The organism is Alcaligenes sp. SDU_A2 (genome assembly GCF_038237375.1).
Taxonomy (GTDB): Bacteria; Pseudomonadota; Gammaproteobacteria; order Burkholderiales; family Burkholderiaceae_B; genus Alcaligenes.
Genome location: NZ_CP151273.1, coordinates 1,995,192 through 2,051,366 on the forward strand (window position 1 = coordinate 1,995,192; position 56,175 = coordinate 2,051,366).

Consider the following 56,175-nt stretch of genomic DNA (forward strand, 5'->3'; position numbering starts at 1 on the left):
CGGCAATGGCATCTACCTGATTAACGTCGGCTCCGGCTTGCACCAACAGTTCGGCAATATCAATGGCGTTCAGCCATGTGGCTCGCAATAGGGGGCTTTGTCCTTGCTGGTCCGGCACATTGACGCTTTGACGTCCTTGCGTTTGCGACAACAATTCACGTACTTTGGCGCTATCACCTTGTTCGACGGCTTCCAGCAGGCTGGTTTGCGCCCAGGCGGTTCCGTTGCCCAAGGCCAGGGTCAGCGCAGTCGTCCAGAAGAAACGGGCAGAAAGGGAAAACATCGAAGGCTCCTAGGGCGGTCAGGCAGGGCAAAAACATATCGTTCCATTAATAGCACAGTCGGATGTCTGCCTTGATATGTAAAAGCAAATTCCGCCTATCACACTAGATAAGCGCGTGTGTCCCGGTCCAGCTCCGGATTCTGGATCAGACGGTCTAGTTCTTGGCGCAGAAAATCCACAAAAACCCGGGTTTTTTGCGGCATCATGCGCGAGGGCAGCAGGGCCATGATGGGGAAGGGGGTAAATTCCCAGTCCGGCAATACGCGTTCCAGGCGTGCTCCGTCGGTGTCCAGATAGCGTTCGACCAGCGAGGAGGCCGCGATGCCCATGTCGCGCACTGCCAGCTTGCGCATCATGATGGCGTTATTAATGGTGACCGGGCCGCTGACCCGGGCTTCGTACGGTTGCTTGTCCGGCCCACGCAGCACCCAGGTCCGGTCGCTTTCATCGTGACTGGCGCAGATGCAGGTGTGGCTGGACAGTTCGGACGGGTGTTTCGGGCGGCCATGCTTGTCCAGATAAGCGCTCGACGCATACAGGCCCAACCGAATCTGCCCCAACACAGTGGCCACCGTATTAGAGTCAGGCTGAGGGCCTACCCGTATGACGCAGTCGTAATTGTCCGACTGCAAATCGATATGGCGGATATTCAGATCGCAGTCCAGCTCTATATCGGGATAGGCCTGACGAAATCCATGCACGACAGCCGGCATGAAAACAATGCTGAAACTGGCTGGGATCGATACCCGCAAGCGCCCTTTGGGCGATTGGGCTACATCCAGTAATTGTTCATGCGCCAGGCGGGCCTGCTCTACCACCGCCAGGCAGCGCTCGAAGTACACTTGGCCGGCTTCGGTCACATCCACGTTGCGGGTGCTGCGCTTGAGCAGAGCGACACCCACTTCTTTTTCCAGTTCTCGTATGCGCCGCGATACGGTGGATACCGGCATGCCCAGGGCATCGGCAGCACGGGTAAAGTGGCGCGCCCGGGCCACCTCCACAAAAATGGCGATGTCGTTCAGCAAGGGTCCGGCAGTTAACGTGCTCATTAAAATTGTTCCATGAATGGAAATATGTTTGCAATATTAAGGGTTTTTCCCAGGTTCAGGGGCGTTCATACTTCATCCAACGATTCGGAAATCATCTAAGCCGAATCTTTCTTAAGCGAATAATTGGTACTGGAGTTAATTATGAAAAGCATTGCACGCACTGCCATCCTAGGTCTGTCCCTGAGCGCCGCTACCCTGATGGGCGTTGCCAACGCCGCCAGCATCCAGCAGGCCCAACAAAGCATCGGCGAACTGAACTATCCACCTGCCATCACCGAAACCTCGACACTGAGCCGTCAAGAAGTTCTTCAGGAACTGGCCCAAGCACGCGCTCAAGGCCAAATCCAGGCCGGTGCCATGAACGATTACCCCCAGTTGCCCCAGGCCAGCCAATTGAGCCGTGAACAAGTCATTGCCTCCACCCAGGAATGGAACAGCATGCACGGCGATTTCGTCACCTTCTAAGTACGTCGTTCTTCCCCGCATCGACTCCCCTCCGATGCCTGGCGGCGCTCCGATTGGAGCGCCGCTTTTTTTCAAAGTAGAGCGCATGTGTCGCCAACGCCGGTTTAGGGGTCATTTCAGAAAACGGAAAATAAAGCACCTTAAGCCGGTTGTAGTGGCCGTAGCGGTCTGAACTTGCAGGTGCCGATCTTGGCACTGCTACGCCAGAGGTAATCGCAGGTCAGATGGATGTGTTCCCAGCCCAGTGCCGCCCCGTAGGTTTCGTCGCGAATGTGCCAGGCTTGCAGCCAAGCGAGCTTAGCGTAAGGCTGGCATCACGATAGGGTATAGTCCAAACAGACCCAATCCCTAGCTGTACTCAATATGAACAAGATATTGCCTGACGTCGCCGATGCTGCGGTGGAGATCGTTCCATACGACAAAGCGTGGCCCGCGATGTTCGAAGCCGAACGCGCATCGCTGCAAGCGGCACTTGCCCCCTGGCTCACTGGCGACATAGAACATGTTGGCAGTACGGCAATACCGGGACTGGTGGCAAAACCCATCATCGACATCATGGCCCCAGTCGCCGAGCTCAAAACATCCATCGCGGCGATTGAAGCAGTAAAAATCTTGGGCTATGTCTACCACCCGTATAAGTCAGAGGTCATGCACTGGTTTTGCAAGCCATCGCCACATTTGCGCACCCACCATTTGCACTTGGTGCCGCGCGATAGTTCCCTGTGGAAGGAACAGCTAATTTTTCGAGATGCTCTCCGCCAAAATAGGGCACTTTTTGCCGAGTACGCCGCGCTCAAATTGCGTCTGTCTCAGGAGTTTCGTCTCGATAGAGAAGCTTACACAGCCGCAAAAGAGCCCTTTATTGTCAGCGTGCTTTCGCAATTTTCTGGCTCTGGCCAGGGTGCAATTTAGTCATTCCTCAAGGCGTAAATACGCGCCAAAGAGGCTTGGCGTGCTTTATTTTCCGTTTTTTGAGACGACCCCGTTTAGAACAAACTGTTTGTAAGGCTAATGGCAGCCCGCACTGACTGCGCCAGATCGATGCGGACAAATGCTTGACCTTGCCACCGGGGTAAGCCCTACAGTTCAGTCATCAAGACTATAGATAGGTGACTGCCATGACAACGAGCACAGCCAAGCAAGCATCCCGCCTGACGCTGGATGTGGAAGGCATGACCTGCGCCTCGTGCGTGAGCCGGGTAGAAAAAATCATTGCCAAGGTGCCGGGGGTACGCAGCGCGCAGGTCAACCTGGCTACCCAGAAGGCAACGGTGGAAGTGGATGGGGTGCCGCCCATACAGGAGATTGTCCAGGCGGTTGAAAAAGGCGGATATCAGGTTCCATCCCAGGAGCAGATTCTGCAAGTGCAGGACATGACCTGCGCTTCCTGCGTAGGCCGGGTTGAAAAAGCGCTGCTCAAGGTGCCAGGCGTGCAAAGTGCTGCTGTTAATCTGGCAAGCGGTCAGGCCCATGTGCGCAGCATGCAAGGTGTGTCTGTCGACGATTTGATTGCTGCTGTCGGCAAGGTCGGTTATCCGGCCAGCCAGGCCAGCGTCACTACCGCACAGGACCAGACCGAACGCGCCCAACACCATTACGACAGCACGCGCCGGCGTTTTTGGCTGGCTGCTGTGCTGGCCTTGCCCGTGTTTATCCTGGAGATGGGCGGGCACATGGTGCCGGCGTTTCATCATTGGATCGGCGCGACGATAGGCACCCAGAACAGTTGGCTGCTGCAGTTTGCTCTGACTACGCTGGTGCTGGTTTTTCCGGGCCGTGAGTTCTACACCAAAGGCATACCCACGCTGCTGCGCGGTGCGCCGGACATGAACTCGCTGGTGGCGGTAGGGACACTGGCCGCCTATCTTTTCTCTTTGGTCACGACCTTTGCCCCGCAATGGCTGCCGCAGGCTTCGCAGCATGTGTATTACGAAGCCGCCGCCGTGATCGTGGCGCTGATCTTGCTGGGCCGGCTGCTGGAGGCGCGCGCCAAGGGCCGTACGTCAGAGGCCATCCAGCGTCTGCTTAGTTTGCAGCCGCCCACGGCGCGAGTGCGGCGCGACGGCCAGGAAGTGGATGTGCCGCTGGAATCGCTGCAAACCGGCGAGTGTGTGCTGGTGCGGCCGGGTGAGCGCATCCCTGTGGATGGTCGCATCGTGTCCGGGCAAAGTTATGTGGACGAATCGATGGTGACCGGCGAGTCCGTGCCTGTCGCCAAACAAATAGGCGATACGCTGATTGGCGGCACAGTCAATCAGAAAGGCTCATTGGAGTTCGAGGCGACGGCCGTGGGCCAGGATACGGTGCTGGCCCATATTGTTTCCATGGTCGAGCAGGCGCAGGGGGCCAAACTGCCGATTCAGGCCGTGGTGGACAAAATCACGCTTTGGTTTGTGCCGGCAGTAATGGGCCTGGCAGTGCTGACGGCGCTGGTTTGGCTGATATTCGGGCCTTCGCCCGCCTTAAGCTTTGCCCTGGTCAACGCCGTGGCCGTGCTGATCATTGCCTGCCCGTGCGCGATGGGGCTGGCTACGCCGACCTCGATTATGGTGGGGACGGGTCGCGCCGCGCAGGCCGGGGTGTTGTTTCGCAAGGGGGATTCGCTGCAGGCGCTGCGCGATGTTCGGGTCGTGGCGGTAGACAAAACCGGCACCCTGACCAAAGGTGCGCCGGAGTTGACCGATTTTGTCGGCTTGCCTGGCGATGACGAGCACACGGTACTGGCTGCCGTGGCGGCGCTGGAGAACCACTCCGAGCATCCCATTGCGCAAGCCATTGTCGCAGCCGCTCAGGAAAAAGGGCTGTCCTTGCCTCGGGCAGAGCAGTTCGAGTCTTTGACTGGTTTGGGCGTACAGGCGCTGATAGACGGAGTGACATGGCATGTCGGTGCCGATCGCCTGATGGATCGTTTGGGCGCGGATCTGTCGGTTTTTGCCGCACAGGCCCAAACCCTGGCCCAAGAAGGCAAAACGCCCATGTATGCAGCCAGGGCCAATCAGGTTGTAGCTTTGCTGGCTGTGGCCGACCCCATCAAGGACAGTACGCCACAAGCGATCGAACACTTGCATGCGCGCGGCATCAAGGTGGTAATGATTACTGGCGACAACCGCCACACGGCACACGCGATTGCGCGACGGCTGAATATCGACGATGTGGTGGCCGAAGTCATGCCAGAAGGCAAAGTCCAGGCGGTGCAGGCTTTGCGTCAAGAATACCGGCATCTGGCCTATGTAGGCGACGGCATCAACGATGCGCCCGCCCTTGCTGTGGCTGATGTGGGTATTGCCATTGGAACTGGCACAGACATTGCCATCGAGGCCGCTGATGTGGTGCTGATGTCGGGCGATATGCGCGGCGTGGTCACGGCGATTTCGCTCTCGCATGCGACCTTGCGCAATATCCATCAAAATCTGTTCTGGGCCTTTGCCTATAACGTAGCTTTGATTCCCGTAGCGGCAGGGGTGTTGTATCCCTTTGGCGGCCCCTTGCTGTCCCCGGTGTTTGCGGCCGGGGCGATGGCCTTATCCAGTGTATTCGTGGTCAGCAATGCCCTGCGTTTGCGGCGCGCCAGATTGGATTAGCAGGCACGGGGGAGCGGGCGGCGGTGGATAGCACGGCCTTGCGGATCAAAGGCGAACCGTTTCCGGTTCGCCTTTTTTAAGTTTGTCGCGGATTTCCGGGATGAATTGGCCCTCTGTCAGAAGAGCATAGGCACCCGCAAGCCCGCCAAGGCCTGTTTCTTGTGCGCGTCCCGCTGCAACTCAGGCTTTAAGGGTATAGCGCAAGATTTCCACGACCTGTTCGGGGCTGGTGGCCCAGGCCTGGGCGCTGGCATCCACTTCCTTCAGGGGGTGGATGATATCGGGAGCATGCAGGGTGATGTATGGCTTGCCCAACGCCGCACAGTACCCGGCGTCGAATGCGGCGTTCCACTGCTTGTACTTGTCCCCGAAACGCACCACCACCAGATCGGCCTGTTCGATCAGTGTTTTGGTGCGAATGGCATTGATCTTGGATGATTTGTGGTCACGCCAGAACGCATCGCTCTCTGCGCCCAGGTGGTCGCCGGCGGCATCGCTGGCATCATGATCGGTGACAGGGGCCGTAAACGTAACATCCAGTCCGGCCGCTTTGGCTCCTGCGGCGATTTGTTCGCGCCAGTCGGTGTGGATCTCCCCGGACAGATAGACCAAAAAGCTCATGTTTCACTCCATAAAGAAAAGCCGGGCAGATCCTAAAGGAGGCCCGGCCGATTCAAGCACGGCTAACCATAGCATGTTGCAGGAATGTGCAACAGACGCCCACGCTCATAAGGCCTATTACCAATCCAGTCGATGAAATTGTTCTAGTGCCTGATGACGCTGTTCGTCCTCGGCGTGCAGATAAATATTGGTGGTGGCAATCGATTCGTGCCCCAGCGTGTCACGGATCACGCGTATATCCACGCCCTGGTTGGCCATATGGGAGCCGGCCGAGTGCCGCAGCCAATGGGCCGAAGCCTGTTCCAAGACCTGTGCCTGCGCGTGCTGATCGGGGTGCTGCTCGCGTAGCGCCTGGGCTGCCTGTGCAAAAACTGATTTGACCAGCACATGTGCCATTGCACGGCTCAGGTGCTTGTCCGAGCCACCGGCGGACATCAGCAATGGCTGGGTTTCCATGGCGTGAGGCAAGCCTTGCAGGCCAAAGGCTTGGCGGTAATGCAGCAGTTCGCGCATCAGCTCCTGGGTCATGGGTATGCGACGCGCTTTGTCCCCTTTGCCGTGGATGTTCAGCCACCATTGCTCGTGTCCTTGGCTATCCAGACGCATGGCCACATCGGCCATACGTGCTTGAACCAGCTCGGAAATGCGCAAGGCCCCGCCATACAGAATCGAAAACAGCCAGCGTATCCGGGCTTTGTGGCGCGCCTCGGCGGCATCGTTCTGCGGTAGCGCGCAGATCCAGTCTTGCACCCAACGCCATTGGCGCGCATCCAGATAGCGTGTTTGTTGGCGGGTCGGGCGTTCGGTGCTGCGTTGGCGCGATAAGGCCAATGGATTGCCCGCCAGGTAACCGGCCTGCACCAGCCAGGAAAACAGGCCATTCAGAATCAGCATGGCTTGATTGCGACTGGCCGGTGATAACGGTCCGGCAAACGGTCGCCACGATGCTTGATGACGAGCCGGGCGGGCTCCACCCGGAGCGACCCAGCGCTCGGCAGGCTGAGGGTCGGCCAGAAAATAACGATACGCCAGAATGTCCTCGTGGCTGAGCGAGGACAAGGGTTTGCGCCGTTCCACCACCGCCCACAACAGCAGGCGTTCGGCTTCTTTGCGGTAATTGGCATAGGTGCGCGGGCTGTCTATATAGCGGGCCAGCCAGCCACGGATGGCGTCGATATCGGTCTGGGCGGCAATCTGGGCCCGATCGCCCAGAGCACGATTGCCCCCTTGGCGTCCGTCGAACTGGGCCAGCAGATCGGCGATGGCTGCAGAGTGCAGCGGAGCGGGCAGGGCAGCGGGCTGGTTCATGGCAGATAGCTGTATGACAGTGAGCGTCGTTGCAAAGCGTGGGTCATGGGCGAGTATCCCTTTAAGCGGGGTCTGTGCCGAACCAGGGCAGCAAATTATGGATTGTATGGGTAGATATTTGACATTATAAGCCTAATGTCAAATAAGATTAAACTGATAATTGTATTTATAACGTAATACGTTGTATTATTAACATAATAGTTTCTTAGAGGCCAAAAATGGAGCAAAACCTGGATTCCCACGCGCAATTGCAGCTGGATGTCGCCGAATTACGTGATCGTTTCAGTCACACCCAGACTTTGTATCGGGAAGTCGCCGCTTTGCTGTTTTTCCGTTACGGCACTACACCGACGGCCAATAAGCTGTACCAATTGGTGCGGAAAGGCAGCATGAGCGCGCCAGCCGATGCGCTACAGGCGTTTTGGCAGGAATTGCGCGAAAAAAGTCGGGTCAGACTAGACCTGGCCGATATCCCGGATTCTCTGCAAGCGCAGACCGGGGAGTTGCTGGGTACGCTTTGGCGGCAAGCGCTGGAACAAGGGCGATTGGAATTGCAGGCCTACCAGGCTCAGGCGGACCAGCGTGTGCAGCAGGCGCAACAACAGGCTCTGGATGCAGAACAACGAAGTCAGACCGAACTGGAAATGCGGCGCACGGTCGAACAGACGGTGGCCCGCCAGCAAGAGCAGATCCAGACACTACGGGAAGAGATCGCCACCCAGGGGCAGGCCCTGCGTCATGCAACCGCGCGTGAACAGGTCTTGGAACAAGAAAAGTCGGAATTGCAGCAAGCGTTGCGCCGCCAGGGCGATCAATTCACCCAAGATCTGGGCAAGCTGCAAAAAGCCATAGAGCTGACTGAAGAGCGCGCACAAGCCAACGAGCGACGGGCTTTGCTGGAAATCGACAAAGAACGCTCGGCGCAAACGCGCTTGCGTCAGCAACTGGAACAAGCCGGGCAGGAATTGCAAGAACAACGTCGACAGGCCGAAGCCGCGCAAAGCGTTCTACAAGAACAAGTACATGCCGTGCGCCAGGAACTGGGGCAGGCACAAGGCGAACAACGCGCCATGCAGGCGGCCCTGGATTTCAGCCACGGCCTGTCCCGGGAAATGCAAACCGAGCTGCAATTGCTCCGGACCCGCACTGCTTTGCTGGAACGCGAAAAAGAAGATTTGCACGACCATATCGTGGCGCTGCGCAATAAGCTGGAGCAGATCCAGGCCGAACGTCCAAGGTCTGTCCGGCTCAGGCGCAAGCCCATTGGTGGATCGAAAGAATTTGAATAGACAGTCGCAGGCCTTGAACGGTTTTTACCTGTTAAAGCAAGATCCACATATGTTTCAAGCAGTGTGGGGCAGCATGGCCATCAGGTGTCGTTTGATGTTTTGAATGGCCGGCATCCCAATCAGGTCGTTGCGGGTGACAAACACCATTCGATCAGAAGGAAAGGGCGTTTTGAGTTTTATAGGGCGGACAATGCCCAGTGTTTCGTAATAACGAACCGAGCTGCCTGGAGCCATTGTAATAAAGTCAGTGTTTTTCGCTAATAGTGCGAAGCTGGCATGAAATGAATAGGACTCGACCAGTGGCACAGGGGCAGGAATCCCTTGACTCATGAATGCCATCTCGAACGCTTGGCGGGTGTTCGTGGTTCGTGGCGTTAAGACCCATGGCTCATTGGCCAGCATTGATAGATCGACCTGGCTGCACTGCCCCCAAGGGTTTCCAGTTGCGCATGCGAGTTCATACGGATCATTATTGAGCTGGGTAATATCCAATTGGACATTGGGATCGTTGTGATAGGTCGGCTCCAGGCGTCCGATGATGCAGTCGATCTGACCTTCGCGTAGTTGTTCCATCAGAGTCGGCACGGCCCCTTCTTGCAAATGCAAGCGAGGAAGTTGCTTGTCGCGCCGAAGTCGACTTACCAGCTCCGGCAGCATAGAAATGCCCGCAAGGCGCAAAACTCCTAATCGAATCACCGCTTGTCCGGGGGTTTCAAGCACGGCTTGTGGCACCAACTCCAAGGCATTAATAGCCGGGCGTACCCGTTCCAGAGCACGCTGCCCACTGTCAGTCAACACGCCTCCACGGGTGTTTCTGTCCACTAGCGTACAACAGAGCACCTGTTCCATTTCTTGGAGTAATTTGGTCGCCGATGGCTGGCTGACCCCTAGATGCTCTGCGGCCGCCGTGAGCGAACCGTGGCGGGCCACGAGATCGAGTAGTCGGAGATGGCGAACGCGCAGCCTGTCGATGCGAAGAGCACTCATAAAAACCCATAAATTCCAAAATGGAATGGCTGCATTCAAAATCCATAATATACAGGAAAGTTAATCCTATGCACAATAAAACCAATCGCCTTCGCTCAAGAAAGGCGACATTCCATACGGAGACAAATCATGAGAGCAAAAAACACGGTTCAGAGCCGTCCCCTAATCAGCAATCAAATCGGGAAGCGGACATATGGCGTTGCAGGCGTATGCATTGCTTTGACCATGTGGGCGATGTCAGCGGGTCAAGCTCAAGCAAACGAGGTCGCCGACTATCCATCCCGTCCCGTACGGATGATCGTCAGTTACGCCGCAGGCAACGTCACTGATTTATTGGCCCGCACGGTAGCGAATGAGCTATCTAACCAATGGGGGCAGCCCGTTACCGTCGAAAACAAACCTGGGGTAGGAGGAAGTCTAGGTGCCAAAACGGCATCTCATGAGGCACCCGACGGATACACCCTGTTGTTTTCTGCGATGGCTGCAATGGCGGTCAATCCCCACATTTACAAAAACATAGGCTATGACCCTTTGCAGGATTTCGTGCCGGTGGTCAATGTCGCCTATCCGGACTATGTGTTGGCCGCGGACCCTCGTCTGGGCGTCAAAACATGGGCCGACCTACTCGCGCTTAGCAAACAGGGCACTAACGAACTGAATTATGGGACAGCGGGTAATGGAACCGTACCTCATCTGAACATGGAAGCTGTTAAGCAGCATTCGGGTTTGCAGGCCTTGCATGTCCCGTACCGGGCGGCAGGGGCAGCCTTGACGGATCTTTTGGGCGGGCGCTTGCAGTTGCAGATGGAAACTTCGGCAGTACTGATGCCGCATATCAAGAGCGGCAAGCTCGTGCCCTTGGGAACAGCTCCAAACCGTAATCCGGAGCTGCCTGGTGTGCCGGCGCTTAGTGAGCTGTTGCCTGGATACGAAGCGGTGATTCCTTGGCTAGGCATTTTGGCTCCCCACGGCACGCCCGAGGCAATCGTAAACAAGATTCATGATGACGTAACCCAAATCTTGGCCAAATCCGATATCAAAGCGCAACTGGCCAGACAAGGATTAAGTTTGGCCGGAGGTACGTCACAAGCCTTTGCCACGACGATGCGCAATGATTACGAACGACTGCGCGTCATTACCGAACAACTCAATCTGAAGGTGGACTGAAATGCTTGCCTCTAACGTCGACCGTTCGCCCAGTAACCGTCCTGCGCCGTTGCGTGGCATTCGGGTGCTTGATCTGACCACCGTGCTTGCAGGCCCATATAGCACCTATCAATTGGCTTTACTGGGTGCTGATGTCATCAAACTGGAAAAGCCAGAAGAGGGAGACTGGGCCAGACAAGGCGCTCCGGCCCTTTCTGCCCCGGATTTATCTGCGCAATTTGTGGCACAAAATGCCGGTAAGCGCTCCATTACCGTAAATCTGAAGTCGCCAGAAGGAGTGCGTCAGGTTTTGGAGCTGATCGACACATGCGATGTGCTTGTGGAAAATTTCGCCCCCGGAGTCGCTGCGCGTCTCGGGCTGGGATTTGAAGCGGTGAAATCTAGAAAGCCGAACATCGTGTACTGCTCAATATCGGGATATGGTCAAGATGGTCCGATGAGCGCGCGGCCCGCCTATGACCATGTCGTGCAGGCGGCTAGCGGAATTACGATGCTGACCGGCACTTCCGCGACCGTACCGAATCGAATAGGCCCGCCTATAGTCGACTATCTCGCTGGGATATACGGTGCGTTTTCGGTACTGGCCGCATTGCGGGAGCGCGATCAGACGGGACAGGCCCAATACTTAGACGTCGCCATGCTGGATACAGCGATTGTTGCAATGGCCTCGACTGTATCCGTTCTGAACAACGGTGGCATTCAGCCACAAGCCAATGGCAATACCGCAGCCAGTGGCAGCCCTATGTCCGGGATTTTTCCTACTGCGGACGGCTTGCTCGCCATGACGGCCAATAATGATCGCCAGTTTGAGCGAGTCATGCAGGAATTGGGATTGCACGACGCATTGAATGATGAGCGTTTTTCCACCTCCCAGGCCCGTCATCATCATGTAAATGCACTTCAAGCTTTACTGGTCGAACATCTGTCCGGAGCCAGTGCCCAGGAGTGGGAGCAGAGACTGTCGGCCGCACATGTTCCGGTCGCACGTGTTCGGGAACTGCATGAAATCCTGAGTGAACCGCATATTCAGAGCAGGGGTGTTCAACAGCCAGTGTTTGACCCTGTTTCAGGAGCCAGTCTTTATGCGCCGTCAATCGGTTTTAAATGGAACGGCCAGGCACTTGGTCCGCTCACACCCGCGCCGCGACTGGGTGAGCATACCAATGATGTTTTGGGCGCTTTTAACAATTCCATCGCCTGAGGGGCTCGCCAGCTCAGCTTTGGGCTCAATGGGCCCATCCGTCACTATGAAGGAATAACAACGTGCAATCGTTTTCTGAACACTATATTAATGGTGCGCGTCAGCGCATCTTGGAGCGTGAATCCGTTTGTATTTACGATTCAACGACCGAAGCGCCATTGGCCACAGTATTTTTAGGAAATCGCGACGATGTTGATGCCGCTGTGCAGGCCGCTGAGCGCGCGCAACCGGCTTGGCAGGCACTGGGGCCCGACAAGCGCGCACCTTATCTGTTGGCAATAGCTGACGCGCTCGAGATCTGCGCCGCCGAGCTTGCTCACGACGTTTCACGCGAAGTAGGAATGCCGATCAAGCTGTCCCGACGTATTCAGGTCGATGCTCCGATCGCCGCCTGGCGCGCGACGGCGACACTGGCTGACACATTTCAGTTTACCCGTGTCGTTGGCAATTCCCGCGTGACCTTAACGCCGGTCGGTGTGGTTGCTGCTATTACACCGTGGAATTATCCACTGCACCAGATTACCGCCAAACTGGCACCGGCCTTACTAGCCGGGTGTACGGTGGTGCTGAAGCCCTCAGAGCTCGCCCCTGCGGTGACACAGCGCTTGATTGCCGCCTGCGAACAGGCTTCGCTGCCGCCCGGCGTGCTTAATATTGTGCAGGGTGACGCTACCGTCGGCCAAGCGCTGGTGACCCATGCGAATGTCCAGATGGTGTCTTTCACCGGATCTACAGCGGTAGGTTGCCAAGTCGCCTCGAAAGCGGCGGAGCGTATGAAAAGACTCTCAATGGAGTTGGGCGGAAAATCGGCAGCGCTGGTCTTGCCGGGTGCCGATCTTGCCCGGGCTATCAAGGCAACAGTGGGGTCTTGTTTCCTCAATTCAGGCCAGACCTGTAGTGCCATAACCCGACTTATCGTCGCCCGGCAAGACTATGCGCTCTGTCGGGAGTTGCTGGCCCAAGCGGCAAATGCACTGACGCTAGGTGATCCCGCAGATAGCAATACTCGGGTCGGCCCTTTGCTCTGCGCAAAGCAACGTGAGCGCGTGCATGCCTATATGGCAGAGGCGGAACAGCTCGGTGTGGACCTTATTGCCGGCGGCATGGACGCCCCGGTTCCGGCAACAGGCTTTTTTGTTGCGCCAACGATTTATGGAAATGTGGCCGCTAACAGCCGGCTTGCGCAGGAAGAGGTCTTTGGACCGGTGCTGGCCGTGCAGTGCTATGACAACGTGCAAGAAGCGATCGCGCTGGCCAATGGAACCCAGTACGGCTTGGCGGCTGCTGTCTGGGCCGCGGATACGGATACCGCCGAAACGGTTGCCAACTCTTTACGGGCAGGTCAGGTGGATATCAATGGAGCGCGTTTTAACCCAGCTGCACCGTTTGGCGGCTTCGGTTTGTCCGGCCTTGGGAGAGAGGGAGGCGATTATGGCCTGGACGAATTTTTAGAACCAAGGTCTGTTCAACTTCCAGAGCCAGCTTATTAAAGGGGAAGCTTGTCATGTACGAACAACTGAACATTACAAAAACAGGAATCAATCACCGGATCGGTCTTGTTACCCTGAACCGGCCCGACAAACTCAATGCGCTGACCAAAGTCATGGAAGCGGAGCTGCACGATGCGATGGATAGCCTTAATCGCGACGAAGAGATTCGCGTAGTCGTGTTGACTGGTGCAGGTAAGGGGTTTTGCGCTGGTATGGACATCAGTGAACTTGAAGTGCTGCCACCGGGGGATATTCGCGCCGAGCAGTGGATGCGACCCTTTGACATGAATCGGCGCGCAGACTATCAGACTCGTTATGGCTATTTCCCTGCTATGCACAAGCCGGTCATCGCAGCCATCAACGGGGCTGCTGCTGGTTTAGGATTGGTATTCGCGCTTTATAGCGATATGCGCTTTGCAAGCACGAAGGCAGTATTCAGTACTGCATTCTCGCGTCGCGGCCTGATTGCAGAGCATGGCATTGCTTGGCTGTTACCACGTATTGTCGGCCCAGGCCATGCGGCCGACTTGCTCTACTCGGCACGTAAAGTTTTGGCCGACGAAGCACTGCGTATAGGCCTGATCGATAGACTGGTCGATGCGGATGCATTGATGGAAATGACTCTTGCGTACGCTGATGAATTGGCTGAGCACGTATCGCCACGTTCCATGCAGGTGATCAAGCGGCAATTGGCGGAACAACCGTTCCAGTCTCTTGCGCAAGCCACGCAAATGGCTAATGTCGAGATGTTTGACAGTATTCAGAGCGACGATTTTGCCGAAGGAGTTGCGCATTTTGTAGAGCGTAGGCCACCGCGCTTTACGGGGCGCTGATCGAGGGCAGCAGGGAGCCATTGCCATGGCTGCCATGATAATACGCGCAGCGTCATGAGCCTGCTGGGTATTTATCTTTCCCCAAGGCTATGGCCAACTCTGTGTGGGTATTTTCTGTGCGGTGGTTAAGCCGGCCATCCTTATCGCCTCAAAAGCGAACGGGATGACCGGCGATCTTGCCGGGGCAAGCCTAATCACAAAGGCTTAGCCTTTATTGCGCAAGGTCGTGTCGCTGTTGATCAGGTTACGGTAGTCAGGGATGTGCGCGGCGAACAGGGCACCCAGACCGGCTACATCGTTACGCCAGTCCCGGTGCAATTCGCAGGCAACACCGAACCAGGTCATCAACTGGGCTCCGGCGCTGGACATGCGGTCCCAGGCGCTTTGGCGAGTCAGTTCATTGAAGGTGCCCGACGCATCGGTCACCACAAAGACCTCGTAGCCTTCTTCCAGCGCCGACAGGGTGGGAAAGGCCACGCACACTTCGGTCACGATTCCGGCAATCAGCAACTGCTTTTTTCCCGTGGCTTTGACGGCCTGGACAAAGTCCTCGTTATCCCAGGCATTGATCTGACCAGGGCGTGCAATATAAGGCGCATCCGGAAAGGTTTCTTTCAGTTCGGTCATCAGCGGGCCATTGGGGCCGTCCTCAAAGCTGGTGGTCAAGATGGTGGGCAACTGGAAATACTTGGCCAGATCGGCCAAGGCCAGCACATTGTTACGGAACTTGTCCGGGTCTATATCGCGCACCAACGACGACAAGCCGGCCTGGTGATCAACCAGCAGCACGGCGACATTGTTCTTATCGAGTTTGACGTAAGGTTTGCTCATGGTGATGCTCCTAGCGTTAAAGAGGGAAGGGAACACACTGCATCGTAGACATAGGCATGCCGCAACGGTAGGTGCTTAAATACGAAAATACCTTCTAATGGATTGGACAATGGATCTCAACCAGATAGCTGTTTTTGTCAAAGTCGTGCAGGCAGGCAGCTTCAGCGCGGCCGCCCGCTTGCTGGATCTACCCGTATCGACCGTCAGCCACCGGGTTGCTATGTTGGAAAAACGCCTGGGGCAGACCTTGTTGCAGCGTACGACACGTCGTCTGAGACTGACCCAGGCCGGCCAGATCTATTTCGAGCATGCCTTGAGCGGGTTAGAGCACATGCTGGAAGCCGAATCGGCCATTCATGCCGCGGCACCCGAGCCCAGCGGCGTGTTGCGCGTGACCACTCCGGCTGATATTGGTGACGATATGCTGGCATCCATTGTGCGTCGGATGAGGAGTCAGTGCCCGCAGGTTGACGTAGAACTGTTGCTGACCAATCGCTATGTGGATCTGGTCGCTGAAGGGGTGGACGTGGCGATACGCACCGGCCCCTTGCCCGATTCCACCTTGATCGCCCGTCCAGCCGGCGTGGCCCGATGGGTGGCGTTTGCCAGTCCCGGCTATCTGTCCGATTCGGCTCCATTGCATGACCCCCAGGCCCTAAGTCGACACCGCTGCCTGCAGTTCACCTCGATGGGTAAGGAAAGCTGGACCCTGCATTCGGAGCAGGGCAGCATGCGTATTCCCATGAGCCAGCACGTGGTTGCCAACGATATCAGCTTGATCCAGAAGCTGGCACTGGCCGGTGACGGGGTTGCCTTGTTGCCCTTATATTTGTGCCGTACAGCCTGTGCGGATAACAAGTTGGTGCGCGTGCTGCCCGACTGGCACGCCAAAATAGACCCCATCCACCTTGTCTACCCTCAGCAGCGTTTCATGCCACCCAGGCTGAGGGTGTTCATCGATCTGGCTTTGAACGAACTGGAGGGGTGGCTGGAGAAGGTCTGAGCAATCAGGCCGGCATCCCGTGTTAATCTACAGTCTGTCTACGTGGATTGAAGCGACCCATGGTTCTGGACCGGATTGTGCGATTTGGCGTGCTGGCGCTCGGCATCGTGTTGCTGGGTTGGCTGTTGTCCGCCGGTGCCCAGGCGTCGCAAGAACGCATGGCCCACTTCAGCCCTGTACATCACCTGGATACGCAAACTCATGCTCAGTCGCATTCTTCCGATGCGCCATGTCTGAACCATACGATCTGTTGTCCCTGTCTGCCATTTCCGGCACCGACTGTGCAGCACCGGGTTTCCGGTGCTTTGTTTCCCCCTGTGCCCGTTCGTTCGAACTTTCTGTCGCACCTGGTTGAGCCTACGCAGCCGCCACCACGACGCGCTTGATTTTTATTGTCTTGCCCGGTCTGGGCGTAGCCGCAAACAGACCTTGGATCATGCCGCCAGCGCGTGATCTATCCGACATGATTATCAGGAAACACCATGAAACGACGCGAAATCTTCAAATTGGCGCTGGGTGCCGCTTTGCTGCACAGTCTGCCAGGACGTGCCTGGGCGCAAATGCACCACGGGACCATGCCCATGATGGGCCATCAGGAACACAATGCCTTGATGCCTTTGGAGCGCATGCCCGGCGGACGGGCATTACGCCCCTTGCTGCCCTTGACCAATACGTCCAGCGAACCTGGACATTTTCAGGCTCGCCTGACGGCGGCAGCGCATACCGTCATTCTGGCCGACGGCAAAAAAACCCAGGTCTGGCTCTATAACGGCCAGATGCCAGGACCGCTGATCGAGTTGAAGGAAGGCGATCAGCTTGATATTGAATTCGTTAACCAACTCGATCAGGCCACGACTGTACACTGGCATGGCTTGCCCGTGCCGCCCGAGCAGGACGGTAATCCGCAGGACCCGGTTGCTCCCGGCCAAAGCCGCCATTATCGTTTTACCTTGCCAGAAGGAAGTGCCGGAACATACTGGTACCATCCGCACCCGCATGGCAAAACAGGCGAACAGGTGGCACACGGCTTGGCCGGAGCCTTGATCGTACGTGCCGCCGACGATCCTCTGGCCGGTGTCCCCGAACAGCACTGGGTCATCAGCGATCTGCGGCTGGACAGTGACGGACAGATCCCCGCCAATACGCCGATGGACTGGATGAACGGGCGGGAAGGGCAGTTCGTGCTGATCAATGGGCAGCACCAGCCCCGTATGCGCGTCAGCACGGGCGAACGTATCCGCGTCTGGAATGCCTGTGCCGCCCGTTATCTGCGATTGCATATTCCTGGCGCGCGTTTGGTGCAGATCGGTACGGATGGTGGGCTGTTGCAGGTGCCGCTGGCACCTAGCGACGAGGTGTTTCTGGCACCGGCCGAGCGGGCCGAGTTGTTTGTGCTGACCGAGCAGTCAGGCCCCAGCACGTTGCAGGCCTTGTTTTACGACAGGCAGAAAATGATGGTGAAGGAAGAGCCGCATACTCTGACCTTGGCACAGATCGATGTGCGGACAGAGCCGTTTTCTTTGCCGCCACGGTTGCGCGACATCGCTGCGGCACCTCAGGGTGACGTGGATGCACGTGTGGTTTTTAGCGAAGTCATGCCCATGAACCACGCCATGATGGGAGAGGGCATGAATCATGGCAGTCATGGTTCCATGCCAAGCATGTCGGGTATGCCGGATATGGCAGCGATGCGCAATATGTTCCGGGTCAATGACCGCATCTACGATATGCAGCGCATCGATCTGCGCTGCCCGGTCGGGCAGTGGCAGCGTTGGGAAGTGGTGAACGATTCCCACATGGATCACCCGTTTCATTTGCACGGCACGCAATTTCAAGTGCTTTCCCGTGCCACGGGCGGCAAGACGACTCCCGAGCCATTCCGGGCATGGCGCGATACGGTCAATCTGCGCCCCAATGAAACCGTAACGCTGGCTTTCCGCCAAGATGTGCCGGGTCTGCGTATGTTCCATTGCCATATTCTGGAGCACGAGGACCTGGGCATGATGGCCCAGTTAATGGTGGAGTAAGCCCACTTCTGGCACCTGCCGCTGCTTTTCGTGCGGCTGGTGCTGGTTGAAAACGAGGCGGCGGGAATCAATCAGGCAGAGCAGGGGCTCGTGTCTGCGCCTTGCATCGACGCGCTGCCGCCTGCATTACAATACGCGCTTGTCTATTTTTCTTTCGGAGCGCGCGTCATGAGCCTGTTGGGCACCCCTCTTACTTCCTCGTCGGACAAAGTCATGCTGTTGGGCTCGGGCGAGCTGGGCAAGGAAGTCCTGATTGCCCTGCAACGGCTAGGGGTGGAAACCATTGCCGTGGATCGCTATGACAATGCGCCCGGCCAGCAGGTCGCGCATCAGGCACGCACCATCACCATGAGCGATCCGGAGCAACTGCGTGCCCTGATTACCCAGGAAAAACCCGCTTTGGTCGTGCCCGAGATCGAGGCCATCGCCACTTCTGTGTTGGAAGAGCTGGAAGAACAAGGCAAGGTGCGCGTGATTCCTACCGCACGTGCCGCACGCCTGACCATGGACCGCGAAGGCATACGCCGCCTGGCGGCTGAAACGCTAGGTGTGCCCACCAGCCCCTATCAATTCTGCGATTCCTTGGAAAGCCTGCAAGCGGCTATCGATGGCGGGATCGGCTACCCCTGCGTGGTCAAACCGCTGATGAGCAGCTCGGGCAAAGGTCAAAGCAAAATTAATGGCCCCGACGATGTCGCCCGGGCCTGGCAGTATGCCTTGGCGGGCGGACGAGTCAGCCAGTGTCGCGTCATCGTGGAAGGTTTTATCGATTTTGACTACGAAATCACTTTGCTGACGGTGCGCTCTCTGGGGGCAGACGGACAGGTACAAACCAGCTTCTGCGATCCCATCGGGCACAAACAGGTCGACGGTGATTACGTGGAAAGCTGGCAGCCCCAGCCCATGAGCGCCAAGGCGTTGGAAGCAGCGCAGGACATCGCCCGCGCCGTCACCAGTGATCTGAGCGGGCAGGGCTTGTTTGGGGTAGAACTGTTCGTCAAAGGCGACCAGGTCTGGTTCAGCGAGGTCAGCCCGCGTCCGCACGACACAGGTATGGTCACGATGATTACCCAATGGCAGTCCGAGTTCGAGCTGCATGCCCGCGCCATTCTGGGCCTGCCCGTCAATACGGCTTTGCGTGTGCCCGGTGCCAGTGCCGTCATCTATGGCGGCGTGGACAGCACAGAGGTCGAATTTTTGAACGTGGATCAGGCTCTGCGTGTTCCGCAGACTGATATTCGTTTGTTCGGCAAACCCGAAAGCTTTGAAAAACGTCGTATGGGTGTCGCCTTAGCGGCGGATGCCGATCTGGACACCGCCCGGACCAATGCCTTGAAGGCGGCCGGACTGGTCACCGTCAAGGCCCGCTGATCGCACGCTACCGCCATGCCCATTATTGTCCTGCTACTTTTTCTGGCCATTGTGGGCGGATTGGTCTATGGCGGCATGCAGCTGTATGCGCTGGTTGCCGCCTTATGGGGCAGCGTGGTCGCAATAGTGGCTGTGCTGATCGCGGTGGCAGCCATGGCGGCCCCCTTTGTTTTATGGTGGCGGCAGTATATTGCTCTGCATGGCCGCAAGCGCAACGGTCAGCGCATTGTTTCCTTGGAGCTGCAAGACACATGCATTCAGCTCGACGCGATACGCAAACAAGGCCGTATCCGCGCAGGGCAGGGCGAACGGCATTTTATTTTTGCGGATATTGCCGGAACCTGCGAGCAGGGCAAGAGTATTGTGCTGGCCCTGCAGCACCCCGAACAAGAATGGGTGTTGCCCATTCAGCAGTCAAGTCAACGACGGCGCTGGTTAAAAATCTTGCATTTGGCGGCCAAGCAGGATCTTTGATGGCCAAGCCATTCAGACTTGATCGTTCACTTGCTGCTGCAAGGCCGGCTCCACCAGTTCCAAGGTCGTCTTGTCTAACGCTTCCAGAGCCTGCACGACTGTTTTAAGTACGTGTAGCCGCGCCGTTTTCTTATCGTCGCTGGGCACAATGTGCCAAGGGGCGGTTTCCGTGTCGGTCTGGGCGAACATATCCTGGGCCGCCCGGCGGTAGGCGGTCCATTTGGCGCGATTGCGCCAATCATCGTCGGTGATCTTGTAGGCCTTGAAGGGCGAGTTTTCTCGTTCCTGGAAACGCTTGAGCTGCTCCTCTTTGCTGACCGACAGCCAGAACTTCAACACGACGGTGCCGTTGGCGGCCAATTGCGCCTCGAATCCATTGATTTCGTCATAGGCCCGCCGCCAGTGCGCCGGGGTAGTCAGGCGCTCGACCCGTTCCACCAATACGCGACCATACCAGGACCGGTCAAAGATCGCGATCTCGCCATAGCGGGGCAGTTTGCGCCAGAAGCGCCACAGATAAGGCCGGGCCCTTTCTACCGAGTCGGGTGCGGAAATCGGGTGAATATCGTAATTGCGCACATCCAGCGCCGCTGTCAGCCGTCGTATGGTGCCGCCTTTGCCGGCGGCGTCCTGGCCTTCAAAGACCAGTGCCATGGAGCGGTTACGAAAAGCTTTACTGCGTACGGCCCGCGACAGACGCCCCTGCCAATGCAAAAGTTCGGCGTCATAGTCCGTGGCCTTAGCGTAATGAGGCGGCTTGAGCAACGAGGAGGGCGGTTGGCGCAGGCTGACCGGAAAAGGCTGTGGTTCGACAACCTGACTGGGCAGTATCGGCTGGCGCATGGCTTGCAGAACGGCGCGTGCCACAGACACGTCACGCAAATGCTCGTCGGCACTGGGGATCACGACCCAAGGGGCATGCTGTCTATGACTCAGTGCAATCGTTTCCAGTCCGGCCTTGCGCAAGCGCTTGAATTTCTTGTGTACTTTCAAGTCGGCATCGCTGACACGCCAAGCCGTATCCGGATTGGCCAGCAGGGCGGCGCAACGCGTCGATTGCGCCTGTGCGGACAGATGAAACCACAGCTTCAGCACTTGCACACCTTGATAGGCCAGATGCGCCTCGAAGCGATTAATCAAGTGGGTATATAGATCCACCTTGGCCGGGTCCGGTTTCTTCCGTTCCAGCTCATGCATCAGGGCGGCATACCAAGAACCAAATACCAGTCCCGTCTGGCCTTTGGCGGGCAAGGCGTTCCAGTACCTCCACATGGCCGGGCGCATGGCTTGTTCTTCGGTCAGTTCCCCGAACGCCAGCGTATGTACATGACGCGGGTCCAGCCAGGTGTTCAGGGTATTGATGGCCGAGCCTTTACCCACACCGTCCATGCCGGCGACTACGATCAGTAAAGTCTGATCTGCTTTTTGCAGCCGTTCATACTGGCTTAGAAGCAGCCCATGCCGCAGTTCGTCCAATTGCTGTTTGGCTTGTTCAGCCGTCATGGAAGGATCGCGCTCGGCAAACTGGAATACATGGGCCATGGTCTATCACTCCGTTTCTGGACAGGGTCTCACTATACCCACGCGCCGCCATGTTGTCTTGTGCATACATCAGGCACAAGCGATGCAAATATTATCCGGGTAATATTGATTCATTATTTATACCCGGGTAATATTGGCCGCAAGATTTACGGAGAAACACATGAATCAATGGACTGCGTTTTCAGGCACCGAACAACTGCATCATGGTTTACCTAGCCAGATCGCTTTATTTTTATCCCGTCATCCACATGCAGCAGGAAGTGTGCTGGTTTTTGACGATGCAACCGGCCAGCAAATCGATCTGGACCTGCGAGGCAGTGAACAGGATATCCAGACCCGTTATGCTCCAAAAAATATGCCGCCCCAGCAGGAAACCAGTCCTGCGCTGGCAAGCGATGAACAAGAACCGCGCAGTGTAGGCCGGCCTAAATTAGGCGTGGTGGCGCGGGAAGTGACGTTGTTGCCCCAGCATTGGGAATGGCTGTCCCAGCAACAGGGCGGGGCATCGGTCACCCTGCGAAAGCTGGTCAATCAGGCGCGTAAACAAGGCGCAGAACAACAAGCGCAAAAACAGGCCCAACAAGCTTGCGACGCTGTCATGAGGGCGTTGCTGGGCAATGCCCCCAACTACGAAGAAGCCGCCCGCGCCCTGTATGCCAGGCAGAAGGACGTTTTTTTTGAATTGAGCCAAGAGTGGCCGATCGACTGCCGGGATTATCTGCGCAAATTGGCGGCACCAGTTTGGGCCTGAACGCCCAAAAATCCTGTATTCCAATCTGTAGGGACTATCGCAGCGCAAAGCGCCGCTTCGTGACATGCCGGTTTCGTCAGATACAGCTTTAGCAATCCAAAAAACGGGCGAACCCACGCTGGAAAGGGTGGATCGCCCGTACACATAATTAGCTTCTGTCGTTTTTGTCTGGGAGCCACGTCGACCGCGAATATCACTAGCTACCCGAATGACCAAGCAGGTCTAAACCTGACTGGAATGAATGCCTCTGTGGATTAGCCGTCAGCCATAAGCGGTGCTCTTGGTTGTTATTTGAATATCCTACTTTACATAATATACATTATGCGATGTATGTGTATTCCTATATCTCAACCTAGTATCAAAACGGTTTCATCGTCGCCAACACGACTATGCTGGCGAACGCCACTGCGCCTATGCCTAGGTTGCGCACGGTGCTTGACCTTGGGTCTGTCTTGCTCAAGCTTGCCCTAAGCAATGCGCCATGTTGGAATCCATGCGTTGCCAGAACGGCCAGAACAATTAGGATTTTTGCAAAAATCCAGAACATACCGCTTAAAAACCATCCGGATGCCACTGTCAACCAAAGACCGGAGGCCAGTGCCCCGAGCATGGCAGGTGTGGTCACGCGCGCCGTCCAACGCAATAGTTGTTCGCTGGTTTTACCGGGGACCTGGGGGGCCGTCAACAAAGCAAGTACACCTGCCCCCCACAGAATGGCTAGAACAATATGAAGGCTTTTAATAGATAGTAGCGTCATGGTCGGGTGCTTTGCCTTAGGGTGCGCCATAGCAACAAGGTGCCAAATGGAATCAAGGCTGGCCATGCGATGCGTACGGCATAAGGTAGGCTCCAGCCAAACAAACCGGCTGAATAGAACACGGCCCACAGATAGGACATAAACAACAGGCCATGCACCGGCCCTATCAGGGCCGAAGCAAACGAAATACCCGCCAGATGCTTAAGCGGCATGGCCAGGAAAAGCAGTGTCAAAAGACTGCACCCTTCCAGCAAGGCAAGTAGACGTAGTCGCCGACCTTGCCGGGCCTGCCTGTCAAGCAATGCGATCGTGCTCATGCGCGGTCCTGTTGGTGGGCGCTGGACGATGCCGATGGCTCGGCATCGAATGGATACAGGGCCTGGGCTAGCCCTTGCAGCATGCGCTCCAGCTCTGCTTTGGAGCGCCCTGCCCGCGCGCGAATGCCAATGCTATGGGCCGTGGCGGACATTAAGAACGCCAGCGCATCGACATCCGCATCGCGCCGCAATACGCCGCTGCGTTGCGCGTTCTTTAAGTAGTTGCGCAGTTGCTCGTCCATTTCTTCCAGAACATCCTCCAGAACCTGCTTGATGGCGGGATCGGTCAATGCTTCTGCCGTGGCGGTAGAAATCACAGCGCATCCGCTGACATCGATGTCTTCTTGAGGCCCGTCGACGTCGATGGCAGCCTGCAAATAGCGCGCAATGACATCTGTTAATCGTTGATCACCTGGTTGAGGGGCCAAGGCCGCGCAGAAATGAACCCTTGCCCGCTCCTGGAAGCGGCGCATCGCTTTAAGGTAGATCGTGCGTTTGTCGCCCAGGCCTGCATACAGGCTAGGCCGATTCAAGCCGGTCGCCGTCGCCAGCGTATCCAATGATGTTCCCGAATACCCCCCTTTCCAAAACGCACACAGGGCGCGTTCGAGCACTTGTTCGGGATCGTACGCCCGAGGCCGTCCACGTGGTTTGCTCATGATTCTGTGCCCTTGCTGAACTTGCTCTTGACGATTTTATACCAAGCAGTACAAAATTCAATCTTTGTTTGCGAAACGGTACAAAATTAAGGAATGCCAGACACGGCATTGGCTATTCACGTTTTCTATATAAAAACAGGATTATGCGATCATCACTCTGCCCTACCCCATTGGCTTTCCTGCGTTATCCGTCAGCGCGATGGCGTGTGCTCTGCCTAGCGACAGCGGTTTTGTCTGCCGGCTGCGAGAAACAAATGACAGCATCTGAACATGTCACGCCGGTTCATCTCGTTGCGGCCCAGCCTGCCGGGCAATACCAAGACATCCTGCTGTCAGGAACGATTGTTCCCCGGATAGAGAGCCAACTTGCATTTCGGGTGCCGGGCAGAATCACCGAACGTCTGGTTGATACCGGCAGCACCGTACAGCAAGGCGACATCGTGGCGCGCCTGGATGACAGTCCGTATCAACTGGCCCTGCAAGAGGCCCAGGCCGGTTTGACACAGGCCCAGGCAAGCTTGGCCCGCTTGCAGCGCGATGTGCAACGTAATCGTCGGCTGGCCGAAGCCGGCGCGATTGCCAATGCTGACCTGGATGCCTTGACTACCCTGCAGCACAACGCGCAGGCCCAAGTGCGTGCTGCGCAAAGTCGTCTGGACAGAGCCCGAAACGACGTAGGGTACACGAGATTGCAGGCCCCCAATGACGGCGTTGTCGCTGTGGTGCAGGCAGAACCTGGTCAGGTGGTCGCGGCGGGTACGCCCGTGTTGCGCTTGGCCCGCGCCGGAGAAACTGAAGTGCAAACAGATGTGCCGGAAAATCTAGTCAGCCATTTGACTATGGAACAAATGGGCCGGGTGCAGCTATTGAGTCTGCCCGGTTTGACACTGACGGGCCGTATCCGTGAAATCGCCCGCGTCGCGGACCCCGTGACACGGACCTATCGGGTGCGTATTGCGTTGCGGGATCTACCTGATCAAGTCCGTTTGGGCATGACTGCCTCGGTCCAGTTTGCCGCTACATCAGGTGCCGCACACATCAGCCTACCAACGACGGCTTTGTTCCAGAAAAATGATCAACCGGCCGTCTGGGTGCTGCCCGATGATGCGCAACAACTTGAATTACGGCCAGTTTCCTTGGTGGCCATGAACACCCATACGATTACGGTGGCGGCAGGGTTGCGTGCGGGTGAACGTGTCGTGGCGGCCGGCGTGCATCGTCTGGATGCCGGGATGAATGTCAAAGCATGGGATCAGCGCCTGCCATGAGTGATCGCTTCAACTTATCCGCCTGGGGGCTGCGTCACGGCACATTGCTGACGTTCGCCATGCTGGTGTCCATGCTGCTGGGCAGCCTGGCGTACCTTAAATTAGGGCGGGCCGAGGACCCTAGCCTGACTATCAAAGTCATGACCATCGATCTTGCCTGGCCCGGTGCCACAACACGGGACCTGGAGCAACAGGTCGTAGAAAAAATTCAGCGTACCTTGCAAGAGGTACCGCACTATGACTACGTGCAAAGCTATGTCCGTCCGGGGCAAGCAACCATTTTCCTGGTGCTCCAGGATTCGACGCGCAAGGCCCAAATCGATCAAAGCTGGTATCAGGCCCGCAAGCGCGTGGGCGATATCCTGCATACATTGCCCGAGGGCATCCACGGCCCGTTTTTTAATGATGATTTTGGCGATACCTTTGGTTCTATCTATGCCTTCCATTCCGACGGATTTGACGATGCCCAGATGAAGCAAGTGCTGTTGGCCGCGCGTGAACGGATGTTGGATGTGCCTGATGTCTCCAAGATCCTGATGCTGGGCGTTCAAGAGCAACGGTTTTTTATTGAGTTCAGCCACGTCCGACTGGCACAGTTAGGGATACCGCCGGCTCAGTTGCTGGACACATTGCAACGTCAGAATATGGTTGAGCCGGCAGGAGTCATCGAAGGTGAGCGCGAACGTATCTATACCCGTGTGCAGGGGGCGCTGCAAAGTGTCGAGCAAATCGAGAACACGTCTATCGAAGCCGGCGGTCGTACATTTCGGCTAGGTGACGTCGCACGCGTTACGCGCGGCTATATAGATCCACCGCACCAGTCGATGCGACGCAATGGTCAACGTGTGACTGGGCTTGCCGTCTCTATGGTTGATGGCGGCGACATATTAACGTTGGGGCCACAGTTAGATGCGGTGGTCCGGCAAGTACAGCAGACCTTGCCTGCCGGTATCAGGATCGAAAAAATCGTGGATCAACCCACGCTGGTCATGCATTCAGTCAACGAATTTCTGATCCACTTTCTGTTTGCGCTTGGCATTGTACTGGGCGTCAGCCTACTGGCCTTGGGCTTTCGTACGGGCATCGTGGTGGCCTTGTCGGTTCCCCTGGTTCTTGGAATTACCTTTTTCATTATGTGGCGCATGGGCATCAATTTGCAGCGTATTTCGCTGGGGGCGCTGATCATTGCCCTGGGTCTGCTAGTCGACGATGCCATCATCTCCGTGGAAATGATGCAAGTCAAAATGGAGGAAGGCTGGGACCGCGTCAAAGCCGCCGGTTTTGCCTGGACAAGCACCGCTTTTCCAATGTTGACCGGTACTTTAATTACCGCTGCAGGCTTTGTTCCCGTCGGCTTTGCGCAATCCTCTACCGGCGAATTTACGGGTTCGATTTTTTGGGTAGTCAGTATTGCGTTGCTCGTGTCATGGGTCGTAGCGGTATTGTTTGTGCCATATCTGGGTGTGAAACTGCTGCCAGAGATACCGGCCCGCAGCGGGCATGGCCACGGCGACCGTCATGCCCGCTTTCATCACTGGTTCAGCGGCAAAATCGCATGGTGTGTCGATCATCGCAAAACGGTCTTAAGCGCGACCGCGCTTGCCTTTGTGTTGTCGATGGGGGCGTTTCAGTTTGTTCCGCAACAATTTTTCCCCGATTCGCCTCGTGAAGAAATCCTGATCGATCTTCATCTGGAAGAAGGCGCAAGTTATGCAGGAACGCTAGCGGAAACAAAGAAAATCGAACACGTCCTAAGTCAAGATCGACGCGTGCGCGATTTTACTGCCTATGTAGGCAGTGGCTCGCCCCGTTTTTATTTATCCCTTGACCCCGAAACGCCCAAGATCAATTACGCTCAACTTATTGTCTATCCCACGAGCATCGAGCAAGCCAAGGAATTGACCGCCGACCTGCGCCGCCGTCTGCCCGAGCTGTTCCCCCATGTGCGCACCCGAGTGTATCGATTGGAACTGGGACCGACGGTGGGCTATCCGGTTCAGTTTCGTGTCCGTGGTGCCGATCCGGATACCGTGCGCGATATTGCTGCACGCGTACGCGACCGATTGCGGCAGCATCCCCATGTGCGCGACGTCAATTTGCAATGGCATGAACGTACCAAGGCGCTTCGCTTGCTGGTCGATCAAGACCGTGCGCGCGCGCTGGGGCTGGACACGCAGGAAATTTCTCGCACCTTACAGACGCTGCTCAGTGGCTATACCGTCACGCAAGTCCGGGAAGGCACCGAGCTGATTGATGTGGTGGCCCGTGCCATACCATCGGAGCGTCTGGATGCGCAGCAACTGGAAAACCTGACTTTGCACACAAAAAACGGCCGCACAGTGCCGCTGCGACAAGTAGCCGTTATTCAGCCTGTTCTGGAAGAAGGCGGGCTATGGGTGCGCAAACGCTTGCCAACGCTCAGTGTTCGTGCCGATGTCCACGGTGCCCAGGCCCCTGATGTGTCCCAGCAGATCGAACCTCTGCTTCAGGACATCAAGGACAGTTTGCCGGTGGGCTACACGATCGAGACCGGAGGCACAATCGAGGAAAGCGTCAAAGCCAATGCGTCGATCGAGGCCATTATGCCCATCATGCTGCTTTTATGGGCCTTGTTCCTGATGGTTCAACTGCAAAGTTTCAGCCGTATGCTCATGGTGGTGCTGACGGCTCCTTTAGGCATGGTTGGCGTCAGTATGGCTTTGCTGCTGACCCAGGTGCCGTTTGGTTTCATCGCGACGCTGGGCGTCATCGCTTTGGCAGGCATGATTATGCGTAACTCAGTCATTCTGGTGGATCAGATCGATCGGGACATTCGGACGGGCGAGCCCCGCCGACAAGCCATCATCAACGCCACGATTCGGCGTACCCGTCCCGTCGTCTTAACCGCCTTGGCAGCGATTTTGGCCATGATTCCGCTCATACTGTCCCCGATGTGGGGACCGATGGCCATTTCAATCATGGGTGGCTTGACGGTGGCAACCGTGCTAACCCTCTTTTTCGTACCTGCGCTGTATGCGGCTTGGTTTCGTATCAAGAAGGATGAACTACCAAGTTAAGAGAATGCCGGCGCGGGCCTGTAAGGAGCAGCCCGCCCGGACTTCCCCTTGTTTCGCCCTTGGTGAGTCTGCCCGCTGCCTGGTATCGCCGTCGCTGGCGTTCTGCCGCTTGCATGGGCAAGCGCATATGGACCAGCCCGCCGTGCACCATTAGTTAAGGTATGCACTCAAAAAGACATCCACCCCTAGCCTGACGGATTCTTTAATTTCGTCTTCGGATGGTTCTCCTTTTATACCCAACAGAAATAATTCGGTAATATCAGATTCGATCAAACGAATATAATGAATAGCGGCTACGTTTGTGTCGCACTCCTTTATTATTCCCTTATTTTTTTTGTCATTAAAGAAGTTGGATATTCTTTTTCTGCAAATCTTAGGCCCAAACGAATACAAGAGGTGGCCAACTTGTGACCTACCTCTTTCTTCGATACCCATTTTAAAAATGCTAAGTATTTCTTTGCTGCAAATGACGGAAAGGTACTTTTCTCCAAATCCAATCAGGGCGTCGCGGATCATTCCTTCTAAGGCTAGATCGGAAAAAGCATTTTCTACTTTTTCCCGGGCTAGCTTTTCCACTACTGCAAGAAATATTTTTTCCTTTTTCGGGAAGTGCGTGTATAGCGTTGTTTTTGATCCACCGAACGTCGCCGATATTTGAGCCATCGACGTCCGTTCGTACCCATTTTCTAAAAATTTTTCCGTTGCAATATGAATAAGCTGCTGCCTTATAAATGGATTTTTTGCTTTCATAATCCCCCAAGATTATTACGAACCTGACGTCACAATGCTTTGGCCTGCAGTACTGCCGCCGATTTTGATCTATTCAGCTGATTCTTTAATAGAATCTTTATGATAGGGGTAGTAATAAATGTGCTGATCAAAGCCATGAAAACAAGCATTGTAAATATTTTCTTAGGCAATATCCCGAGATCATAAGCGACATTAATTACTATTAACTCCATCAACGCGCGTGTGTTCATGCAAACACCAATTATTATTGCATCTCGATTGGCTTCGCCAGAAATTCGTGCAGCAATATAGCCGCCTAAAAATTTGCCACCGAATGCAATAATGCACAAGACAACAGCCGCCCAAACATCTGCCATTGTGCTTAAAGAACCAATATCGGTTCTTAAACCAGTATATGTAAAAAAAACAGGCAGCAAGACAGTATATACCAGTGGCGCAACCTTATCCTGCCACTCATTCTTTATATAGCTGCTTTTTTGGAGAGCTATGCCAACAATAATTCCTCCGGCAATGGCAAAAACGCCTAATTTGCTGGTAATCAGTGCGGATATCATCAAAACAACAATTAAGAAAGACAATAGCGACATATCCATCTTTCCCCTGGATTGAATGTGGCTATCAATTTTCTTTCTGGCGAATGGGCCTATCACAGACAACATCAAAAAAACGTAGCATAGCAAAAGAGCAATTTTTATGAAAAAAGAAACACCGTCCAGATTGCTCAATGCGAGGGCGGACACGAGACCTAACAGAATCCAGCCTATCATATCGTCAATAGCGGCGGCTCCTATAGTTAGTGCCGCTATCCGCGTATGTTCTAACCCCAGCTCCATGAATATGCGGCCCAATATAGGTATGGCCGTTATGGACATGGCAACTCCCATAAAAAGAGAAAACTCCAATAAATCTGAGGTTGGATTGTCGATTAGCCCCCAAAACCAGGATGCTGTCGCCACACCTAAGCCAAAAGGGAAAGCAATGCCTAAGACACTGATTAACACGACGGCCTTTTTTCGCTCTTTGAACTCCAAAGAAACATCAAACTCCAATCCCATATGAAACATGAGCAGAAGCAAACCAAACTGGGAAATAATAGTGAATGCAGTGGATACATCATCATTAAAAAATGACGAAAATGTTTCTGGAAACAGAAAACCAAAAACACTAGGACCAAGCGCCAATCCTGCCATAATTTCGCCGACAGACTTTGTTTGGCCCAAGTAGGCCTGGGCAAACCATGCCACTAATCGACTGATCAGAATAATTACTGTCAGTTCTATAAAAAAATGAACTGTCAATATTTCTGCTGATGCGCTTACGCCTGAAACCGTAGATACCGCTGCACTCATCTATCCTCCCCTTGTATTGGTTTTAAGTATCTAAGAATCAGCGTATTAAAGAATATGCACCCGCTTTAGATGACGGCTTGCGTTGCCTTCCACTTTTGCCCTGCCATGCAAAACTGAATTATTGTCAATCAACATATAATCGCCCGCCTGCCATCGATGACGATACATATACTGAGGGCTATACAATTTATCCGTTATTTTATCGAAAAAATCTTCTTTGTTTATAAATTTAGAGTTTATCCCGCTAACATCAAATCGCACTGGGTTAACATCTAAATTATCTTCATTATTAATTTCAATAAATCGGATGATTTTGTGCTGGCTATGCGGATGATTTTCTATAAAGCGCACTTCCACATCCCCACCGTAATGTGCTTTTTTTTCTGTGGAATAATTCAATCTTATTTCAGACCAATTTTCCAAATCTTCTTTTTCGGCATTAGCGATAATTTTGCTTGTATCCACAAACAATGTTTCCCCGCCTACGCCATCAATCGAGGATCGAACGCATTGAAATGCATTAATGCGTGGCGTTTGATTCGCAAAGGCACCATCCCAATGCAGCTCGACCCGGCCTTTAGAAAAAATGTGGTTCTTTGGATCTTGCTCCATTCGCACATTTAAAAGCGGCCCGAATTCCCAATGCATCAGATCACCAAATTTTTTGCAAAATCCAAGATATTCTTCATCCGGGCTAGGCGAAAACCCTCTAAACACAAGGATTTTATGCTCGAACAACAATTTTTCCAGCAGCTTCGGGTCTAGAGCGGTAATGGCGTCCACGGTTTGGTCTTGAGCCGATATCATGGCACCGAAAGGATTAATAGCAGTTAGCTTAATCATCGGAAACACCCCTTCATTAATAAGGATATTAGTTTGAATTAATGTTGCTTAAGCAGTTGAAATAGCTTGGTCGACCATCTTCAAACACCAGGTGCGCATTTGATGCTTCGGCTTCATGGCGCGGCACAAGTGAAAATCCATTTTTATTCTTTATGACGACCGAGTGCCAAGGCGTTCTCCAGATATCGTCAGAATCCATTAAATAAATGCCTATTTTTTCGGACACCCGAGGTTGCGGGTGGATGCTTAGTCTGACAGCGTTAGGAAATTTGTCTTTCAGCAGATTTGTCCACGCATTGCTGCGCTGAATAACCCGATATGCATTAATTCTTGCTACCCCAAGAATTTGATTTTTCGACCAATTCTTAAACTCATCAAGGCCCGAGAAATCTTCAGTTAAGAATTTGCAGATTCCCCTGTACATCGCTGCCGCTGGTTTTTCATTTTTACACCTGAACTTAAGATTACGCAGCGATTCACCGTAATGGATCATCAATTCTTCCCGAAGAATATCGTAGTTATTAATGTCGTTGTATACGTCATCCAAATCAAAAAAATCGATGTGGTGCGCATAGGGCTTGCCCACTCTTTCTATCAAATCTTTTTTGTAGGCACTGATAGCATCATCCGGGATTTGAACGACATCGGCAAAAACACGGCCATCAGAACAGATGGTTAAGTTGGCCCCTGGTGGATAAATTTCTTTTATTTTTTCGCATAAGTCATTCAGCTGTTTAAATGCTAGTTCCTCGCCTTTATCCGGCAATACGTCCAGCGTTTTTTTTCTATTTGGCGATTTTGCCGGGAATGCCGGTAAAATCATCCTTATCGGCTCTTCCTTTTCAATAAAATCAATAATTTTTTTAAAATGAATGTCCGCTTCTTTTTTAAAATCCTCGGCCTCCTGTTCATCCATCAGGATTCGTCTTCTGTCAAAAATCAGTTTGACTATATTTTCTGCAATTTCAAGTTTGCTATCTTCAACGACCATTTCATCAAAAAACATGTTCCTTCCCCATTAAAGACGATAATGTGTTTTTAAAAAAATTCAATTTCCCTATCCAACCTGGCCGCTTTGATTGCGTCTTCTAAATTATTTATTTCTCCCATTTTGTATTTTTCTTCAATTACTGCTATGTCATTTTCTGATAACTTGGTTTTTTTATGTTCCGCCACCACTTTACTGGCCGCAATAATAGATTCCATTTCTATGCTGAATCGCATTTCTTTTATTGCATTGTCATCCAACCCAATCCCTCTATTCATAGAGTTTTTCATATACACCCCTGGAATTTCCACATCGTGAAAATTTCCAATGTTATTGCTTAGCGAATCGCCCGTTTTATCAAGAAACTCAGCCAATTCATCTTTTATTTTGTGTGCATATGCAGCCCCCCCTGATCGTAAGTCGTCATGGAATATGGTTTTTAGTTTTTCCAAACTTTCACTATCTAAATTTGAAAAATTTTTCCAATATTCACCAACTCCGGCCGGCATAACAATACCAAAATAATCCATCAGCAAAGCCCTAAATAGAACTTTATGCAGATCATAATTACCATGATAATTACCGGTAATATGGAATAGGAAATTATTAAACCACCAATGGGCATATACATCGTAGCCAGCAACCTTCCGTGCCACCTGCTGTTGATCGCCTTCAATATCGGTTTGAATAATATCGCTAATCATTCTATTTAGATCGGTTAGCCATGCCGATCCTGAAGAAAATAAAGGATCGATAAATCCCGCCGCCATACCTGTTCGGAACCAGCGCTGCGTTGAGAATATTGTTTTTGACACACGCGCCATATTTTTGAGCGCGCCAAAATCAACAATTTGATAATCATGGCCGAACAGCTCTTTCCCCCAGGTGTGAGACAACAAGAAAGCTTCTAGCTCTTTCTGATTTTTTATAGAAACTTGTGACTTTTCATGATGCCAGACCACGCCTATGCTGACAGTCTGGGCATCCAATGGAATCATCCATACCCAGTAGCCCCTGTACATAAAGTGATTCGTGGATAGCGATCTATTTGTGAATCTGACTCGTTCACGCCATGCGCTATCTCCTAACTCGTCAAGGTCGCGCATATTTTTGACGCGCATCCAGGCCGACGACACTGGGTGTGCATCCAGCTTTTCAACATCCCGAAATTTCTGGGCAAAGACACTGGAAAGGCCGGAGGCGTCCACCATCCATCTGCAGCGGTATACGTCACCGTTCGCTGTCACTACGCGATGCAGCTCCTCGCCTTCGCCCACATCGATATGGCTTACGCTCACTCCCCTTTCGGTGTCGATTCCAATCTGTTCATTGAGCTTGACCATGTCTTCGTCGAACTGTGCGCGATTGATTTGGTGCGCCGGGATGGCGTGATACCACGTTCTCCCCATTTCGCTCATTTCTGAAACAGGTGTGTTCTTGCCTTCTTTTTCAAAGAAGAACCGTAAACCATGTTTATAGAAATAGTTTGCTTCCAAATATTTTGACAGGCCGAGATCTCGCGATGCGTAATCCCAAAAAACTTCCAGCATGGACTCTCCTATTCCATGATCGAAGTTTTTCTTTTTTTCCAGAACAGTGATTTTTAATTTTGGAATTTTAAGTTTCAAATTTCTGGCCAGACAACTACCAGCCATTGACCCACCGATAATGACAACATCAACAACTTGCTCGCTCATGATTCCTTCCTATTGAGTTATATAATTACACCGAATAGTACAGCCCCGTATTGGATACATGCGTGTATCGTTATTCTTAACACTTTGTTTGTCAACGGCTTTCGGCATGCAAGAAGTGATCACTTATGGAAAGAACTTAATTCGTTGTATTTTTTAAATAAATAAACCCGTTACGGGATATTCCAATAAAGGTTTTATATGATGCAAACGATCATTTCTCCCAATACGCAAACCTATCGGGTATTTCGGGAGCTAATTGTTGATGCTCGTCATGCCGCTCATCTGCGGCAATCAGATTTAGCGTACAAGCTGGGAAAACCGCAGTCTTATGTTTCCAAGTACGAAAGAGGAGAACGTCGCTTGGATTTCATCGAATTTTTGAACATAGCGACAGCACTAAATTTGGATATTCAGCAGTTTTTAGTTATTTATTCGCAAAAAATTGCGCAAGATCGGCTGCCGAAATAAGGGGGCCACATTATTGTGGCCCCCTTATAATAAGTTAACGTCATTGATTGACGTTATTGAAGATTGTGGGATGTATGCGAATGCGGCACGCCGACCATGTGCAGAATGCGCGTACGCAACATACGGAAAACCGTAGGCCTTACAACATCATTTTGTAGCCCTTATGGCTGCCGGTGAATCCGATGTGTTCGTAAAAGCGATGAGCATCGACTCGTTTCAGGTCCGAAGTCAGTTGCACGATGCGGCACTGGCGGGCACGGCATTGCTCTACCGCCCAAAGAATCATTTTGCGGCCCAGCCCGCTGCCGCGCGCGCTTTGCGCGATGCGTACCGATTCAATTTCGCCGCGCCAGGCTCCTTGGTGCGACAAACCAGGCATATAACTGATCTGTAATGTTCCGATTACCTCGCCATTGAGTTCAACAACGGCCAGAAACTGATTGGGATCGGCCTGAATTGCCTGAAATGCATGCACATAGCTCGTGGCCAGGGGCATGCGCGTATCTTCTCGCTGCTGCCCTAGAATATCGTCGGCCAGCATGGCGACAATGGCGGGCAGATCGGCTTGTTCGGCACGGCGGAAAATGGGTTCGGACATGATTTCGGGCTCTCCAGTGGGCGTGGGGCTGGGCAAAGCATTGATTATGTCTGAATCCTTGGCATGCCAGCGTACAAGCCCTTCATGCTGTCGGCATATTGGGCTTTAAGGTTGATTCCTGCTTTTGGCTCTGCTGCCAATACAGCCAGGCTGCCTGCAAGCGCCAGGCACTGGCTGCGCCAGGAGCGTAGCCCATGATGTGCTCTATTTCCGGCAAGGAGTAACCGCGTTCGATCAAACTTGCGCCAAAGGTATTGCGCAGGCGCTGAGGCGTCATCAGCGTAGAGCACTTGGTTTGTCCCCATTTGCTGACGATGCGAGCCAAAGTAGCCGGATTCATCTGTGATTGTGGCCGGGCGGCGCTGATTCGCCGGCTACCGGGAAATAAACGACTATCTGATGTCCATTGGCTTGCATCGTTCAGCCCGCTGTGTGCCAACCAGGCTCGCAGCATGCTTTCGCACCATAGCGGTATGGCTACATCGCGGCTGGCCGCCCCGGGAATGGACAGAAACCAGGCACTGTCCCGCCAGTGGGCGTCGGACCCCAGGATGTCCTCTGAATCTTGCGCACTACAGGTCGCCGTACGAATTGCCGATGGCGGCAAGACTTCCAATTCGACCGGTCGCAAGCCCGTACCTAGCATGAGTGCCACAATGGCCATATCGCGAAATTCACGCCAACGTGCCGCCACAGTCATGTCGGTGGCCAATGTCAATATGCGCAATTGCACCTGTAAGGCTTGAATGGTTTCCAGGGCCTGCAGCATGGATAAAAAACGCGTAGCCTGATTATCGGGAGCTTGTCGCCAATCTTGTTTTAAAGGGTCGTTAATAGCCGGCCCCAGGGCCGGGTTTTCTGCGCGTCCGTCCTGGCGACACAGCTCCTCGTAAGCGCGCGCAATGACATGTTGATAGCGTTCGCGTTGTGGGCGTCGAACGTGTTCCAGGCTGTTCAAGAAGTCCCGGATGTCCTTTGCCTGTAGATGCGTGTAATTTTTTTTGCGTGTGCTTAGATCCTGCAGAAAGCGCCGCCACAAAGTACGGTACAGACGTTGTGTTCCCGGGCGCATAGGCGGACGTTGATGTTGCAACCATGTATCGAACAGGGCTTCGGCTTGAATATCCTGGGCCTGTTCGCCCAGAATCGGCAGCTCGAACTGCCCTTCCGCTCTTGTAGACTTTTTTGTCATGGCAGTAAAATCTTTTCCGTTAATTGCATTTTATCATTCTTATACTGTGCAAATACAAAAGCAACCAGGTATTAAAAGAGTCCCTGCTACTGACATGCAGCAGGTTCTTTTTGACTGCAGCAGATTCGCGCCAGGTCGCTCCTATTCTATTGGCACCAGCAATAGATGCTGTTTTTCAGGATAGATGATGAGCACCGCCTCTGCCCGTCCTACCCATCAATTTCGTAACTTCTGGATCAGGAAGAAAACAGCTCCATGCAAACCGGTCCGCCGCACTGGGCGGCCGTGGGATGAGGCGTTCTGTTTCTATCATTTGAGGTCTTTAGTTGAACGCCACATAAGGAATGCACTTACCTGAACAGATTTTGATGCACCCAGCCCTGACTGGTCAGGACCAGCAAAGCCTGCCCCGGCACGGCCTGGGCCAAAAATGGCTCCAGCTCCGGGTAGGTCTGCTGCACAGCCGGGTCTCGCAGCCAAGGGGCCGCATCGCGCACATGATAGGTGTAATTGACCCGGCTGATATTCAGCCCCCCCGTATCGGATGGCTCGGAAAATGACGTAATGCCATCGAGCACCAGGTGCCCCGTACAAAACGCATCACGCAAGCCCTGGTGTCGGGCATCGCCCCGAACCAGAAAGGGCTGCGCGGCCGATGTCAGTTCGTAGCGCGGCGCATCCGGAGTTCCCACATCACGCAACAAACCTGCCGTCGCCAACGCCGCCAGACGCGCCCTGTCCTGAACCACCAACGCCGAATCGTGCTCGGCCTGATATGGATACTGTCGTCCGGGAATGCCCACGCACATGCCTTGTCTGCTGTCCAGATACGACTGCACGGCCGCGCTGAAATTGGCCTCGCTGGCCTGTTTTACATCCTGGCAGGCTGCCAACAGCAGCACCGTCATCACCGCGAAACCCGCTTTTTTCATACTACTTCCTTGACTGCAACGTACACCAGCATACAGTGTAGCCGCCATAGCAAACCCGCCCCGTAGCCACATGTGACAAGGGTGGCAAGCAAGGATTACCTTCACCATTGCAATACTGCGTTGCAACGCCAGGTCTTTGTCCCAGCTTACAAACAGGTTAAAGTGCTTGGGCTTCGTAAATGAAAGGCATTATCAATGAGTATCCCTTCTTCCCCCGACGCGGCTGCGCGCTATGGCGTGGTGGCCCGTCTGTTGCACTGGTTGATGGCTTTGGGCCTGATCGGCATGGTCGTCGTAGGCTATGTCATGAAAACACTGCCCCTCTCGCCGCTGAAACTACAGGTTTATTCCTGGCATAAATGGATAGGCATCAGCTTGTTGATATTGGTCTTGCTGCGCCTGTTGTGGCGGCTGCTCCACCGCCCCCCTGCCCTGCCCGCTTCGATGTCGCCCGCCATGCGCGGCCTGGCACACGCCGGTCACGCCGCTTTGTATGTATTGATGGCGGCCATTCCTTTTACTGGCTGGCTGATGAGCTCGGCCAAAGGCTTTCAGACCGTCTGGTTCGGCATCCTGCCTTTGCCAGATCTCGTGGCCAAGAACAAAGCGCTGGGCGAAACCCTGGTGCAGACCCATATTCTGCTGAACTATGCCTTGATTACCCTGGTCGTCCTGCACGTCATGGCGGCCCTTAAACACCACTTTATCGATGGCGACGGTCTGCTGCGCCGTATGACTTTCGCCAACGCCAAGGAGAACGCATGATCAAACCCTTGCACACTGCCCTTTTATCCGGAGCCCTGAGTCTATTGACCGGCCTGTCCGCGCAGGCTGCCGCCTACCAAAGCCTGGATGCCGGCAACAGCCGCATCGGCTTTGAATACACACAGATGGGAGTCAAACTGGATGGTCAATTCCGCCAGTTCGAGGGGCATCTGAATTTCGATCCCGCCGCCCTGGACAAGTCCAAGGTCGTCCTGAAGGTGGCGCTGAACAGCGTGGACACCGGTTCGCCCGAAGCCGACGACGAACTGCAAGATGTACGCTGGTTCGACATAGACGCACACCCGCAGGCCACCTTTACCTCTACGGCAATCCGCGAAGTAGCCGCACAGCAATATGAGGTAACCGGCACCTTGCAAATCAAAGGTCGTGAACAAGCGGCTACGGTTCTGGCCACCCTGAAGCCGAACGGCCAGGCCGCAGTATTTAGTGGTCAATTTCAGATCAAGCGCGGCGACTTCGCCATCGGCGAGGGCTCCTGGTCCAGCTACGATGTCGTGGCCAACGAAATCACCGTCAATTTCCAGATTCAGGCGCACTGACGCGCCGGCTCATTTCTCTTGCCCACCAGGAAACACACCATGTTCAAAATGTCTTTTATTGCTTTGTCCGCCGCCCTGGCTATGGGCAGCGCCGCCCAGGCCGCTCCCGTGACCTACCAGGTCGAGCCCAGCCATACTTTCGTGCGCTTTTCCTACAAGCACCTGGGGCTGAGCACACAGCTGCACCGCTTTGACACGATCCAGGGCACCGTCGTACTGGACCCACAAGCCAAGACCGGCAAAATCGACATGACCGTGGACACTCGCTCCGTGGACACGGGCTTTCCCGTATTCGACGAACACATCCAGCGCCCCGACCACTTCGACACGGCCAAGTACCCCACCGCCACGTTTACGTCCTCGGATATTGTGTTCGACGGCGACAAGCCTGTGGCCGCCAAAGGCGACTTGACCATTAAAGGTATCACCAAGCCAGTGACGCTGACGATAGACTCGTTTCTGAGCATGCCCAAACATCCCATGCTGGGCAAACCTGCTCTAGGGGCCGATGCACAGACGCAGATCAAGCGTTCGGACTTCAATATGGGCGCTAACGTGCCCTACGTGGGCGACGACGTCACCATCAGCATCGCGCTGGAAGCTATCCAGCAGTAAATGCGGTACGGGCTGCCCGCCCTACGGCGGGCGACGACATTACAAAATGTCGTTCAAGGCTTCCAGGGGACGCGCCAGCCGCGTCCCCTTTTCTGTGACCACAATAGGCCGATTCAGCAAAATCGGATGCGCCTGAATGGCGGCCAGCAGTTCATCATCAGACAGCGCAGGATTATCCAGCCCCAACTCGGTATAGATGGCTTCTTTGGCGCGCATGGCCTGGCGCACCGACAAGCCGGTGGCAGCGATCAAAGATTGCAGCTCGTCCTTTGACAGTGGTGTTTTCAGATATTCGATAATCTGAGGGTCCAGGCCTTTTTCCTGCATCAAAGCCAGAGCATTGCGGGAGGTGCTGCATCGGGGGTTATGATAAATTTTGCTCATGTTCAAACCGGGCTCCTATAGGGCTGCGCAAGGCAGGCTATAGTAGCCCAGCGCCCGCCGGGACGCCAAGATGCCCCGTCGCAAACCCATGCCCAAGGACACAGCATGATAGATCTGTACTACTGGACTACGCCCAACGGCCACAAGATCACCTTGTTTCTGGAAGAAGCCGGCTTGCCCTACACCATACACCCGGTCGATATCGGCAAGGGCGAACAGTTCCAGCCTGATTTTCTGCGCATTTCGCCCAACAACCGTATTCCTGCCATCGTGGATCAACACCCCAAGGATGGCGGCGCTCCCATTTCGCTGTTCGAGTCCGGTGCCATTCTTCAGTACCTAGCGGAAAAAACCGGCTTGTTCCTGTCCAGCGACCTGCGTTTGCGCACCCAGACACTACAATGGCTGTATTGGCAGATGGGTGGCCTGGGGCCTATGGCCGGACAGAATCATCATTTCAATGTCTACGCGCCCGAACCTATCGCCTATGCCATAGATCGCTATGTGCGTGAAACGGCCCGCCTGTATGGCGTGCTGAACAAACAACTGAGCGGGCGTGACTTTATCACCGGCGATTACTCTATTGCCGATATGGCCTGCTATCCCTGGATCGTACCGCATGAGCGCCAAGGCCAGGATCTGAACGATTTCCCCAACGTAAAACGCTGGTTCGAGCGCATAGCCGCCCGCCCCGCCACCCAGCGCGCCTATGCGCTGGTGCAAGACATCAACCCAGTGAACGCCGCACACGATGAGCAGGCCCGAAAAATCTTGTTTGGTCAGGATGCCAAGACTGTCCAGTAAACCGGAATCTCCCATGACTTTGAATCGCCTTTACCGTTTTGCCGCCCTGCCCCTGGCTGTACTGGCGCTGTCCGCCTGCTCCAGCACGCCCAAGTCGGATATCTCGCTGATCCCCGCCCAAACCGAAGACCAGACCCAAAAAGACGGTGTCTTTACCCAGCCGCTGAACTATCAACATATCAAACCAGGCTGCACCGGCGAATGTCCTAGCCTGGAGGTGAAGTCGCTGATTTTCCCCGGTAATCCTGCCCTGACCAAGCTGGTAGACCAAAGCCTGGCCCAGATGACTATTGTGGGCGACCGCCAACCGGGCTACCGCAGTCTGAAAGAATTCGAGGACTATTATTGGGCCACGGCCAACAGCAAGGACAAGGTGCAGCTAACGGCGCGCACCCGCTACCGCAACCGCGATTTGACCGTCGTGGAACTGGGTTCCTGGTTGTATATGACCGGCGCGGCCCACGGCATTGCCGCCAGCCATTTCCTGAACTGGGACAATCGCCTGAACAGGGCGCTTCCCTTGGACCGCCTGCTGGCTTCCGGCCGCCAGGACGACTTCCAGGCGCTGGTCCGACAAGCCCATGCCGCCTGGGTACAAAGCCAGGCCGATGCCCAACAAGACCTTGCGGGGTGGAATCGGATGTGGCCCTTCCAACCCGCAAGCAATGCCGCGCTGACTGACAAAGGGCTGCTGATCAAATACAACGCCTACGAAATCGCCCCGTATTCCTTTGGCCAGCCCGAGCTACTACTGCCCTATACCCAGTTGCGCGGGGTGCTGCGGCCAGAGTATCTGCCTGCGCCCTAATGTCTTTGCCGGATAAGGCAAAAAAAGCGATATTTTTTATGCCAAGCCACGCATGGCATTAAGGCTCCGCAGGACGATCAAATCGCTCCAAGTCAAAATAACTGCTGTTGCCGCTAGACTTGGGCGCTTCGGGCGCTACTGGGGCCGGTGCTTCCTTGTCCAGAATCAAGGTATGGACATGGGATGGGTCTTCTTGGGGTGCGGTCTCGGGCACACCAAAGGTCTGCGCCGCAGCGGCAGGCGAACGGTTCTGGGCAGTCTGACGGGCAGCGACCTGCTCCAGATAGTTGGCCAGCTTGTCGTGATTGGCCGACCGCGCCCAGGATGCCGCGCTAAGGCTTTGCGCATTCTGCATGGTCGGATCGGCACCTGCTTGCAACAGCATGTCCACAACCGTTCGATTGCCGGACAAGGCGGCCATCATCAGCGGGCTGGTGCCATCGGGCGCAGGCGCATTGACGATGGCCTGCTGGGACAACAGGTAGCGTACCGTGTCTTCGCGCCCCTTGGAAGCCGCGTAATGCAGTGGAGTCCAGCCTACATGATTAATCTGCCCACCGCGCTTTTGCAATTCCTTCAGCCTGTCGGTCTGCCCCATCAGCGCCAGATACATCATGGGTGTCTCGCGACTGGCGTTCTGGATATTGACATCGGTACGTCGGTTGGCCAGCAAAACCTCGACAACTTTCCAGGACCCGCTGCGCATGGCCAGCATCAAGGACGGATTGCCCTTGTCGTCGCGCGCATTGGGATCAGCACCTTGCGCCAGCTCCTGAATCGTGACGTTGGGCCTATCGTTTTCCAGAGCTAAATACCAATTGCGACTCTCCAGCTCGGGCTGCTGAGCCCAACTTGCGGCAGGCCAAGCCAAGGCGCACACCAAAGCCAATTTCGGGAAAAGCCTAAAATTTAATTTATTGTTATTTATCATATATATAAATCCATTTATTAAACCAATATCTGGAATAAAGACGACGTGGCGGCATAGTACACAAAGCACTTAAAAAATACTGACTATCCACCTTAACTTATCTTTTTATCTTACTGAAAAGATTGAAGAAGTTTTCCGTGCTGGCCTCTTCGACTTCTTTGACGGACAGCCCCTTGAGTTCGGCGATTTTTTCGGCCACATGGACGACCAAGGCGGGGTGATTCAGCTTTCCCCTGTACGGCACAGGAGCCAGATAGGGCGAATCGGTTTCGATCAGCAGACGCTCTAGCGGCACCTTGCGCGCCACTTCCTGCAAATCGCTTGCGCTCTTGAAGGTAACGATGCCGGAAAAAGAAATATAGAAATTCATGGCCATCGCAGCCTGGGCCACATCCCAGCTTTCGGTAAAGCAATGCATGACGCCCCCCGCATGCTCGGCATGCTCCTGGGCCATGATGTCCAAGGTATCTTTGCTGGCCGAGCGGGTATGGATGATCAAGGGAAGACCTGACTGACGGCTGGCGCGGATATGAATGCGAAACCGCTCCCGCTGCCAGTCCAGCGGCTCTTGCAAACGAAAGTAATCCAGCCCGGTTTCCCCTATGGCGACCACCTTGGGATCGACGGCGCGATCAAGCAAGTCCTGCACGGATGGTTCGAGCACGTCGGGATAATCGGGATGCACGCCCACTGAGGCGAACAAATGCGGATGCGGGCGCACCAGCTCCATCAGGCCGGGCCAATCGTCCATATTGACGCTGACTACCAGCGCATGTCCCACCTGGTTCTGACGCATTTTGGACAAAACCTCGTCCAGGTTCTGGGCCAGTTCAGGAAAATTGATATGGCAGTGTGAATCGACAAACATAAGGAATGCAACTATGAAGCGCGTCGACAGGCTTGGTGCAGCCTGTCCAACGCATGATGAATATACAGCTTGGCATTCAGTGGGTGACTACCCAGTGCCTTTTGCTGTCCCAGCCATTTAATGGCTTCGGCGACACTCGCCGGGCCGGCCTGGGCCGCCAGGGTATCGATACGCCCCTGCAGAGACGGGTAATATCGCGCCCCCTGTCCAAAACCGCTCAGTTGCAAATCAATGAACAGACGCTGCCAGTATTCGATCCACTGCACAGGCGGCAACTTTTCCAGCTCGTCAGCCAATGACAGGTCCGCCTGACGGCCCGCTTGCAATACGCCATCGAGCCAACGCGCCAGCCAGTCCGGGTAAGGCGCTTCCATCGCTTGACTGGCACGTAAGGCCAGCAAGGGCGACCCGCCCCAGGCATGCAGCCATTGATCGGCGTGCTCGACTCCCTGCTGGGCCAGCCAGTCGCGCGCCTGTACGGCCGAAGGTGCCGGCAAGGGTAGGCGTCGGCAACGGGACAGCAAAGTCGGCAAGAGCCGGTCGGGCGCATCGGCCACCAGCAGAAACACCGTGTGGGCAGGCGGCTCTTCCAATACCTTGAGCAAAGCATTGGCGGAAATCAAATTCAGGGCTTGGGCGGGATACAGCACCGCCACCCGCCAGCCTCCCCGGTGCGTGGCCGTATTGAACCAGTGCTGCAATTGGCGCAACTGCTCCACCCGGATTTCACGCGATGGATTCTTGCGCGCAGCCGCGTCGGTGGCTTCGGCATCCGGGTTGCCGGCACCGTCTTCTTCCAGCGCCAGCGCATCGGGCCGCAGCAAACGCAAGTCCGGGTGATTACCGCCTCGCACCCACTGGCAGGCCTGACATTGCCCACAGGCCAGACCCTGCTTGGGCTGTTCGCACAGCAGGCTGGCGGCGGCAGCACGCGCAAAATGCGTCTTGCCTGTGCCGGGCAGGCCATGAATCAGCCAGGCGTGCGCAAAGCGCTCTCGCTGGCCCAGCCAAGATTGGGCGGCAATTGTTTGCCAGGGATAGAAAGTCAGCCAGTCAGACACCAGTCTTGCCTCGGTTTACATGCAGAACGTCCCGTCTCGGACCGCAAAGTGCAGGCCTGAATGACAGAGCGGGACATATCCCATTGTAATATGAACGGTTAAAATGCCGCCCCACCCATCAAGGATGACGACGTGAGTTTGATGATAGGCCTGGCCGCCCGCGCCCGTTCGGGCAAAGACACCGTTGCCGGCATGCTGCTGGCCCAAAGCCCCTTGCTGGCGGCCTACGCCCTGGCCGATCCGGTCAAGATGGCCTGCGAAGTGATATTCGGGCTGACTCAGGCCCAGGCCTGGACAGACGATACGCTAAAAGAAAAAAACATTGCGCTGTGGGAACGCTCCCCACGGCAGTGCTTTCAATTGCTGGGCACAGACTGGATGCGCCGGCGCGACCCCGAGCATTGGCTGCGCCGCGCCCAACATCTGTTGCAATTTGGCCCGGGCACGCCCTGCAGCACCGCTAATCGCAGTGTGTGGGCACTGGCTCTGCACCCGCTCTACGGCATGGACCCACGCAGCCTGGACGACGGCGCATTGGCTGAACGGATCGACCCATTCTGGGGCCTCAGCCCGCAACAGGCGCAGCAGCATCTGCGTGCCCAGGTCCTGGACAGCTACCCGGATTACGAACAGCGCCGCGCTCGCCTGCCGATCGCCGCACCGTCACACACCCTTCCCGACATGAGTCAGGCCCGCTGTCTGCTGATCAAAGACATACGCTACGAAAACGAAGCCGATTTCATTCGCCGCCATGGAGGAGAGATTTGGCACATCGAGCGGCCCGGCAATCCGGTCATCAGCCAGCACTCGTCAGAATGGGGCGTGGCCCGACAGCCAGAAGACCGCTTGATTTTGAACAATGCCGGACTGCACGAGCTGGCCGCACAGGTGGCCCGTCAATGGGAATCGTTTACTGAACGCCACACGCTCTATTGAGAGCGCCCTGGCCGCAGCGCAGCACAGGCAACGCGGCCGATTGTGTCGGTCCTGCGCCAAGCCGACCATCGCATGCCCAGGCCCGAGCCTTGCACTATGTCCCGGCCAATTGCTAGCGATTCAGTATGTATTTGGCAACCGCGCGATTATGCGCGGCCAAATTGGCGGAAAACTCGCTGGTGCCGTCTCCGCGTGACACGAAATAATAAAAATCGTGCTTTTCAGGATGCAAGGTGGCCAACAACGATGCCTTGCCCGGACTGGCAATCGGGGTAGGCGGCAGGCCATTGCGCGTATAGGTGTTCCAGGGCGTGTCGGTCGTCAGATCGCGCTTGCGGATGCGGCCATCGTAGGCATCGCCCATGCCATAGATCACGGTAGGATCGGTTTGCAGGGGCATACCCACGCGCAGGCGATTGATAAAGACCCCGGCCACCCGCGCCCTGTCCTGGCTGTGGCCGGTCTCGCGTTCTACGATAGAGGCCAGGATCAAGGCCTCGTAAGGGGTTTTCAGGGGCAGGTCAGGATCGCGATCGGCCCAAAGCTGCTCCAGCAGTTCCTGCTGGGTCTGAAAGCCACGTCGCAAAATATCCAGATCTGCCGTACCCGGCACGAACACGTACGTATCAGGATAAAACAGGCCTTCGGGATGGGTCTGCTGCGCGCCCAAACGCTCCATCAACTCCTGATCGGTGGTTTGCGCCAAGGTCTGGGCCACCTTTTCGTTCGCCGCCAGTGCCTCGCGTATGCGCTTGTACGTCCAGCCCTCAGGAATGGTCAGACGCGTCTGCAGCATATTGCCGCTGGACATGCGTTCCATCAGCATCCAGGGAGTATCACCACGCACCGCCTCGTAGGCCCCTGCCTGCAGCGTGGTGTCCAGCTTGGACAAACGCGCCATCCAGACAAACGCGTCTGCGTGGATGTCGATGCCGGCCTGCTGCATGCCAAGCGCAATGGCGCGCGGGCCGGCACCGGCCGGCACCACATAGTCAACACGCTCGGCCTTCATGGGCACAGCTTGCTTCTTGGCCCAATACCAGGCACCGCCGCCAGCCGCCCCGGCACCGACAATGACCAGCACAAGCAGGGCAGAGAAAATTTTAAGGGTCTTATTCATGGGTGGCGTATTGTAAACAGAATGGGGCCAAACGTCGCCAGACGGATAGTCGCTTGTCGTTCGCAAGTGGTAACAGGGTTTAGCGATGCATGTCCACTTAGACCTTGGCTCGACGGGCCTGACGCATACGGGGCCAGTCATACCCTGGTCGTGCTGCGGGTATCGTGCCTGTTCCCTGTCTTGGACGGTATGATTGAAGATTGTACTTTTATGCCCGTTCAGCCATGACCGAAACAACTGTTTCCCTTTGCTATGCCCTGCCTGAATTGGCGATTATCCAATTCCAGGGCGCGGATGCCGTCGCCTTTGTGCACGCCCAGGTCACCAACGATCTGGAACATTTACCGCCAGAGCGCGCCTGCCCGGCAGCCTATTGCAGCGCCAAAGGCCGCACTCTGGCCACGATGGTGCTTTGGCGCGCGCAGACCGATACCGTGCTGGCACTGGTGCGCCGCGACCTGGCCGAGGCCCTGGTCAAGCGCCTGCGCATGTTTGTGCTGCGCAGCAAAGTCCAGATATCCTTGCCCGACCTGCAGGTGCAAGGCATGACGGCACCCGATAGCGCAAGCACCTGCTGGGATGTCAGCCAACACCCTGATGCCACCCTGATCCAGGCCCCAGGTCTACTAGGCGGCGCTGCCCGGCACTGGCGCATCGGCACTACCGCCCTGCCCGCTCAAACCAATGCCAGCATCTGGGCCGCTGCCGACATCCAAGCCGGCCTGCCCTGGATAGGCGCGCCTGTTCAGGACATGTTCATCCCTCAGACCCTGAATCTGGATCTGATCGGTGCCATCAATTTTCGCAAAGGCTGCTATCCCGGACAAGAAGTGGTGGCCCGCAGCCACTATCGCGGCACGCTGAAGCGACGCATGGCGCGGGTATGCAGCGATGTTCTGGATGCGCCCCCTGTTGTGACCGAAGGCACCGATATCTGGCTGGCTGGCGATGACGCCGATGCCCCTGCCGCACGCGTCATTAACGCGGTCTGGGACCCAACTGGCCGAGAGCTCCATGCCTTGCTGGAAGTCCAGCTTTCGGATCTGACACTGGACGCGTATTGCCTGCAGGACGGAACAGCGCTGCACCTGCAGGCACTGCCCTACGCCTTGCCCGAGCTCAATCCCGCCCCCGGTACAGTTTAAGGATGCTGGAAAAGTCCTGCTTGTCGTGTCCTTGAGCGGCATGCAGGGCATACAAATTGCGAGCCAGCTCGCCCAGCGGCACGGCACTGTTCTGGCGCACGGCGGCATCAGCCGCCAGACCCAGATCTTTGAGCATCAAAGCCGTTCCAAAACCGCCTTGATACTCGCGCGAGGCCGGTACATCCGGCATGACGCCAGGCCAGGGGTTATACAGCTCGGTCGCCCAGTTACGGCCCGAGCTACGCGCAATGATGGAAGACAGTACCTGGGGGTCCAGACCATGCGCCACTCCCAGCGCCAGCGCCTCGGACGTGCCGGCCATCAACACTCCCAACAACATATTGTTGCAAATTTTGGCAACCTGACCCGCACCGGCCTGCCCCGCGTGGAAGATATTCTTGCCCATCGCCTCCAGGTATGGACGCGCCCGTTCTAACGCCGGTTCGTCCCCACCCACAATAAAGGTCAAGGTCCCGGCGGCCGCGCCTGCCGTGCCGCCCGACACTGGCGCATCCAGCATGTGCAGACCTCGCTGCCGGGCCTGAGCGGCAAGATCCTGGCTGACCTGAGCCTCTATGGTGCTGCAATCGACCAGCAACGCCCCTTCCTGAGCGCTTTGCAATAAACCCTGCGAACCTTCGTACACCTGGCGAACATGCCGTCCTGCGGGCAGCATGGTGAAGATAATCAGCGCCCCCTGAGCCGCTTCGCTGGCCGACGTGGCGCTGCGGGCACCGGCCTGGCGCAGTGACGCCATGCTGGATTCCTGCACATCGTAGACCTGCACGCTGTAACCGGCCTTGATCAGGTTCAGCGCCATGGGCGCGCCCATATGCCCCAAGCCGATAAATGCAATCGTATCCATACTGTCTCCTTGATGTAATTAGGCGTGGGCAGACGGCTCAGACGGCCGCTTCGCCCATACTTCGGCCCAGATCGGCCAGGGGATGATCCATCCCGGCGGGCCAGCTAGGCTGGAAAAACCGCGTTACCCACTGCGCATCGGCTTTCTCCAGGCTGTCCGGATTCCAGCGCGGCTGCTTGTCCTTATCGATCAGCAAGGCCCGTATGCCTTCCTGGAAATCGCCCTGCACCCCGCATTGCAGGGACACGATGTATTCCAGCCGGAATACATCCGCCAGGGACAGATGGCGCACCCGCTCCAGCAAGGCATGGGACAGGCGCGCCGAACCGGGTGAGCCCTTGGCAAACGTCTGGGACGCCCGCGCCAGCCAGGGGTCGGAGCTGTCGTGCCACGCCAGCAGGCCCTGAGTGATGCGCTCGAAGTCGCGCCCGGCGCACAAGGCACGCAACTGGGCATAGTGGCGCTCCAAAGGGCCAAGAGCGGCGTGGGCTGAACCGCGTACCTGATCAATGACGGCATACAGGCGTCGATCCAGCTGTTCGCGCTTGCCCTGCCAGTCCTGCTGCGTCAAGGCATCGAGCAAGGCTGGAAAGGCGCGATATGGCAAGAAAGCATCGGCCAGCCCCAAAAACAAGCAATCGCCTGCGTTGATCTGCGCACCGCTCAAGGCCAGAAAATGGCCGACGCCGGCGGGCAAACGCGCCAACATCCAGGTACCGCCCACATCGGGAAAAAGGCCGATGGCGATTTCAGGCATGGCAAATCGAGTACTGTCGGTGACCACGCGATGGCTGGCCCCATTGAACAAGCCGACCCCGCCCCCCATGACAATGCCGTCACCCCAACACAGCACGGGCTTGGGATACGTGTGGATCAGATAGTCCAGCCGATATTCGATATCGAAAAACTCGCGGGCGTACTGATTGTCCCAAGGCTGCCCGCCCTGGTTGGCCTGCATGCCGGCATATAAAGCATGCAGATCCCCTCCGGCACAAAACGCTTTGTCGCCTGCGCCCCGCAAAATCACCAACGCCACGGATTCGTCCTGGGCCCAGGTCTGCAATTGGGTCAGGAGCAGGCGGCACATCTCCAGGTCCAGTCCGTTCAGGGCCTGCGGGCGGTTCAGCGTCGCCAACCCCAGAACCTGCCCACCGGGGACGGCAACACGTTCGAACAATACGGAATCACTCATCGGATGTCGGCTCCTTGGTCAATAATGTGTCGGGCAATGATAACGCGCATGATTTCGTTGGTGCCCTCCAGTATCTGGTGTACACGGGCATCGCGCACCAAGCGCTCGACTGGGTAATCCTTCAAATATCCATAGCCACCGAACAATTGCTGCGCGTCCAGGCAGGCCTGAAACCCCAGATCAGTGGCCAGACGTTTGGCCATGGCGCAATAGGTGCTGGCTTGTTCGCTGCCCGCATCCAGATGAGAGGCCGCCAGACGCACCATCTGCCGGGCGGCAACGGTATGGGTCAGGATGTCGGCCAACTTGAACTGCAGGGCCTGGAACTGATCCAGGCGCTGACCGAACTGGCGGCGCTCCTGCATGTACTGGCGCGCGGCCTCGTAGGCCCCTTGCGCGGCTCCGACCGAACAGCAGGCAATATTGATACGCCCGCCATCGAGCCCTTTCATGGCCAGCTTAAAACCGTCGCCTTCGTTTCCGAGCAAAGCATGGGCCGGAACCCGCACGCGATCAAAACTGACGGGACGGGTGGATTGGCTGTTCCAGCCCATTTTCAGTTCCTTGCGCCCATAGCTGATACCGGCGGTATCGGCCGGCACGGCAAACGCGGATATCCCCTTGGGGCCGTCGCCCCCTGTGCGTGCCATCACGATCAGCAGATCGGTATCGCCCGCACCAGAGATAAAGGCTTTGCTGCCGCTGATGATATAGTCCTGGCCCTCGCGCTGCGCCCGTGTGCGCAAGGATGCCGCATCCGAACCCGAGCCCGGCTCGGTCAGGCAGTACGAAGCCAGTTTCAGGCCGGCGCTCAGGTCGCTGCCCCACTGCGCCTTGACGGCATCCGAGCCCCATCGGCCGACCATCCAGGTGGCCATATTGTGTATGGTCAGAAATGCGGCGGTCGAAGGGTCCACCGCCGCCATTTCCTCGAACACCAGACTGGCCTCCAACCTGCCCAAACCCAGGCCGCCTATGGATTCGTCCGCATACAAACCACAAAAGCCCAACTCACCCGCCTTGCGAAAGGCCTGGATTGGAAACTCCTGCTCCTGATCCCAGTGCGCCGCGTACGGGGCCAGCTCGCCTTGCGCAAATTCGCGGGCGGCTTGCGCGAAAGCCTGTTGCTCGTCTGTCAGTATCATGCCTGTCTCCTTGTTTTGCCTCACCATAATGCCAGCCGCCCCGCAAAGTTGTCATACCGATGACAATCGCGCGGGGCCGAACACACTAGCGAATTAAGCACTAACGGACAGAAGCTGGTCCGTTAAAAAGACAGGCGCGCGATCAGCGCGCAGCGGCGGCAGTCTTGCGACGCGGCCGGGCCGCCTTGGGCGCGGCCATTTTGTGGGCATAGCGCCGACGGCGCGATTCCATAGGATCAAACACCAGATCGCGGTAGATTTCTACGCGGTCCTGATCGCGCAAGAGCTGGTCAAGTTCGCAGCGTTGACCGAACACGCCGACCCGCAACGCCTCCGGTTCCTGAACCGGCAAGCCGCACTGTGCCAGACCGATGCCGACGTCTGCCTGGCGCAGCGCATCGCGCACGCTGCTTGCCGCCGGTAGCGTTAGCTGCGCGCGCCAGACCTGACTTTGGCTGGCGATAATGACCGTGACGGTCAGTTCAGTCACCGTAGACCTCCTGGGCCCGGCGCGTGAACGAGTCAATAAAACTGTTGGCGACCCGATTGAAAATGGGCCCCACCACCATTTCCAGCGCCCGGCTGGAAAACTCGTAATCCATGGTAAAGACCACTTTACAGCCGTCCGTGCCCAAGGCCGTGAACTGCCAGTCTCCGGTCAGGGCGGAAAAAGGTCCGTCGACCAAACGCAGGACAATATGCTTGGGATAGTCGTGTTCGTTACGGGTGGTGAAGGTCTGACGTATGCCGGCAATGCTGATGGTGACCGAGGCCTGCATGCCGTGTTCGCTGCGCTGCTGGACGCTGGCCCCGCCGCACCAGGGCATGAACTCGGGGTACTTTTCCACATCGGCCACCAGATCGAACATCTGCTCGCAGCTGTAAGGAACAAGGACGGATCGTTTAACTGTATGCATCAGGTCAGGTTAATAGATAGAATGTTCTGATTTTACAATCTAAGGCTGGCAATTGATTCATGAGCATTGTTGATAACCGCAAGGCAACCCACGAATACTTCATCGAAGAGCGCTTCGAGGCCGGGCTGGTACTGGAAGGCTGGGAAGTCAAGGCGATCCGGGCCGGCCATGTGCAGCTCAAAGAAAGCTATGTCATTGTGCGCGACGGCGAACTATACGTACTGGGCATGCACGTCAGCGCCTTGCCGACCGCCTCCACCCATATCCGCCCGGACGCCACGCGCACGCGCAAACTGCTGCTCAGGGCCGAGGAGATCCGCAAGCTGATCGGTAAAGTCGAGCAGCGCGGCTATACCCTGGTTCCTCTGAACCTGCATTACAAAAAGGGCCGCATCAAACTGGACTTCGGCCTGGGCCGGGGAAAGAAGCTGCACGACAAGCGCGACGTCTCCCGCGACAAAGACTGGAAGCGCGAACAGGAACGCCTGATGAAGCACGACACCCGCCGCAAGGCCCACGAATAAAACGGGCCGATCGGCCCGTTGTATCTTTTGTAATTAGTGTAATTTAACACGAGGTGCGGCCCGCTTGCTGAGCAAACGCCCCAGCGCCAGTGTGCCGGTGCGCAGCACGCCCAGCACCGCCATGTAGTGCATCAGGTGCAGGCTCATGTACATGATGCGCGCAAGCAGGCCCTCGACAAACCAGCTTTTGCCCGACAGCACGCCCATCAGGCTGCCCACGCCACGGCTGTGCCCAACTGACACCAGCGAGCCGTAGTCCTTGAACACAAACGGCGTATCGTCCAGCTCCTGACCCTGAATCAGCGCCCCCAGGCGCTTGCGCAGGTAATTGGCCTGTTGATGTGCCACCTGCGCGCGGGCGGGCAAGAAACCGCCTGTTTCATCTCCCCACGGCACTTGCGCGCAATCGCCCAGAACCAAAATATGCGGATCAGGCGTGCGCAGACAGCGGTCAGCCACCAACTGATTGATGCGGTTGACGGGCAGGCCCAACTGTGCCAGAAAGGCCGGCGCTTCGATTCCTGCCGCCCACACGCACAGATCGCTGGGAAACTGCGTCCCGTTGGCGTCTTCGATATGATCGGACTCGATGCGACTAACCCGCACCGAGGTGCGCACCGTGACGCCGCGTTGCTCAAGCAAGTGCTGTGCCGTGGCCGACAATTTGGGCGGCAAGGCCGACAAAATACGTTCTGCCCCTTCCAATAAGGTAATGCGCACTTCCCGTTCGGCCTCGTTGGCCGGAATGCCATAAAAGCTTAGGTCGGCGCTGGCTTCCAGCAGCTCAGCCGCCAGCTCCACGCCGGTTGCCCCGCCCCCCACAATGTTGATGTACAGGGCCGAGCCTTGTTCGCGGTCGCCGCGCCGGCTGGCGCTGATCAATTGATTTAACAATTTCAGGCGAAAACGCTCGGCCTGATGCGTGGAATCCAACGCAATCGCATGCTCGCGAGCCCCCTGCGTATTGAAAAAATTGGATTTGCTGCCCACTGCCATGACCAGCATATCGTAGGACAGTTCGCGAGCCGGAAAGACCTCCTCCTGATCCTCGCCCAGAACCGGGGCCAGGAACACACGACGCGCCTGCCTGTCTATGCCCAGCATTTCTCCCAGCACAAACGTAAAACCGCAATCGCGCGCCAGCATGAAGTACGACAAACCCTCGCGGTGGATGTCCAGCGTGCCGGCCGCCACTTCGTGCAAAGAAGGCTTCCAGATATGGTCGGTATCCTTATCCACCAGAAAGACGTGTTTTCGGCCAAACTGGCGTCCCAGCTTGGCGGCCAACTCCAATCCGCCTGCGCCGCCGCCTACGATAAGGACTTGAAAAGGCTGTGTACTGACCATGTAGAACTCCTGTGCTGATTCAAGATAGACACTAGCAGAATCCGGATCTATTGCTTTAAGCCAAAAGAGATAATAACTATAAAAGTTCCTTATCGCTTTATCGGTTGCCCCGCGAAAAAGGAAAGGGAATGGACATATCGCCTGGCGCACGTCAGATGGCTTTCATCAGGCATGCATATATTGCAAAAAATCAAAAAAAGACGCCTTTGCCACCCACACCGCCTGCCCTAGCCCTATACTCTGGCCCACCCTAATCGAGCGCACGCTGCTGCCGCGCCCTGTCCATACGGTATGGTTTATACTGTGCTGACTTAACCCTTATCTTTTACCAACCATGCATGACGATGTCCCCCGCAAGTCGCAACGCGCCACCCGCAAGGGACGCGAACGACGCGACAAGATCCTGGAAGTCGCCTCCGAGGTCTTTCGTGAGCACGGCTTCGAGGCCACATCCATGTCGCAGATCGCCGCCTTGGCGGGTGGCTCCAAGGGCACGCTCTACAATTACTTTCCGTCCAAGGAAGATCTGCTGCTGGCCACTTTGGTCAAAGGCGCGCAGGAGTTTGCCGAAGAAGTACTGATCGAGCTGGATGAAAACAGCGACACACGAACCGAACTAGGCCGTTTCCTGCCGCCCATGCTGCGCAAGCTGTACTCCAAGGAAACAGCGCAACTGTTGCGCGTTGTGGTTTCGGTCGGCGGCCATAGCGATATTGGGCGACGCTTCTTCAATATGCTGGACGATCAGATCTGGGACAGCGTTACGCGTTTTTTGGCCGGTCAGGTCGAGCGCGGCATGCTGCGCTCGCTGGACCCTAAACTGATGTCCGATCACCTGCATTGCCTGTGCGATGGGGAAATCATTACCTTGTTGATGGGTGCCATGGACCCTTGGGACGAAGAGCGCGTCCAGCGCGAAACCAAATACATCATCGACATGTTCCTGCGCGTCTACCAGATCGACCGCAGCTAAAACACAGCGGCCACAGCACGCCAAGAATCCCCTGTATTTAGCGAAGAACCCAATAAAAAACCCGCCAGCAAAGGCGGGTTTTTTGTGTCGCATCCGACCTGAAAGCACCGGAGCAAAACTTTCCCGGCCGGAACAAGCCAAGCCGGGATTTAAGCCGACATCAGGCGGTAGCCAGACGCTGCCAGGTATCCACAACGGTGTCCGGGTTGAGCGACAGGGACAGGATGCCTTCGTCGCGCAGCCACTGGGCCAGATCGGCGTGGTCGCTGGGGCCTTGGCCGCAGATACCCACGTACTTGTTCTGTGCCAGGCAGGCCTTGATGGCGCGGCTGAGCATGAACTTGACGGCTTCGTCGCGTTCATCAAAGTCGGCAGCCAGCAACTCCATGCCCGAGTCGCGGTCCAGGCCCAGAGTCAACTGGGTCATGTCGTTCGAACCGATCGAGAAGCCGTCGAAATGCTGCAGGAACTGGTCGGCCAGAATGGCGTTGGACGGTACTTCGCACATCATGATCAGGCGCAGGCCGTTTTCGCCGCGTGCCAGGCCGTGCTTGGCCAGCAAGCCGACCACGCGCTCTGCCTGACCCAAGGTGCGCACGAAAGGCACCATGATTTCCACGTTGGTCAGACCCATTTCGTCACGTACTTTCTTGAGAGCCTCGCATTCCATCTTGAAGCACTCTTCGAAGTCGTCCGACAGGTAGCGCGCAGCGCCTCGGAAGCCCAGCATTGGGTTCTCTTCTTCAGGCTCGTAACGCGAACCACCCACCAGCTTGCGATATTCGTTGGACTTGAAGTCCGACAGACGCACGATGACCGGCTTGGGGTAGAAAGCGGCCGCCAACGTGGCCACGCCTTCGGCCAGCTTTTCCACGAAGAAAGCACGTGGGCTGGCGTAGCCGCGCGCTGCCGATTCCACGGCTTTTTTCAGGTCGCTGTCCACATTGGGATAGTCCAGCACGGCCTTGGGGTGAACGGCGATATTGTTGTTGATGATGAACTCCAGACGCGCCAAGCCGATACCGGCGTTGGGGATCTGGCAGAAGTCGAACGCCAGTTGCGGGTTGCCCACGTTCATCATGATCTTCAGGCCGATCTCGGGCATCTGGCCCCAGCTGACCTCTTCGATCTCGGTATCGAGCAGACCGTCGTAAATGCGGCCTTCGTCGCCCTCGGCGCAGGAAACCGTGACTTCCTGGCCTTCCTTGAGCACGTCGGTCGCGTTATTGCAACCCACGACAGCAGGAATGCCCAGTTCGCGGGCAATAATGGCAGCGTGGCACGTGCGGCCGCCACGGTTGGTGACGATGGCCGAGGCCAACTTCATGATGGGCTCCCAGTTGGGGTCCGTCATGTCAGTCACCAGCACGTCGCCGGGTTTGACCTGATCCATTTCGGAGGCATCGGCCACGATGCGCACCTTGCCCGAGCCGATCTTCTGACCAATGGCGCGGCCCGTGACCAAAACGTCGCCGGTGGCTTTCAGGCGGTAGCGCTCCTGCACATCGCTGCTGGCCTGCTGGGACTTCACGGTTTCGGGACGGGCTTGCAGAATGTAGATCTTGCCGTCGATGCCGTCGCGGCCCCACTCGATGTCCATGGGACGCTGGTAGTGCTTTTCGATGATGGTGGCGTAGCGGGCCAGTTCGATGACTTCTTCGTCGTTCAGCGAATAGCGGTTGCGCTCGGACACGGGCACATCCACGGTGCGCACGGCATGGCCGGTGCTGCGGCTGTCGTCAAACTCCATCTTGATCAGCTTGGAGCCGATGCGGCGGCTGATGATGGGGTAGTGGCCCGAGGCCAGCGTTGGCTTGTAAACGTAGAACTCGTCCGGGTTGACGGCACCCTGCACCACGGTTTCGCCCAGACCGTAGGACGAAGTGATAAAGACCACATCCTTGAAGCCTGATTCGGTGTCCAGCGTGAACATCACGCCGGCGCTGCCCTTGTCCGAACGCACCATGCGCTGGATACCAGCCGACAGCGCCACTTCGGCGTGGGCATAGCCTTTGTGCACGCGGTACGAGATGGCGCGGTCGTTGTACAGCGAGGCGAACACGTGGTG

Annotated in this window: 56 protein-coding genes (2 of these 56 running past the window's edge); 26 read left to right on the forward strand and 30 right to left on the reverse strand. The window is 55.9% G+C overall.

From position 1 onward, the window contains the following. Positions 1 to 283: the 5' end (the start) of an ankyrin repeat domain-containing protein gene (locus AADW57_RS09345; protein WP_341666622.1), read on the reverse strand. The gene continues 392 nt to the left of window position 1, outside the view; only the first 283 of its 675 coding nucleotides appear in the window; its start codon is at positions 281 to 283; the stop codon falls past the left edge of the window. A gap of 98 nt (positions 284 to 381) precedes the next feature. Next, entirely contained in the window at positions 382 to 1,332 is a 951-nt protein-coding gene (locus AADW57_RS09350; RefSeq protein WP_341666623.1) for a LysR family transcriptional regulator, read from the reverse strand. Between the two features lie 141 nt (positions 1,333 to 1,473). On the opposite strand from AADW57_RS09350, the gene AADW57_RS09355 reads away from it, so the two are divergent. The 3 genes from AADW57_RS09355 to AADW57_RS09365 all read left to right on the forward strand — a co-directional run bounded on the left by AADW57_RS09355 (position 1,474) and on the right by AADW57_RS09365 (position 5,378). After that, entirely contained in the window at positions 1,474 to 1,797 is a 324-nt protein-coding gene (locus AADW57_RS09355; protein ID WP_341666624.1) for a DUF4148 domain-containing protein, read from the forward strand. A gap of 363 nt (positions 1,798 to 2,160) precedes the next feature. Further along, entirely contained in the window at positions 2,161 to 2,709 is a 549-nt protein-coding gene (locus tag AADW57_RS09360; protein WP_341666625.1) for a GrpB family protein, read from the forward strand. A 206-nt stretch (positions 2,710 to 2,915) separates the two neighbouring features. Continuing rightward, entirely contained in the window at positions 2,916 to 5,378 is a 2,463-nt protein-coding gene (locus AADW57_RS09365; RefSeq protein WP_341666626.1) for a heavy metal translocating P-type ATPase, read from the forward strand. A 180-nt stretch (positions 5,379 to 5,558) separates the two neighbouring features. On the opposite strand, the gene AADW57_RS09370 is transcribed toward AADW57_RS09365, so the two are convergent. Both AADW57_RS09370 and AADW57_RS09375 read right to left on the reverse strand, forming a co-directional pair. Beyond that, positions 5,559 to 5,999 (reverse strand): YtoQ family protein, encoded by a 441-nt coding sequence (locus tag AADW57_RS09370; RefSeq protein ID WP_341666627.1) that lies wholly within the window; start codon positions 5,997 to 5,999, stop codon positions 5,559 to 5,561. A 117-nt stretch (positions 6,000 to 6,116) separates the two neighbouring features. Next, the gene (locus tag AADW57_RS09375; protein ID WP_341666628.1) at positions 6,117 to 7,307 is read right to left on the reverse strand and encodes a tyrosine-type recombinase/integrase; all 1,191 of its coding nucleotides are present in this window, start codon (positions 7,305 to 7,307) and stop codon (positions 6,117 to 6,119) included. A 218-nt stretch (positions 7,308 to 7,525) separates the two neighbouring features. On the opposite strand from AADW57_RS09375, the gene AADW57_RS09380 reads away from it, so the two are divergent. Then, positions 7,526 to 8,596, forward strand: a complete 1,071-nt coding sequence (locus AADW57_RS09380; protein ID WP_341666629.1) for a DNA-binding protein — start codon at positions 7,526 to 7,528, stop codon at positions 8,594 to 8,596. Between the two features lie 54 nt (positions 8,597 to 8,650). Here AADW57_RS09380 and AADW57_RS09385 read toward each other — a convergent pair whose 3' ends face one another. Continuing rightward, the gene (locus tag AADW57_RS09385; RefSeq protein WP_341666630.1) at positions 8,651 to 9,622 is read right to left on the reverse strand and encodes a LysR family transcriptional regulator; all 972 of its coding nucleotides are present in this window, start codon (positions 9,620 to 9,622) and stop codon (positions 8,651 to 8,653) included. 90 nt (positions 9,623 to 9,712) lie between these two features. On the opposite strand from AADW57_RS09385, the gene AADW57_RS09390 reads away from it, so the two are divergent. The 4 genes from AADW57_RS09390 (at position 9,713) to AADW57_RS09405 (ending at position 14,274) form a co-directional block, all read left to right on the forward strand. Then, a complete protein-coding gene (locus AADW57_RS09390; RefSeq protein ID WP_341666631.1) occupies positions 9,713 to 10,750 on the forward strand; it encodes a Bug family tripartite tricarboxylate transporter substrate binding protein in 1,038 nt (345 codons plus the stop codon). A 1-nt stretch (position 10,751) separates the two neighbouring features. Further along, positions 10,752 to 11,951 carry a CaiB/BaiF CoA transferase family protein gene (locus tag AADW57_RS09395; protein WP_341666632.1) on the forward strand — a complete coding sequence of 400 codons (1,200 nt, stop codon included), beginning with the start codon at positions 10,752 to 10,754 and terminating at the stop codon, positions 11,949 to 11,951. A 62-nt stretch (positions 11,952 to 12,013) separates the two neighbouring features. Next, positions 12,014 to 13,441, forward strand: coding sequence for an aldehyde dehydrogenase family protein (locus tag AADW57_RS09400; RefSeq protein ID WP_341666633.1), 1,428 nt, complete (start codon positions 12,014 to 12,016; stop codon positions 13,439 to 13,441). A gap of 14 nt (positions 13,442 to 13,455) precedes the next feature. Further along, the gene (locus AADW57_RS09405) at positions 13,456 to 14,274 is read left to right on the forward strand and encodes an enoyl-CoA hydratase (RefSeq protein ID WP_341666634.1); all 819 of its coding nucleotides are present in this window, start codon (positions 13,456 to 13,458) and stop codon (positions 14,272 to 14,274) included. A gap of 204 nt (positions 14,275 to 14,478) precedes the next feature. Here the strand turns inward: AADW57_RS09405 and ycaC are convergent, their stop codons facing one another. Then, on the reverse strand, positions 14,479 to 15,105 hold the full coding sequence (ycaC, locus tag AADW57_RS09410) for an isochorismate family cysteine hydrolase YcaC (RefSeq protein ID WP_341666635.1): 627 nt from the start codon (positions 15,103 to 15,105) through the stop codon (positions 14,479 to 14,481). A gap of 109 nt (positions 15,106 to 15,214) precedes the next feature. Between ycaC and AADW57_RS09415 the strand changes: the two genes are divergently transcribed. The 5 genes from AADW57_RS09415 to AADW57_RS09435 all read left to right on the forward strand — a co-directional run bounded on the left by AADW57_RS09415 (position 15,215) and on the right by AADW57_RS09435 (position 19,980). After that, positions 15,215 to 16,108 carry a LysR family transcriptional regulator gene (locus tag AADW57_RS09415; protein WP_341666636.1) on the forward strand — a complete coding sequence of 298 codons (894 nt, stop codon included), beginning with the start codon at positions 15,215 to 15,217 and terminating at the stop codon, positions 16,106 to 16,108. Positions 16,109 to 16,167: 59 nt separating this feature from the next. Continuing rightward, positions 16,168 to 16,494, forward strand: coding sequence for a hypothetical protein (locus tag AADW57_RS09420; RefSeq protein ID WP_341666637.1), 327 nt, complete (start codon positions 16,168 to 16,170; stop codon positions 16,492 to 16,494). A 96-nt stretch (positions 16,495 to 16,590) separates the two neighbouring features. Next, entirely contained in the window at positions 16,591 to 18,135 is a 1,545-nt protein-coding gene (locus AADW57_RS09425; protein ID WP_341666638.1) for a multicopper oxidase family protein, read from the forward strand. A 168-nt stretch (positions 18,136 to 18,303) separates the two neighbouring features. Continuing rightward, entirely contained in the window at positions 18,304 to 19,506 is a 1,203-nt protein-coding gene (gene purT, locus AADW57_RS09430) for a formate-dependent phosphoribosylglycinamide formyltransferase (protein ID WP_341666639.1), read from the forward strand. Positions 19,507 to 19,521: 15 nt separating this feature from the next. Further along, on the forward strand, positions 19,522 to 19,980 hold the full coding sequence (locus AADW57_RS09435; RefSeq protein ID WP_341666640.1) for a hypothetical protein: 459 nt from the start codon (positions 19,522 to 19,524) through the stop codon (positions 19,978 to 19,980). A gap of 12 nt (positions 19,981 to 19,992) precedes the next feature. Here the strand turns inward: AADW57_RS09435 and pap are convergent, their stop codons facing one another. Further along, positions 19,993 to 21,522, reverse strand: a complete 1,530-nt coding sequence (gene pap / locus AADW57_RS09440; protein WP_341666641.1) for a polyphosphate:AMP phosphotransferase — start codon at positions 21,520 to 21,522, stop codon at positions 19,993 to 19,995. A gap of 160 nt (positions 21,523 to 21,682) precedes the next feature. Between pap and AADW57_RS09445 the strand changes: the two genes are divergently transcribed. Next, positions 21,683 to 22,273: a DUF2239 family protein gene (locus tag AADW57_RS09445; RefSeq protein ID WP_341666642.1), complete on the forward strand. Its 591-nt coding sequence runs from the start codon at positions 21,683 to 21,685 to the stop codon at positions 22,271 to 22,273. Positions 22,274 to 22,631: 358 nt separating this feature from the next. On the opposite strand, the gene AADW57_RS09450 is transcribed toward AADW57_RS09445, so the two are convergent. Genes AADW57_RS09450 through AADW57_RS09460 form a run of 3 tightly spaced genes read right to left on the reverse strand, consistent with a single transcriptional unit; the run spans position 22,632 to position 24,006 of the window. After that, positions 22,632 to 23,030: a CopD family protein gene (locus tag AADW57_RS09450; protein WP_341666643.1), complete on the reverse strand. Its 399-nt coding sequence runs from the start codon at positions 23,028 to 23,030 to the stop codon at positions 22,632 to 22,634. Next, complete coding sequence (locus AADW57_RS09455) at positions 23,027 to 23,347, reverse strand: DUF3817 domain-containing protein (RefSeq protein ID WP_341666644.1); 321 nt, start codon at positions 23,345 to 23,347, stop codon at positions 23,027 to 23,029. The genes AADW57_RS09450 and AADW57_RS09455 overlap by 4 nt, the downstream gene beginning before the upstream one ends. Then, positions 23,344 to 24,006 (reverse strand): TetR/AcrR family transcriptional regulator, encoded by a 663-nt coding sequence (locus tag AADW57_RS09460; protein ID WP_341666645.1) that lies wholly within the window; start codon positions 24,004 to 24,006, stop codon positions 23,344 to 23,346. Before AADW57_RS09460 ends, AADW57_RS09455 begins: the two co-directional genes overlap by 4 nt. 254 nt (positions 24,007 to 24,260) lie before the next feature. On the opposite strand from AADW57_RS09460, the gene AADW57_RS09465 reads away from it, so the two are divergent. Together AADW57_RS09465 and AADW57_RS09470 are read left to right on the forward strand one after the other, a co-directional pair. Next, the gene (locus tag AADW57_RS09465) at positions 24,261 to 25,274 is read left to right on the forward strand and encodes an efflux RND transporter periplasmic adaptor subunit (RefSeq protein ID WP_341666646.1); all 1,014 of its coding nucleotides are present in this window, start codon (positions 24,261 to 24,263) and stop codon (positions 25,272 to 25,274) included. Then, positions 25,271 to 28,330, forward strand: coding sequence for an efflux RND transporter permease subunit (locus AADW57_RS09470; RefSeq protein WP_341666647.1), 3,060 nt, complete (start codon positions 25,271 to 25,273; stop codon positions 28,328 to 28,330). The genes AADW57_RS09465 and AADW57_RS09470 overlap by 4 nt, the downstream gene beginning before the upstream one ends. Positions 28,331 to 28,480: 150 nt before the next feature. Here AADW57_RS09470 and AADW57_RS09475 read toward each other — a convergent pair whose 3' ends face one another. From AADW57_RS09475 to AADW57_RS09495, 5 genes are read right to left on the reverse strand one after another with little or no spacing between them, the layout of a single operon-like run. Beyond that, positions 28,481 to 29,080 (reverse strand): TetR/AcrR family transcriptional regulator, encoded by a 600-nt coding sequence (locus AADW57_RS09475; protein ID WP_341666648.1) that lies wholly within the window; start codon positions 29,078 to 29,080, stop codon positions 28,481 to 28,483. Between the two features lie 29 nt (positions 29,081 to 29,109). Beyond that, the gene (locus tag AADW57_RS09480; RefSeq protein WP_341666649.1) at positions 29,110 to 30,429 is read right to left on the reverse strand and encodes a cation:proton antiporter; all 1,320 of its coding nucleotides are present in this window, start codon (positions 30,427 to 30,429) and stop codon (positions 29,110 to 29,112) included. 45 nt (positions 30,430 to 30,474) lie between these two features. Further along, the gene (locus AADW57_RS09485; RefSeq protein ID WP_341666650.1) at positions 30,475 to 31,272 is read right to left on the reverse strand and encodes a TauD/TfdA family dioxygenase; all 798 of its coding nucleotides are present in this window, start codon (positions 31,270 to 31,272) and stop codon (positions 30,475 to 30,477) included. 28 nt (positions 31,273 to 31,300) lie between these two features. After that, positions 31,301 to 32,278 carry an isocyanide synthase family protein gene (locus AADW57_RS09490; protein ID WP_341666651.1) on the reverse strand — a complete coding sequence of 326 codons (978 nt, stop codon included), beginning with the start codon at positions 32,276 to 32,278 and terminating at the stop codon, positions 31,301 to 31,303. Positions 32,279 to 32,310: 32 nt separating this feature from the next. Then, complete coding sequence (locus AADW57_RS09495; protein ID WP_341666652.1) at positions 32,311 to 33,957, reverse strand: NAD(P)/FAD-dependent oxidoreductase; 1,647 nt, start codon at positions 33,955 to 33,957, stop codon at positions 32,311 to 32,313. A 198-nt stretch (positions 33,958 to 34,155) separates the two neighbouring features. Between AADW57_RS09495 and AADW57_RS09500 the strand changes: the two genes are divergently transcribed. After that, on the forward strand, positions 34,156 to 34,425 hold the full coding sequence (locus tag AADW57_RS09500; RefSeq protein ID WP_341666653.1) for a helix-turn-helix domain-containing protein: 270 nt from the start codon (positions 34,156 to 34,158) through the stop codon (positions 34,423 to 34,425). A gap of 139 nt (positions 34,426 to 34,564) precedes the next feature. Here the strand turns inward: AADW57_RS09500 and AADW57_RS09505 are convergent, their stop codons facing one another. The 3 genes from AADW57_RS09505 to AADW57_RS09515 form a co-directional block, all read right to left on the reverse strand. Further along, a complete protein-coding gene (locus tag AADW57_RS09505) occupies positions 34,565 to 35,023 on the reverse strand; it encodes a GNAT family N-acetyltransferase (RefSeq protein ID WP_341666654.1) in 459 nt (152 codons plus the stop codon). A gap of 82 nt (positions 35,024 to 35,105) precedes the next feature. Continuing rightward, the gene (locus AADW57_RS09510; protein WP_341666655.1) at positions 35,106 to 36,215 is read right to left on the reverse strand and encodes a site-specific integrase; all 1,110 of its coding nucleotides are present in this window, start codon (positions 36,213 to 36,215) and stop codon (positions 35,106 to 35,108) included. Positions 36,216 to 36,565: 350 nt separating this feature from the next. Then, the gene (locus AADW57_RS09515; protein WP_341666656.1) at positions 36,566 to 37,147 is read right to left on the reverse strand and encodes a hypothetical protein; all 582 of its coding nucleotides are present in this window, start codon (positions 37,145 to 37,147) and stop codon (positions 36,566 to 36,568) included. Positions 37,148 to 37,342: 195 nt separating this feature from the next. On the opposite strand from AADW57_RS09515, the gene AADW57_RS09520 reads away from it, so the two are divergent. From AADW57_RS09520 to AADW57_RS09530, 3 genes are read left to right on the forward strand one after another with little or no spacing between them, the layout of a single operon-like run. Further along, positions 37,343 to 37,912 carry a cytochrome b gene (locus tag AADW57_RS09520; protein ID WP_341666657.1) on the forward strand — a complete coding sequence of 190 codons (570 nt, stop codon included), beginning with the start codon at positions 37,343 to 37,345 and terminating at the stop codon, positions 37,910 to 37,912. Beyond that, a complete protein-coding gene (locus AADW57_RS09525; protein ID WP_341666658.1) occupies positions 37,909 to 38,472 on the forward strand; it encodes a YceI family protein in 564 nt (187 codons plus the stop codon). Before AADW57_RS09520 ends, AADW57_RS09525 begins: the two co-directional genes overlap by 4 nt. Before the next feature lie 39 nt (positions 38,473 to 38,511). Beyond that, on the forward strand, positions 38,512 to 39,087 hold the full coding sequence (locus tag AADW57_RS09530; protein WP_341666659.1) for a YceI family protein: 576 nt from the start codon (positions 38,512 to 38,514) through the stop codon (positions 39,085 to 39,087). A gap of 39 nt (positions 39,088 to 39,126) precedes the next feature. On the opposite strand, the gene arsC is transcribed toward AADW57_RS09530, so the two are convergent. After that, on the reverse strand, positions 39,127 to 39,471 hold the full coding sequence (gene arsC / locus AADW57_RS09535; protein WP_341666660.1) for an arsenate reductase (glutaredoxin): 345 nt from the start codon (positions 39,469 to 39,471) through the stop codon (positions 39,127 to 39,129). A 105-nt stretch (positions 39,472 to 39,576) separates the two neighbouring features. Between arsC and AADW57_RS09540 the strand changes: the two genes are divergently transcribed. Further along, entirely contained in the window at positions 39,577 to 40,275 is a 699-nt protein-coding gene (locus tag AADW57_RS09540; RefSeq protein WP_341666661.1) for a glutathione binding-like protein, read from the forward strand. Between the two features lie 13 nt (positions 40,276 to 40,288). Further along, the gene (locus tag AADW57_RS09545) at positions 40,289 to 41,083 is read left to right on the forward strand and encodes an RsiV family protein (RefSeq protein WP_341666662.1); all 795 of its coding nucleotides are present in this window, start codon (positions 40,289 to 40,291) and stop codon (positions 41,081 to 41,083) included. Positions 41,084 to 41,141: 58 nt separating this feature from the next. On the opposite strand, the gene AADW57_RS09550 is transcribed toward AADW57_RS09545, so the two are convergent. The 3 genes from AADW57_RS09550 to holB all read right to left on the reverse strand — a co-directional run bounded on the left by AADW57_RS09550 (position 41,142) and on the right by holB (position 43,943). Beyond that, positions 41,142 to 41,963 carry an ankyrin repeat domain-containing protein gene (locus AADW57_RS09550; protein ID WP_445819201.1) on the reverse strand — a complete coding sequence of 274 codons (822 nt, stop codon included), beginning with the start codon at positions 41,961 to 41,963 and terminating at the stop codon, positions 41,142 to 41,144. A gap of 148 nt (positions 41,964 to 42,111) precedes the next feature. Next, positions 42,112 to 42,882: a TatD family hydrolase gene (locus tag AADW57_RS09555; RefSeq protein ID WP_341666664.1), complete on the reverse strand. Its 771-nt coding sequence runs from the start codon at positions 42,880 to 42,882 to the stop codon at positions 42,112 to 42,114. Between the two features lie 11 nt (positions 42,883 to 42,893). After that, positions 42,894 to 43,943 (reverse strand): DNA polymerase III subunit delta', encoded by a 1,050-nt coding sequence (holB, locus tag AADW57_RS09560; RefSeq protein ID WP_341666665.1) that lies wholly within the window; start codon positions 43,941 to 43,943, stop codon positions 42,894 to 42,896. A gap of 141 nt (positions 43,944 to 44,084) precedes the next feature. On the opposite strand from holB, the gene AADW57_RS09565 reads away from it, so the two are divergent. Further along, positions 44,085 to 44,879 (forward strand): deoxynucleotide monophosphate kinase family protein, encoded by a 795-nt coding sequence (locus AADW57_RS09565; RefSeq protein WP_341669684.1) that lies wholly within the window; start codon positions 44,085 to 44,087, stop codon positions 44,877 to 44,879. A 112-nt stretch (positions 44,880 to 44,991) separates the two neighbouring features. On the opposite strand, the gene mltG is transcribed toward AADW57_RS09565, so the two are convergent. After that, the gene (mltG, locus tag AADW57_RS09570) at positions 44,992 to 45,999 is read right to left on the reverse strand and encodes an endolytic transglycosylase MltG (RefSeq protein ID WP_341666666.1); all 1,008 of its coding nucleotides are present in this window, start codon (positions 45,997 to 45,999) and stop codon (positions 44,992 to 44,994) included. A gap of 224 nt (positions 46,000 to 46,223) precedes the next feature. Between mltG and ygfZ the strand changes: the two genes are divergently transcribed. Further along, complete coding sequence (gene ygfZ / locus AADW57_RS09575) at positions 46,224 to 47,144, forward strand: CAF17-like 4Fe-4S cluster assembly/insertion protein YgfZ (RefSeq protein WP_341666667.1); 921 nt, start codon at positions 46,224 to 46,226, stop codon at positions 47,142 to 47,144. Here ygfZ and mmsB read toward each other — a convergent pair. The 5 genes from mmsB to AADW57_RS09600 all read right to left on the reverse strand — a co-directional run bounded on the left by mmsB (position 47,119) and on the right by AADW57_RS09600 (position 51,263). Then, on the reverse strand, positions 47,119 to 48,009 hold the full coding sequence (gene mmsB, locus AADW57_RS09580) for a 3-hydroxyisobutyrate dehydrogenase (protein ID WP_341666668.1): 891 nt from the start codon (positions 48,007 to 48,009) through the stop codon (positions 47,119 to 47,121). The genes ygfZ and mmsB overlap by 26 nt on opposite strands. Before the next feature lie 37 nt (positions 48,010 to 48,046). After that, complete coding sequence (locus tag AADW57_RS09585; protein WP_341666669.1) at positions 48,047 to 49,201, reverse strand: enoyl-CoA hydratase/isomerase family protein; 1,155 nt, start codon at positions 49,199 to 49,201, stop codon at positions 48,047 to 48,049. Next, on the reverse strand, positions 49,198 to 50,346 hold the full coding sequence (locus tag AADW57_RS09590) for an acyl-CoA dehydrogenase family protein (protein ID WP_341666670.1): 1,149 nt from the start codon (positions 50,344 to 50,346) through the stop codon (positions 49,198 to 49,200). Before AADW57_RS09590 ends, AADW57_RS09585 begins: the two co-directional genes overlap by 4 nt. A gap of 142 nt (positions 50,347 to 50,488) precedes the next feature. After that, positions 50,489 to 50,836 (reverse strand): RnfH family protein, encoded by a 348-nt coding sequence (locus tag AADW57_RS09595; protein ID WP_341666671.1) that lies wholly within the window; start codon positions 50,834 to 50,836, stop codon positions 50,489 to 50,491. Further along, a complete protein-coding gene (locus tag AADW57_RS09600) occupies positions 50,829 to 51,263 on the reverse strand; it encodes a type II toxin-antitoxin system RatA family toxin (RefSeq protein ID WP_341666672.1) in 435 nt (144 codons plus the stop codon). Before AADW57_RS09600 ends, AADW57_RS09595 begins: the two co-directional genes overlap by 8 nt. Before the next feature lie 59 nt (positions 51,264 to 51,322). Between AADW57_RS09600 and smpB the strand changes: the two genes are divergently transcribed. Beyond that, the gene (gene smpB, locus AADW57_RS09605; RefSeq protein ID WP_341666673.1) at positions 51,323 to 51,787 is read left to right on the forward strand and encodes an SsrA-binding protein SmpB; all 465 of its coding nucleotides are present in this window, start codon (positions 51,323 to 51,325) and stop codon (positions 51,785 to 51,787) included. A gap of 33 nt (positions 51,788 to 51,820) precedes the next feature. Here the strand turns inward: smpB and AADW57_RS09610 are convergent, their stop codons facing one another. Continuing rightward, complete coding sequence (locus AADW57_RS09610; RefSeq protein ID WP_341666674.1) at positions 51,821 to 53,134, reverse strand: NAD(P)/FAD-dependent oxidoreductase; 1,314 nt, start codon at positions 53,132 to 53,134, stop codon at positions 51,821 to 51,823. Positions 53,135 to 53,468: 334 nt separating this feature from the next. On the opposite strand from AADW57_RS09610, the gene AADW57_RS09615 reads away from it, so the two are divergent. Beyond that, positions 53,469 to 54,107 (forward strand): TetR/AcrR family transcriptional regulator, encoded by a 639-nt coding sequence (locus AADW57_RS09615; protein ID WP_341666675.1) that lies wholly within the window; start codon positions 53,469 to 53,471, stop codon positions 54,105 to 54,107. Between the two features lie 160 nt (positions 54,108 to 54,267). Here AADW57_RS09615 and ppsA read toward each other — a convergent pair whose 3' ends face one another. Then, positions 54,268 to 56,175 carry the 3' portion of a phosphoenolpyruvate synthase gene (ppsA, locus tag AADW57_RS09620; RefSeq protein ID WP_341666676.1) on the reverse strand. 459 nt of this gene lie beyond the right edge of the window, so the window shows 1,908 of its 2,367 coding nt (coding positions 460-2,367); its start codon lies off the right edge, out of view; it ends in the stop codon at positions 54,268 to 54,270.

Coding starts and splice junctions, on each gene's coding strand:
- AADW57_RS09520 (WP_341666657.1), top strand. CDS start 37,343: ATGAGTATCCCTTCTTCCCCCGACGCGGCTGCGCGCTATGGCGTGGTG.
- AADW57_RS09615 (WP_341666675.1), top strand. CDS start 53,469: ATGCATGACGATGTCCCCCGCAAGTCGCAACGCGCCACCCGCAAGGGA.
- AADW57_RS09375 (WP_341666628.1), bottom strand. CDS start 7,307: ATGAACCAGCCCGCTGCCCTGCCCGCTCCGCTGCACTCTGCAGCCATC.
- mltG (WP_341666666.1), bottom strand. CDS start 45,999: ATGAATAAGACCCTTAAAATTTTCTCTGCCCTGCTTGTGCTGGTCATT.
- AADW57_RS09600 (WP_341666672.1), bottom strand. CDS start 51,263: ATGCATACAGTTAAACGATCCGTCCTTGTTCCTTACAGCTGCGAGCAG.
- AADW57_RS09455 (WP_341666644.1), bottom strand. CDS start 23,347: ATGAGCACGATCGCATTGCTTGACAGGCAGGCCCGGCAAGGTCGGCGA.
- AADW57_RS09555 (WP_341666664.1), bottom strand. CDS start 42,882: ATGTTTGTCGATTCACACTGCCATATCAATTTTCCTGAACTGGCCCAG.
- AADW57_RS09390 (WP_341666631.1), top strand. CDS start 9,713: ATGAGAGCAAAAAACACGGTTCAGAGCCGTCCCCTAATCAGCAATCAA.
- AADW57_RS09470 (WP_341666647.1), top strand. CDS start 25,271: ATGAGTGATCGCTTCAACTTATCCGCCTGGGGGCTGCGTCACGGCACA.
- ygfZ (WP_341666667.1), top strand. CDS start 46,224: ATGACCGAAACAACTGTTTCCCTTTGCTATGCCCTGCCTGAATTGGCG.
- AADW57_RS09405 (WP_341666634.1), top strand. CDS start 13,456: ATGTACGAACAACTGAACATTACAAAAACAGGAATCAATCACCGGATC.
- ycaC (WP_341666635.1), bottom strand. CDS start 15,105: ATGAGCAAACCTTACGTCAAACTCGATAAGAACAATGTCGCCGTGCTG.
- mmsB (WP_341666668.1), bottom strand. CDS start 48,009: ATGGATACGATTGCATTTATCGGCTTGGGGCATATGGGCGCGCCCATG.
- AADW57_RS09360 (WP_341666625.1), top strand. CDS start 2,161: ATGAACAAGATATTGCCTGACGTCGCCGATGCTGCGGTGGAGATCGTT.
- purT (WP_341666639.1), top strand. CDS start 18,304: ATGAGCCTGTTGGGCACCCCTCTTACTTCCTCGTCGGACAAAGTCATG.
- AADW57_RS09380 (WP_341666629.1), top strand. CDS start 7,526: ATGGAGCAAAACCTGGATTCCCACGCGCAATTGCAGCTGGATGTCGCC.
- AADW57_RS09515 (WP_341666656.1), bottom strand. CDS start 37,147: ATGAAAAAAGCGGGTTTCGCGGTGATGACGGTGCTGCTGTTGGCAGCC.
- AADW57_RS09370 (WP_341666627.1), bottom strand. CDS start 5,999: ATGAGCTTTTTGGTCTATCTGTCCGGGGAGATCCACACCGACTGGCGC.
- AADW57_RS09395 (WP_341666632.1), top strand. CDS start 10,752: ATGCTTGCCTCTAACGTCGACCGTTCGCCCAGTAACCGTCCTGCGCCG.
- AADW57_RS09415 (WP_341666636.1), top strand. CDS start 15,215: ATGGATCTCAACCAGATAGCTGTTTTTGTCAAAGTCGTGCAGGCAGGC.
- arsC (WP_341666660.1), bottom strand. CDS start 39,471: ATGAGCAAAATTTATCATAACCCCCGATGCAGCACCTCCCGCAATGCT.
- AADW57_RS09425 (WP_341666638.1), top strand. CDS start 16,591: ATGAAACGACGCGAAATCTTCAAATTGGCGCTGGGTGCCGCTTTGCTG.
- AADW57_RS09365 (WP_341666626.1), top strand. CDS start 2,916: ATGACAACGAGCACAGCCAAGCAAGCATCCCGCCTGACGCTGGATGTG.
- smpB (WP_341666673.1), top strand. CDS start 51,323: ATGAGCATTGTTGATAACCGCAAGGCAACCCACGAATACTTCATCGAA.
- pap (WP_341666641.1), bottom strand. CDS start 21,522: ATGGCCCATGTATTCCAGTTTGCCGAGCGCGATCCTTCCATGACGGCT.
- AADW57_RS09525 (WP_341666658.1), top strand. CDS start 37,909: ATGATCAAACCCTTGCACACTGCCCTTTTATCCGGAGCCCTGAGTCTA.
- AADW57_RS09505 (WP_341666654.1), bottom strand. CDS start 35,023: ATGTCCGAACCCATTTTCCGCCGTGCCGAACAAGCCGATCTGCCCGCC.
- AADW57_RS09420 (WP_341666637.1), top strand. CDS start 16,168: ATGGTTCTGGACCGGATTGTGCGATTTGGCGTGCTGGCGCTCGGCATC.
- AADW57_RS09450 (WP_341666643.1), bottom strand. CDS start 23,030: ATGACGCTACTATCTATTAAAAGCCTTCATATTGTTCTAGCCATTCTG.
- AADW57_RS09445 (WP_341666642.1), top strand. CDS start 21,683: ATGAATCAATGGACTGCGTTTTCAGGCACCGAACAACTGCATCATGGT.
- AADW57_RS09355 (WP_341666624.1), top strand. CDS start 1,474: ATGAAAAGCATTGCACGCACTGCCATCCTAGGTCTGTCCCTGAGCGCC.
- AADW57_RS09585 (WP_341666669.1), bottom strand. CDS start 49,201: ATGAGTGATTCCGTATTGTTCGAACGTGTTGCCGTCCCCGGTGGGCAG.
- AADW57_RS09475 (WP_341666648.1), bottom strand. CDS start 29,080: ATGAAAGCAAAAAATCCATTTATAAGGCAGCAGCTTATTCATATTGCA.
- AADW57_RS09610 (WP_341666674.1), bottom strand. CDS start 53,134: ATGGTCAGTACACAGCCTTTTCAAGTCCTTATCGTAGGCGGCGGCGCA.
- AADW57_RS09530 (WP_341666659.1), top strand. CDS start 38,512: ATGTTCAAAATGTCTTTTATTGCTTTGTCCGCCGCCCTGGCTATGGGC.
- AADW57_RS09480 (WP_341666649.1), bottom strand. CDS start 30,429: ATGAGTGCAGCGGTATCTACGGTTTCAGGCGTAAGCGCATCAGCAGAA.
- AADW57_RS09465 (WP_341666646.1), top strand. CDS start 24,261: ATGACAGCATCTGAACATGTCACGCCGGTTCATCTCGTTGCGGCCCAG.
- AADW57_RS09510 (WP_341666655.1), bottom strand. CDS start 36,215: ATGACAAAAAAGTCTACAAGAGCGGAAGGGCAGTTCGAGCTGCCGATT.
- AADW57_RS09350 (WP_341666623.1), bottom strand. CDS start 1,332: ATGAGCACGTTAACTGCCGGACCCTTGCTGAACGACATCGCCATTTTT.
- AADW57_RS09590 (WP_341666670.1), bottom strand. CDS start 50,346: ATGATACTGACAGACGAGCAACAGGCTTTCGCGCAAGCCGCCCGCGAA.
- AADW57_RS09460 (WP_341666645.1), bottom strand. CDS start 24,006: ATGAGCAAACCACGTGGACGGCCTCGGGCGTACGATCCCGAACAAGTG.
- AADW57_RS09545 (WP_341666662.1), top strand. CDS start 40,289: ATGACTTTGAATCGCCTTTACCGTTTTGCCGCCCTGCCCCTGGCTGTA.
- AADW57_RS09490 (WP_341666651.1), bottom strand. CDS start 32,278: ATGTTTTTTGATGAAATGGTCGTTGAAGATAGCAAACTTGAAATTGCA.
- AADW57_RS09435 (WP_341666640.1), top strand. CDS start 19,522: ATGCCCATTATTGTCCTGCTACTTTTTCTGGCCATTGTGGGCGGATTG.
- AADW57_RS09485 (WP_341666650.1), bottom strand. CDS start 31,272: ATGATTAAGCTAACTGCTATTAATCCTTTCGGTGCCATGATATCGGCT.
- AADW57_RS09495 (WP_341666652.1), bottom strand. CDS start 33,957: ATGAGCGAGCAAGTTGTTGATGTTGTCATTATCGGTGGGTCAATGGCT.
- AADW57_RS09540 (WP_341666661.1), top strand. CDS start 39,577: ATGATAGATCTGTACTACTGGACTACGCCCAACGGCCACAAGATCACC.
- AADW57_RS09500 (WP_341666653.1), top strand. CDS start 34,156: ATGATGCAAACGATCATTTCTCCCAATACGCAAACCTATCGGGTATTT.
- AADW57_RS09565 (WP_341669684.1), top strand. CDS start 44,085: ATGATAGGCCTGGCCGCCCGCGCCCGTTCGGGCAAAGACACCGTTGCC.